The organism is Arthrobacter sp. OV608 (assembly GCA_900110595.1).
In the GTDB taxonomy this organism is placed as follows: domain Bacteria; phylum Actinomycetota; class Actinomycetes; order Actinomycetales; family Micrococcaceae; genus Arthrobacter.
This window is the reverse complement of sequence record FOEZ01000014.1, coordinates 57,672-101,813: the sequence shown is the minus strand read 5'-3', so window position 1 is coordinate 101,813 and position 44,142 is coordinate 57,672. Positions and strand designations below refer to the sequence as shown.

Sequence of the window (44,142 nt, the reverse complement as noted above, 5' to 3'; positions counted from 1 at the left end):
GTCGATGTGGGCTCCCGGTGTCCAATCCGGCAAGCGACCGTGATCCGGGCGCGACAGTGTTATGCGGATGACCCGGTCGTTGAGGAGTTCCTTCGACACCACGACCGCCTGACTGACCTGCCCTCCCTCCGGCGCGCTCATGCACACCTCGTAGCACGCGGACGGTGCACGCTTAGTGCCGCAGGGATGGTGGTCTCGGGGCATGATCCGAGCAGTCTCGCGGACCGTGACCCGTTCCCGGGTAATGGATTAGTCATAACGTGCCTCCTTTGGCAAGAAACGTGTGGTGGTCTTTAAGCCTCTGAGTCAGATCACCACTCGACTGCGAGTGGGATTGACTCGAAGATCTGCATCCTGTTGTTGGGTTCCATGACAATGTCCCCCGCGAGCTCCATTGATGTGACTCGACGAGCAATCGCCGTGACCATGCTCTCCGCTTCCAGTCGTGCAATGTGCTGTCCCACACACTGATGTATACCAATTCCGAAGGCCAGGTGGCCGGACGGATCTCGGTCCAGGTCGAACTCGCCGGGGCGGTCCCATCTACGGGGGTCCCGATTGGCTCCCAGTATCGAGAGGAAAATCTTCTCTCCCGCAGGGATCGTGACTCCTCCCAGTTCCACGTCGGTGGTTGCAGCCCGAAACATCGCTGTTATCGGAGTTTCAAGTCGAAGTGCCTCATCGAAAGCAATACGGGCAAGCGATGGATCCTCGCGTAGCCGTCGATACTGATCAGGATGACGCGCGAGCGCGGCTATCACAGCCGAAATGCCGTTTACCGTGGTGTCGACCCCCGCCGCCAACAACGCGAACACGATGTCACTTGCTTGCTGATCGGTAATCTCGCCCCGATCCCGTGCGTCCCAGACATCGCTGGCGATCCTGCCTGGCACGAGGGCTTCTCGCCGCGTGTTTTCCGCAATCCATTCCCAGATCGGGGGAATTCGGTCTTCCATGTAATGCGAAAGCTCATTAGGGGGGCCGGATAGGTTGAAGAGATATGCGCCAAAGAGCGCGAGATCTACCTGCTCGTGATTGCGGATTCCCAGGGCTTCGAGAAATACCCGCTGCGGGAAGACATGAGATATGTCAGAGACACCGTCGATGCGGTCACGACCGGCCAGTCCGTCGATCAGCGTGTTCGCCTCGGCCATCCAGACAGGACGCAGAGCGCGCAATTTTCGTGGTCCGATGACCGTACTCGCCGCGCGCCGGATCGAGTCATGCCACGGCGGATCCGCTTCGAGGATCCCGAGTGCTTCCTGCGGGTCGGGTCCCCTTCGAATATTGACCAACCCGATGCCGGAACCAACCTCGAAAGTCTGCCATTCCCGGAAAAGCCGATCGACGATGTCAAAGCGACCAGTGGCGTAGACCCCGTATTTTTCCAAGTAGACGACTTCGCCCGCTTCGCGCAACTCGTCGTGCGCCGCTATATGGTCGCTCGTGGACGCATCCGAATACGGGTCTATGGACACGACACGATCACGAGGAATGGTGAACAAGATTCCGCCTTCCAGTAACTGAGATGGGGGATCTTCTGCGGGCTCCGGACACGCAGAAAGACTCCACGTGCGAAGTGAACCGACCGGCACGAGCCTCGGCCGATAGAGATTGTGTCATCTTTGACCACCTGTGTTTTTGGACCCAGTAATCTCTGGAGTCATCATTTTTGAGTCAGTGGCGCAACAAGCTTTTGCGCGTGCAGTTCAGCGTTCGGTGGCCAGCAAACTTCTGAGCGCTACAATTTGAGCGCTCAATATAGAACGATAAAGTGACCTAGATCTCTTGTCAATGTTCTCTTCGCACCGGCAGCGATCAAAACAGCCCTAGTCGGCCATGCGACAAGCAGCAAAGCCCGTCCTAGCAGGGCTAACGCCTTCTAACCGCAGCCCCAGTAACGTACTCACGCCGCGCGCCCCTGAGCCTTCACATGCTGGGAAATCGACGTAACCAGTGGTCAATATAGTACTGATCCCCCAACACCTGTCAGGTTAGGGTCGAAATCAGCTATTGAGCACACACCCCTGAGAGGGTCCTAGAGTCCAACTGGACAGAGCAGCGGAAAAGCTAGGCGTGCGGCTGACAACCGGCTGTCGGTGACGGTTGAAAAGTGAGCCACCCGTTCCAAACGATTGGGTGGGTGATCACAGTGGAGGATTGGGCGCGTATTCGGCGGTTGTATCTGGCCGAGGGTGAGTCAATGAGGTCGATAGCGGCGGGGTTGGGGGTCTCCAGGAACACGGTCGCGGAAAGCAGTCAGTTCTGACGGTCCGCCGACCTACGTCCGGGCGCCGCAGGACTGCGGGATCAGGGCTGTGGAACCGGCTATTCGTGCGCTGTTGCTGGAGAACCCGCGAATGCCGGCGACGGTGTTGGCTGAACGGGTGGGCTGATCTGGGTCCCCGGCCTGGTTCCGCGAGAACGTTGCCAGGATCCGGCCCGAGTATGCCCCGGCGGATCCAGCTGACCGGATCTCGTACGATCCCGGCGATCAGGCGCAGTGCGACCTGTGGTTCCCGGAGATCCGGATACCCGTTGGTGCCGGTAAGGCCAGAGTGTTGCCGGTGCTGGTGATGGTCTGCTCGCATTCACGGTTCATCATGGCCCGGATGATCCCGTCCCGGATGACCGGGGACCTACTGGCCGGAATCTGGGAGCTGCTCGGATCCCTGGGCGCGGTTCCGCGGCGGCTGATCTGGGACAACGAAACCGGCATCGGCCGGCGGAACAGCTACGCCGCCGGAGTCGCAGCGTTCGCCGGTGTCCTGGCCACCCGAATCGTGCAGGTCAAACCCTACGACCCGGAGAGCAAGGGTGTGGTGGAGCGGGCCAACCAGTTCCTGGAGACGTCCTTCCTGCCGGGCCGGGTCTTCGCCTCCCCGGAGGACTTCATGGGTGCTAAGCCCAGTTGCATGTTCAGCTCGACGTCGCCTTCGAAGCCGTCCATAGCGTTCTGGTAGAGCATCTCGCTGTCGGTGTCTTCGAGCATGTGTTGTTCCAGCATGCCCCGCCAGTCGTCCGGGAGGTCCAGGTCGTACAGGTCCTGGATGATTTCGACCTGGTCAAAGAGGCAGCGGAGTGCGAGTTCCTGGGCGATTCATGTCGGATGGGTCCATCCTCGGATCAATGCCCCGGTCATGTCCGCGGCGATGACGAGGAACTGTTGGGCGAACCGGACGTCATATTTATCTGCCTGCCGGGGTGGAAGTCCGGACAGGACAAAGGTGGCGATGTCCTGGCGGTCGATCCGTCAAGCTTCAGCAGGTCGGTGAGATCCTCGAAAAGCTGGTCTATCAGGACGGCGGAGGCCTCCCAGGGCGCCGACCGGATGGCTCCCCGGGACGAGCGGACGTCCACGGAGTATCCTTGCTGCCTCCGCTCCTACATATCAGCGGTAATCGGCTCAACCAAGCCACTTAGGCATCGTATGCAAAGAAACATGGCTTCGAATCCAATCTCCAGCCCTGGGTCGTGTAAGCTGGCACTCCGCTCGCCACCTCCGGTGACGCGGACTTCCGGCGGAAGGGTGCAGTCGTGGCGAAGTGTGAACCGAAGCTGTGGTCCACCGGCTTCGTCCTCGCTTCCGCTGTCAATTTCTGCATCACCCTGGTTTTCTACCTGCTGATGACGATGATGGCGCTCTTCGCTGTTGAGCAGTTCAGCGCTTCCCAGTCCGCGGCCGGCCTCACGGCGAGCTGCTTTGTTCTCGGCGCGGTCCTGGCCCGCATCTTCGCCGGCAAATTCCTGGACTTCGTCGGCAGACGCCGGATGCTTCTGATCGCACTGGTCGTGTTCGTCATCGCCGGAATTCTCTATATTCCGGCGGACAACCTCATGCTGCTGGTGGTGATCCGGACTGTCCACGGGATGACATTAGGTGCCTCGAGCACGGTCCTCGCGGCATCCATCATCTCGCTGATCCCGGTCCTACGGCGCGGCGAGGGAATCGGGTACTTCGGTATTTCGGCCACCCTGGCCAATGCCATCGGCCCATTTCTCGCTGTCCTGCTCATTGATTCGGTGACGTACGAGGCGGTGTTCGCCGTAAGCTCGGCGTCTGCGGCAGTTGGGCTGATCCTCGCCCTGTTCTTGCGTCTGCCTGAACATCAGCCGACGCCGGAACAGGCCGCCAACAAGTGGCGCATGCGCCCCATCGACATGTTCGAGCCGGCGGCGCTGGCGATGGGCAGCGTCATGTTCGTCGCGGCGATCGGCTTCTCCGGGGTGCTGACATTCCTCAACTCCTTCGCCCAGGCAGAGAACATGGTCGTGGCGGCCAGTGCGTTCTTTCTCGTCTACGCAACCGTCACGCTCATCTCACGCCTCTTCGTCGGCCGGATGCAGGATCGTCTCGGTGACAATGCCGCGATCTACCCGGCGTTGCTCTCCTTCGCTGTTGGCCTCGGCCTTCTCGGGATCGCACCCAACTGGTTCGTTGTGGTGCTCTCCGCCGTGTTCATGGGCTTCGGCTTCGGCAGTCTCTTGCCGAGCGCGCAGGCTATCGCCGTCACGATGTCACCCCGGAACCGGATCGGCGTTGCAACATCGACGTTCTTCGTGGTGATGGAAACCGGTTTCGGAGTCGGTCCGCTCGTTCTCGGTGGGCTGCTGCCGCTGACCGGCTTCCGCGGCATGTTCGGCCTTCTCGCCGTCGTCACTTTTCTCGCCGGGGTGCTTTATCACTTCGTGCACGGCTTCCGGAACGTCAAACCCGCCCACCCAGCCAGCTGACCGGGGCGGCCACGTCCGCGATGGGGCTCGTGCGCACCGGCCGGCGTTGACCGGATGCCGGTCAGCGCCACGACGTTCGCAGTATCTGCTTTGCTTCGGTCGGCCCACGCAAGCGATCGCTCAGCTCGCTATACCAGGTCAGTTCCTCGAGACGCCCGACGACGTCACCCATCTGATCGAATCAGGCATGGACGCTTTGTTCGTCCAGCACCAGGCCGGGCATGAGCACATCTCAACGACGGCCTTTAGCAAAGTGGTTTCGAATCCAATACGATCGTTATTGACCTGAGATTCTCGTTGCCACAAAAGCCGTGGAGAGATGTGGGTGGAAAGAGTGAATTCATCAAAGACGTGGTTCATCACTGGGGCCTCTCGCGGTTTCGGCCGGGAGTGGGCAACCGCGGCACTAGAGCGGGGCGACCGAGTCGCCGCGACGGCGCGCGACTCATCGTCGCTGGATAACTTGGTTGAGACGTTCGGTGATGCAATCCTGCCCATCCAGCTCGACGTCAAGGATCGAGAGGCTGACTTCGCCGCGGTCGCGAAAGCACACGAGCATTTCGGCGTCCTTGACGTCGTCGTCAACAACGCAGGTACGTGGCACGTCGCGTGCATAGAGGAGATCTCCGAGGATGAGGCGCGCGGCCAGCTGGAGACCAACTTCTTCGGTCCCCTCTGGGTAACTCAGGCCGCGTTGCCTTTCTTGCGCGAGCAGGGCGGTGGACACATCATCCAGGTGTCGTCGCTCGGTGGCGTCTCGACGTTTCCACTGTTCAGCATGTACCACGCTTCCAAGTGGGCTCTGGAGGGCTTCTCGCAGGCCTTGGCTGATGAGGTCGCGGGCTTCGGTATCCATGTGACCATCATTGAGCCTGGCGTGTTCTTGACGCCAGGGTACGAGGCCCCCAACCCGACCTCGGCACCGAACCCTGAGTACGATAAATACCGGGAGAAGGCCGCGAAAAGGCGGGCCGCCAACCAGGCGCCGCTCGGCGATGCCAAGGCGTCCGCCGTAGCGCTCCTTCAGGTAGTCGATGCGCAGAAGCCGCCATTGCGGGTCTTTTTCGGCACGGCTCCGTTCAATCTTGTGAAGAGCGAATACGCCGAGCGGTTGGCCACATGGGAGAAGTGGAACCACATCTCGGAACTGGCGCAGGGCAATGCTCAAGGGTGATACCGATAACCAGGTCCGGGTCGGGTCCCGGCTCCTGGGAGTCGTTCGCACCTTCGTCAAACGCCGAGCGAGCGGCATGCGCGTCGAGCACTATGCCGGGCCACCGTCGTGGCGTTCCTGCTTTCGGACGAGGCGCGATACGTCACGGGTGAGACGCTGCGCGTCGACGGTGGGCTCCTCACCGGTGAGAAATAAAGAGACCGTCGAGTTCACCTATCTGGATCGAGTATCAGTGACAGGCAAGGGAGGATCACCGTGACGCGGTTCACATCTGCTGGAGGAGCCGAAGTGTGGCCGCACGTGGGCGCGCGCGGCCACGGCGCACGGGTCGACTGGATGGTCGACCACGTAGCGGGATACCTGGAGTCCGGTGGTCTTAAAGGTCATATCGTCGATTTCACCGCAGTCGGTGGGCTGGCATTCACGACCTGTTTGCTGCTCGAGAACGTCGGACGCAAGAGCGGCAAGCGGCACATAGTGGCCCTGATCTATGGCTGCGTCGGCGGCGAAGTGATCATCATCGCGTCGAAGGGCGGAGCGGACGTCCCTCCCGCCTGGTACCTCAACATCACCGCCAGCCCCGAGGTCGCTTTCCAGATCGGCGGCCAGGCGTTCCGGGCGACATGGCGCGAACTGCAGGGAACCGAGCGCGACGAGATCTGGGCATTCATGAAGAAGGTCTATCCGCCCTACGAGGAGTATCAAGCGGGAACCGGTCGCCAGATCCCGCTCGTTGCACTCCAGGCGACCAACGAGATCGATCGCTTCAGCGCCTGATGCGGACGAGCTGGGCCAATCGATGGTTTAAACCCTCCAAACGACAGACGTTCAGTCAACATTTATCGTCGACCGAAAGGCTAAAAAGTGTCTGAAGATCTTGCCAAAAGGCTGTCCCTAGTCGAAGACGAACGGGCGATCACACGCTTGCTTTACCGCTACAGTCACGCTATCGACCGTGGTGACAGCGACGGATGGGTCGCTTGCTTCACTGCGGACGGCGCCTTCAGGGGGAGAGGAGAAGGTGTTGACTTCGCCCCGACCAGCGCTCAGGGACAAGTTGCCTTGCTGGATTTCGCGAAGCGCCACGCGCAACCGGCGGACTTTGGTTACCAGCACGTCGTGGTCGAACCGCTGATCGACGTCGATGGCGACACGGCCAGATGCGTGTCGTTCTGGGTCACCCTGGCCGAGAACGATGCCACCGCCCCGGTCCCGCGTGCATTCGGGCGCTACGAGGACGAGATCGTTCGCGACGTCGACGGCCAATGGCGCTTCCGGACCCGTACCATCGTGGTGCGCGCCCAGACCTCTGATGTGAAGCCCCTCTCCTACCGGCATAACTGAAGCAGTCGGCGTTACCCGATTCGTAGGTTCTGGTGTCAAGGGGCAGAGGTGAGCGGCTCCCTGCTGGTTAGTCGGGCCGCTCTTTAGTGGCGGCTGCGGGTGGATGAGGCGGCGTGCGTGGTTGTGGGAGCATAGGCTGCCCGAGTTTCACAGGTCAAGCTCTGCGATGGCGTGGTGATCTGTCCGGGCGGTGATCCTGTGGATTCCGACCCCGAGCCGATCAATCTTACGAACACCTAGGAAACAGCTAATGAGTAGTGACACGCGCCTCGCCCCTGCAACAGGGCCACGATGGAGATGACGCCTATCATGCGGCCGCGGTGGGTTGGCGGCACGATCCTGAGCACGGTGGTGTACAGCAGCGGCAGCATGACTGCGATGCCCGACGCCTGCACGATCCGGCCCGCGAGGAGAATCTCGAACCCGGGTGCGAGCGCTGCGATCAGAGTGCCGATCGAGAAAAGCGTCATGGCGGTCAGATAGACACGGCGGAGCGGGAAGCGCGCAATCAGATAACCGGTGAGCGGAATGACGATCGCCATCGTGAGGAGGTAACCAGTGGTCAGCCATTGCGCGGTGCTCGCGGTGATCTGCAGATCGACCATCATCGTCTGTTGTGACGGGCTCACCGGCTTCCCAGAGGCCGTTGCAGCGACGTGGCCTGCCACGAGGCTCCAGACCTGCGTCGTGCACCTGATCCGGGCCTCGATGCGCTTCATCCAAAAAGGTTGCCTCCGCCCTGTGGCCCGTTTACACCGCCAAACAGCCGAGGCGGCGGAAGAGGTGCTGGATGAATTTGAGGCCTCCGACAGTGGGACGAAGTCACCCGGCTGGACCTCACCCACCGGCCGCCACTACAAAGCAGAACAACGCAACCACCAACCACCCTACTGGCTACCCGGACTCCTAACCCAAGCAACCGACGCCACCGGATTCCTGACGCCTGCGCAAGATCCACCCGCAACGGAGGCACCGCTGGCTCAGCGAATCCTCCTCGGTCCCGTGACGCCTCTCGTTAGGCCTGCCGTTGGGACTGCCGAGGACTGCCAAAAGGGCTGGCCGCTAGGACTGCCTGACACGCAGCAGTTCCGGTGCATCATCCACCGTGGAAAGATTCAGGGAGCCACGCATAGTAACCTCCACCGCGTGCCTGACCACAGCGCCGAAACCAAGATCGCCGGGTGCTGAGGCTGCCAAAGTACTGTCCCGGACCCGCCGCTGTTCAACTGCCCCAGTTCCGCGCGAAATAATATCCTCAACTCCTTGCCGGGCCAAGGCAAGTTCGCCTTGCTCCTGCAATACGGGGGCCAGATAATCCACCAGGGAGCGGACCACATCGGTGGCACGCGCCGGCCGAAAAGTCCCAAAGTCCAGCAGTTCTCCGCCAAGTCCTTCGCTGCTTGCTTGCCAGGACGCCATGCGCAAAATTACTGTAGGCACGGGGGCGGGATCCACACCGTCGTGCCACTCCCGGCTGGCAGTCTCAACAAGCGCCCGCACCAGGACGGCGATCAGCGCGGCGTCCTCGGCCCGAAGGCAGACGTCCGCCACCCGCACCTCAACGGTTGGATGGTTCCGGGACAGGCGGGCATCGAAGTACAGCATCCCTTCATCCAGCATCACGCCTGTATCCAGGAGACGGGAAACCACACGGCGGTAGGCCGGGTAGTTCCCGTAGATTCCGGACGGCCCGGCGGTGGGCCAGCGGTTCCACGCCTGCGTGCGGTAGCTCTCGAAGCCGGTCTGCAGACCGTTCCAAAAGGGTGAATTGGCGCTGAGGGCAGTGAGCACAGCCAGCTTGTCGCGGATCCTGTCCAGCACTGCCACGCCCTCATCGTGCGACTCGATGTAGGTGTGTACGTGGAAGCCGCACGTCAGTTGCTCCTGGGCGGTCAGGCCAAACCGTTCCAGCATCTTGGCATAGCGGGGATCAGGAGTGGTGTGGCTGGACAGCCCAAGCGGCGAGGTGGCCAGGGCGGCCACGCGTGCATTGTTCTTCTTGGCGGCCTTGTCCGCAAGCGCCCGGCCGGCCCGGATCTGTTCCAGAAGCTCTGCGTATTCCAGGCATGGCCTTGTCTGGGTCTCTATCTGCTCCAGCTTGAGTTCGGCACTCAGGCCCATCCCGTCGCCGGCATTAAGAACGTGGCCGCCCTGGGTGTCCGGAACATGGGGATCATCCGGAGCGTCATCAGCTGCCATCCGGCGCACGGACAGCAGTGCATCAGCCAAGGCCAACGGTTCACCGCTTCCCGGATCAACGATCAGGAGTTCTTCCTCGACGCCGAATGTACGCATACTCACATTCTGCGACAGAGCAGGGCATATTGAAGGCCCTCAACACTTCATGACGAAGCGTGAATGGTCAGTCCTGGAAGTACTCCACCTTGGCCCCGATGGTGTTGAGCCGCTCCGCCAGGTCCTCGTAACCGCGCTCGATGACGTAGATGTTCCGCAGCTCGGACACCCCCCTTGCGGCCAGCATTGCCAGCAGCAGGCAGGCCGCCGGACGGAGCGCCGGCGGGCAGCCAACCTCTGCCGCGCGCCACCTGGTGGGCCCGTTGATGTAGATCCGGTGCGGATCCAGCAGTTGCACCTGCGCCCCCAGCCGGTTCAGCTCCGTGAGATAGATGGCCCGGTTTTCGTAGACCCAGTCGTGGATCATGGTCTGCCCGTTTGCATTTGCGGCAATCACGGCAAAGAACGGCAGGTTGTCGATGTTCAGGCCCGGGAACGGCATGGGATGGATCTTGTCCTCGGGAGCGTGCAGCTCGGACGGTTTGGTGGTCACATCCACCAGCCGGGTCCGGCCGTTGCGGGCCATGTACTCCTCGGATATCTCCAGCCGCTGGCCCATCTGCTCCAGTGTGGCCAGTTCAATCTCCATGAACTCGATGGGCACGCGGCGGATGGTCACCTCGGAATTGGTGACGATACCGGCGGTAATGAGGCTCATGGCCTCGATGGGGTCCTCGGACGGGAAGTATTCGATGTCAGCATTGATCATGGGACGGCCTGTGATCTTCAACGTGGTGGTACCGACGCCGTCGATGCTGACACCAAGCATCTGCAGGTAGAAGCACAGGTCCTGCACCATGTAGTTGGGGCTGGCGTTGCGGATCACCGTTGTCCCCTCGCGGTGCGCCGCTGCCATGATGGCGTTCTCGGTGACGGTATCGCCGCGCTCGGTCAGCACGAAGGAACGGTCCCGGGTATCGGCAGACGGGGCCTGTACGGTGTAGAAACCCTGGGTGGCTTCCACGCTGAGGCCGAACTGGCGCAGCGCCTGCATGTGCGGCTCCACGGTGCGGGTGCCAAGGTCGCAACCGCCGGCATACGGAAGCCGGTACACGGAGGACTCATCCAGGAGTGGTCCCAGCAACATGATGACGCTTCGGGTGCGGCGGGCGGCCTCAACGTCCATGGCGTCCAGGTCCAAGATGTCCGGGCGGCGGAGCTGAAGGTCCGTGTCGTTAAGCCAGGTGCATTCCACGCCGATGCTGGTGAGCACCTCCACAATGCGGTTGACCTCTTCAATGCGGGCAAGGCGTCGGAGTATTGTCGTGCCCCTGTTGATCAGGCTGGCACACAGCAACGCCACTCCGGCATTCTTGCTGCTGTTGACGTCCACAGCACCGGACAGGGTCCGTCCGCCTTCCACCCGAAGGTGCGTCATCTGCGGTTTTCCCACGTTGACGATGCTTCTGCCAAAAATGGTTTCGAGGCGCTGGATCATTTTCAGGCTCAGGTTTTGCTTGCCCTGCTCCATCCTGGCGATGGCGCTCTGGCTGGTGCCGAGCTCCGAAGCCAACTGGCCCTGGGTCCATCCTTTTTCGCTCCGGGCGTCCCGAAGCATGGCGGCAACGTGTTCCGTGGTCTCCTGCGTCATGCAGAAAATATATCATAAATGAGTTAGCGAGGCCGGAATATCGCACATACTGCGAGTTTCGGAGAACATTTACCCGCTACATGCGATAGAAATCCGCTGGGGTAGATTCTTGACCCTGTTCGCCTCAACGAGGACACTGGGAAGATCTCTCCCCTCAGCACCCATGGAGGTGGCCATGCCACGGACACTACCACGCACGCGAGCGGTGGCCGCATGGGCAGCTTTCTTGCTGGCCATGCTCCTGATCCCTGCCTGGCCGGCGTCCGCTGCGCCATCTCCCGGCGCGGGAACCTCGACGCTCCTTGGCAATGACGTTTCCTGGCCCCAGTGCGGCACGGGCCTTCCCAAGGGCCAGGCGTTCGGGATCGTGGGCGTAAACAATGGCCTTGCGAACACTACGAACCCTTGCTTGGCGGAACAACTAAAATGGGCCGCAACATCGTCCGGCGGCACCGCCCAGCCGAAGGTTTCCCTGTACGTCAACACCGCCAACCCGGGCAGGGCCGGCTCGTGGTGGCCCAGCAGTGACGAGTATCCCTCCGGCACCCCCGTCCGTAACCCCTACGGCCCCTGCCAGCCGAAGGACTACGGCAAAGCCTGCGCCTACATATACGGCTACGCCAAGGCCTGGGACGACGCCTACATCCGGGGCATCAGCAACCCCGCCGGCTACGTCTGGTGGCTGGACGTGGAGACCGGAAACAGCTGGTCCACCTCAGACAAGGACGCCAACCGGGCAGTCCTGGAGGGCATGACGGACTTCTTCCGGAGCATCAACGTCAAGGGTGTGGGGATTTATTCGACAGGCTCCCAATGGAGCCAGATCGTGGGAACCATCGGCAGCTCAAGCAGCCTGTATTCGCTGCCCAGTTGGCTGGCGGGGGCACGCTCGGTGACGGGTGCGAAGGGCAACTGTTCCAACCCGCCGCTGACGGCAGGCGGACGTGTCACGCTTACCCAGTTTGTTTCGGGCGGATTCGACTACGACTATTCCTGCTTCTGAGTTCCGGCCCCAAAGGCGCGCCCTGCCTCAAAGCCCCACGCCTGCTGTCACTCAGGACCACGAACATACAAAAGTCAGGCCAGACCCCGCGTCAACTTCCCAACCAGACCATATTCCACGTTCCCGCCCAGAGCGCCGTTGCAAACGCTGTACCGGCCACGAGCACGCCGCCGCCCAGCACCCACGCATCCAACCAGCTGTAGGTGGACTCGCGCGCCCACGTCCGGGTTCCGCCACCGAAGCCGCGCGCCTCCATGGTCACCGCCAGGCGCGACGCTCGCCGGATCGCCTGGACCAGTAGTCCGAAGCTCTGCCCCAGCGTGGCCTTCACCCGCCGCAGCGCGTTGCCTCGCGAGCCTACCCCGCGGGCACGGCGGGCCATGCCGATGGTCTGCCATTCTTCAGCCAGCAATCCCACCAGTCGCATGGCTGCCAGCGTTCCCAGCACGAAGCGGTGTGGGAGCCGCGCCTTTTGCGCGAGTGCGTCGGCGAGGTCAGTGGGGTCAGTACAGCTCATCAGCAGTACCGCCGGCAGCGCGATTGCCAGCCCGCGCAGCATAAAACCGGCTCCGAGTTCCAGCGATCCTTCACTCATGGTCCAGAGGCCGACGTCGATCAGCGTCTTTCCGCTGTCCGGCGCCAGGATGGAGGTGCTCCAGCCGCCCACGGCTGCGGCGATGATCAGCGGCCAGCCCCGCTGCCACAACAGCGCCAGGGTGAGGCCGGCCAGTGGAAACAACAGGAGCTCAAAGACGAGCGCTACCGAAGCTGATACCCAGTCGATGGAGAGCGCCAGTACCGCGGTCACCAGAAACACAGCAGCGAACTTGCTCAGCGGGTTGGCGCGGGCCAGCAGGGCATGGTTTGCCTGCAGGTTCAGTTCCTGCCTCATGATGCCACCGCCGGCGCTGCGGCCATGCGCAGTTCGGTCCCGCCCAGGGCCGCCGTGAACTCGGCGTCATGGGTCACCGAGACCACCGCGGTGCCGGAGTCGAGGAGTTCGGACAGGAACGAGGCCAGTTCGGCCCAGGTGTTGGCATCCTGGCCGAACGTGGGTTCGTCCAGGACCAGGACCTGGGGATGCGCGGCCAGAACCGTTGCCACGGAAAGCCGCCGCTTTTCCCCGCCGGACAACGTATAGGGGTTGGCGTCAACAAGCTCGGTCAGCCGCAACCGCTCCAGCAGCTCGTCCACCCGCTCCGCCCCGTGGCCAAGATGCTGCGGACCAAACAGGAGTTCGTCCAGGACTTTCCCGGTGACGAACTGGTGCTCAGGCTCCTGGAAAACGGTCCCCACGCGCTCGATCAGCTGCTCCGCCTTCCACCGGTAAGGATCAATTCCCGCACCCCGGCTGAGCGCCAGGGTGGCGGAGACCTTGCCGGCAACTGGCTCCAACAGCCCGGCAAGGGTCAGCGCGAACGTCGACTTTCCCGCGCCGTTGGGCCCTGTGATGGCCAGCGCCTGCCCGGCGCGGACCTGCGCGGAGATGCCCTGCTGCACGGGCACCGGCGGCAGCTTCCGGAACCCCTTGCGGCGGGCCCGTGCCCGCGAAACCGCCAGTTCCTCGGCGGCGAGGAGAAGGTCGCCGGTCCCGGGCACCGGGCCCTCCGTGCGCTGCCTGGTTTCCGGAACGTAGCCCGGCACCCAGACACCGGCCGCAATGAGCATGCTCCTGGCCTCGCTGAGCACCTGGTCCGGCGGACCGTCCAAAAGCACTGCGGACTCCGTGGACGAACCGGGCTGCAGCACCACGATCCGGTCCACCAGGTCCTTCCACACGGACACCCGGTGCTCCACCACCACCAGGGTGGCCCCGGTTTTGTCCAGGCAGCGCGCCACGGCATCGCGGACCTCCAGCACCCCGGCAGGGTCCAGGTTGGCTGTCGGCTCGTCGAGGAGGATCAGCCCGGGCCGCATGGCAAGGATGCCGGCGAGCGCCAGCCGCTGCTTCTGCCCGCCGGACAGGGCCGACGTTGGGTGGTCCAGCGGCAGGTGGGACAGGCCGACGTCGTCGAGCGCCTCGTGCACGCGCGTCCAGATTTCATCGCGGGGCACCGCAAGGTTCTCGGCGCCGAAGGCGACGTCGTCACCCACCCGGGAGAGGACCACCTGCGTCTCCGGGTCCTGCTGCATCAGGCCGGCGCGGCCGCGCTGCTCCCGCGGGGAGGCACTGTCAACCAGCAGCGAACCGGACTCGTCGGATTCGCCGGCCTCGCCGTCGTCGTTAACATCGCCCAGGACCCCCGCCAGGGCATGGAGGAGGGTGGACTTGCCCGCTCCGGAAGGGCCGAGGAGCAGCACACGCTCCCCCGGCTGGATGTCCAGGTCAAGGGCACGGACCGCGGGTTTGGCCCGTCCGGCGTGCCGCCAGCCCCAACCGCGGGCGCTGATGGCTGCCGGACGCACCGCAGCCGGCGCCCCGTGATGGGATGGAGCGGTCATCAGGAGAAGACTGGCTCCGTTGCTGCCTTCCGCGAGGCAAACGAGCCCAGGACTCCGGTCTTCGCCAGGCCGCGCGTGGCGATCCAGGACAGTGCCCCGGCAATGATGGCACCCGAGACTGCCGTGAAGATGATGTACGCCAGCTTGTCCCCGCCCGAGTACGCGATGTTCCAGCCCCACGGGGCGAAAGAGTCGTTAAGGCCGCAGAACAGGCCCGCCCCGGCACCGGCGAGCAGCGACACCGGCAGGTTGAACTTCCTGTACACGAAGATGGCGAAGATGATCTCTGCGCCCAGGCCCTGGACAAAGCCGGAGAACAGCACGGAGGCACCGTACTGCGACCCCATCAGCAGCTCGCCGGTGGCGGCCACGGTTTCGCAGAACAGCGCGGCGCCCGGCTTGCGGATGATGAGCATGCCCAGCACGGCCGGAATCATCCAGCCGCCGGCGATCAGGCCGGTCAGGGGCGGATAGACGGCGTTCATGGGGGCCGAGACAGCGGCAGCCCCCTGGGACCAGGCCCAGAAGATGACGCCGCCGGCGACGGCGATCAAGGCCGCCACCACAATGTCCACGACGCGCCAGGACCTACTGGTGGTCTTCTTTACTGCTGTTGTTGCCATGTGATCCTCCTGAGGAACAGGAGGGGAAAGTGCGGCAAGGGCACTGACTGCCGTTGCCGGACTTCGAGAACTCGACTCCCTTGCGCCGGTACTAACCGGATCAGGTTCGAGGGTCTGCGGCTGTCCGCACTCTCAGCGCCCACCTGCGGATCCTGGCATGGCCAGTGATGCCCGACGGCGGCGCTCCCCTGTCGTTAATTGATTCTGTGGGTAGATAAATAGCCCTGCTGGGCGTGGTCCAGTTTACACCGGAGGAGGGGTAGATTGTGGGCCATGACTGCCAATGCGCCGGATATGACTGAGTTCGATCCCGATTCCGATGACACCCAGCCTGAGGGCTCCCTGCAGGCCCTCATCGCGCGGATAGAGGGCGAAATCCGTGAGCTCCAGTTCCCCCGGTTTTCCATGGACGACGCCCTGAACCTGGGGCTCCTGCTGGTGGAACTGGGCAAGGAGGACCAGCTCCCCGTCGCCATCGACATCACCAAGGGCGACCAGGTCCTCTTCCATGTGGCCCTGCCGGGCGCCACTCCGGACAACGAGTTCTGGATCCGGGCCAAGCAGCGCACCGCCGCACGGTATGAGGTGCCGTCCCTGCTGGTGGGGCTGCGCGGACGGCTCGGCGGCGGCAGGATCGAGGACCACGCCTGGTTCGACCAGAGCCGGTATGCAGCCCACGGGGGCTCCTTTCCGGTCTACGTCGCAGATGTGGGCGCCGTGGCAACCGTGACCGTTTCGGGGCTTCCCCAGGTGCAGGACCACAACATGGTGGTCCAGGCCCTGCGCGAAGTCCTTGGTTCCATGGGTGCTGACTGACGCAGCGTTGAAGCTGCAAAGTTCCGGCGGCGGGGAGGGGCATCGTGAGCAGTCCATTGGGGGAAAACCAGGTGCGGGCGGCGGTGGACAAAGCCGAGGACGAAATGATCTACATTGGCCCCGACCATCCCTACTATCCCCTGCTCGCAGAACTTGTGGCCGCCGTCGGGAAGGCCTGGCAGCAGGGGTATGAGCAGGGCCGCCACGGCGGGCACCACGCCAATCCCTACGCCTGGAACAATCCGGAGGAGTGAACTCCGGGCAGGAAGCGTACTTAGCATTTATTAGTAATCATGCTTACTATGTTGTTCCCGGCTTTTGAGGAGTACAGCATATGGCGGTCAGCACCCGCGCCACCGAAGCGAGGACGGGCCTGCAGAAGGCCACCCTTGCCACGGGCATCGTCTTCCTGCTGCTGGGGATCTTGGGATTCATTCCTGGCATTACCGCCGATTTCGATTCCCTGGGCCTCGCCGGACCCGGCTCTAAAGCAGAACTGTTCGGCGTTTTCCGAGTGTCGGTGCTGCACAATGCCGCCCATTTGGCGACAGCTATTGCGGGGCTGGTGATGGCCAGAACGCACCGGCAGGGACGGAACTTCCTCATCTACGGGGGCGTCGCCTACCTCTTCCTCTGGCTGTACGGCCTGCTGATGGGCGATGACCTGCCGGCAAACTTCCTTCCCGAAAACAATGCGGACAACTGGCTGCACCTGGCCTTGGGCCTGGCCATGATCGCCCTTGCCGTCCTGCTGTCGCCAAAGACCGTTCCCGGCGATAAGTCCTTTCCCGGCAGCCAGGGCATGGACCGCCCGGCCCGGAACCCGGACGAGCACAACCAGACCTAACGCCCACCGAAACCCGCTGTCGATGACGCAGCAACGCCGTCCGCCCAAAGGAGCACCATGAAGATCCCGGAACCTCGAGGTCCCATCACCAGCACCCTCTTCCGTGCCCTCACCTGCACGCCCGGCAGTGACGACGGTGCCGCCGCCGTCGAGGACCTGCGCCTGCTTGCCACGCCCAAGGCTTACAAAGACATCATTGGCGACGACGACGTCCAACTGGCCCTCTTCTGCCTTTACGAGCTGCACTATTCGGGGCTGGAAGGGGTCAGTGACGAGTGGGAGTGGGAACCCGGGCTGATCCATCTGCGCCGCTTGATGGAGCGCCCGTTCGAAGCGGCGCTCCGGGCTGCCGCCGCCTCCGCCGCCGGAGAGATCAACGTGCCGCCCGCCGCGGAGCTCACCAGTGACGCCGTGGCGGACATCCTGTTTGGCCTCGCTGCCAGCGACACTGGCCCCAGTGTCTCCCGCTTCGTGGCCAAAAAGGCGACGCTGGACCAGCTCCAGGAGTTCCTGATCCACAAGTCCATCTACCAGCTCAAGGAAGCTGACCCGCATACCTGGGCCATCCCCCGCCTCACCGGCAGGCCCAAGGCTGCCCTTGTGGAAATCCAGGCCGACGAGTACGGCGGCGGACGCCCCGAACGGATGCACAGCGCGCTGTTCGCCCGCACCATGCGGGGGTTGGACATGGATGACCAGTACGGCGCTTACGTCGACGCCGTTCCCGCCGTCTCCCTCGCGGCGGTCAACATGATGTCTCTCTTCGGGTTGAACCGCCGGCTGCGCGGGGCCATCACCGGGCACCTGGCCCTCTATGAAATGACCTCCTCCCAACCCAACCGGCTGTACGGCAACGGCTTCAGGCGGCACGGCTTCGACGCTGAAGTGACCCGCTACTTCGATGAGCACGTGGAAGCCGACGCCGTCCATGAGCAGATCGCCGGGCGCGACCTCGCAGGCGGCCTGGTGGAAGCTGAGCCCGGGCTGCTCGCCGACGTCCTGTTCGGGGCGACGGCGGCCATGGCCATCGACGGCAGGATGTCCACCCATCTCCTGGCCAGCTGGGAAAATGGAGTGACCTCGCTGAGGGCGGCCGTACCGGCGGCAGCATGAGCACCCCGCCCGTGATGCCGTCCGCGGAGTACATCCTGCCCCTGCGCTGGACTGCCGGGTCGGCGCGGGATTCGGAGCTGCAGGACCTGGCGGCCTACCTCGAGCGGCTTCTTCGGTGGATCCCGGTCATTGTGGTGGACGGCTCCGCCCCTGGCCTGTTCGAGCGGCACCGGGCCGCCTTTCCGCCCGGAGTTCGCCATATCCGTCCCGAACCCGCCGGCGGCGGCGCTAACAGCGCGGCCGGTAACGGCAAGGTGGCCGGCGTGATGACCGGCGTGCGAGCCTCCGCGGCGGAACTGCTCGTGGTAGCCGACGACGACGTCCGCTACACGCGCGAGTCGCTCACCGCCGTCGTCCAACACCTCAGCTCGGCAGACATTGTGCGGCCGCAGAATTACTTTGACCCGCTGCCCTGGCATGCGTGGTGGGATACGGCGCGGACCCTGATCAACCGGGCATGGTCGGCGGACTACCCCGGCACCCTGGCGGTTCGCAGGAGCGCGCTGCTGGCTACCGGCGGCTACGATCCGGTGCTCTTCGAGAACCTTGAGCTGATCCGCACCGTCAAAGCCGCAGGCGGCCGGGAAAGGATTGTCCCTGATCTGATGGTGGCCCGCAGGCCGCCGAAGTTCCGGCACTTCCTCAAACAGCGCACACGCCAGGCCTACGACGATTTCGCCCAGCCGCGGCGCCTCGCCGTCGAACTTGCCCTGCTCCCGGTGATCGCCTGCGCTGCCCGCCTTCCCGCCGGCCGCCGTCGGCCCGCCCTCCTGGCACTGGCAGCCGCCCCGGTCCTCATCGCCGAGATAGGACGACGGCGGCATTCGGGCAGGGCGGTTTTCCCCTTCCGGGCCACATTGTTCGCCCCGCTCTGGATCCTGGAACGGGGCGCCTGCATCTGGATGGCCCTTGGGTTCAGGCTCGCCGGCGGTGTGCCGTACGCCGGGGCGCGGCTCAAGACAGCAGCCCACTCGGAAGCCCAACTTCGGCGCCGGCACCACGGCAAGCTCGGGAACGCCCACCACCATTTGAAGCCCGCCAACGTACCCAAGGAGCAGCTATGAACCAGGAACCCGCCGAAAGCTCGATCGTGGTGTGCCCCGACGGCCCGTTGATTGTCCGGGGCGACTTCGACATCGTGACGCCATCCGGTACTCCGGTCCCCCGGCAGCGCCAGACCGTGGCACTGTGCCGGTGCGGCGCCTCGGCGATCAAGCCTTACTGCGATGGAACCCACAAAATGATCAAGTTCCGGACGGAACCACCCGCCACCTGACGCACTCGAACCCCGCCGCCGTTGCTGTGCCACAGCCGCAGAATGGGCGGTTAGGCTGGGTACAGCCCGTTTTCCGCCCGCAAGGAGTACAAAGAATGAACCTCTTCATCAAGTTGCTCGGTACAGGTATAAGCCTTGGCGCCGGCTTTGTCGGGACCAAGCTGGTCAATACCATCTGGGAAAAGTCCACCGGCCGGAAACCGCCCACCGGCAAGGACGAGGACATCCCCACCAGCCTGCAGTCCGCGCTGACGTTCGCGCTGATCTCGGCCTCGGTGAGCACCATCATCCAGGTCCTGGCCAACCGCGGCACCCAGCGCGCCATCACCCGGTTCGCCAAGAGCCAGGACATCGTCTAACCCGCGGAAGTTACCTCACCTGGCCGTCGCCGGAACCGTCCTCGCGGGCGGTTTTGGCGGCGGCTTTCTGCACTACAGCCTCCAGTTCGTCGGCTGTCAGCAGTTCGCGGTGCAGGTGCTTGGTGCGGTAGCCGGCCCGGCCCACCATATGGGCGGACACAGGCACCGTCAGCAGCTGGAAGATCCAGGCCACCACCAGTACCGGCCATACCCACCAGGACCGCATCTGCAGCCCGATCGCGGCCAGCAGCAGGAACAAGCCCAGGACCTGCGGCTTGGTGGCGGCGTGCATGCGGCTGAGCAGGTCCGGGAACCGCAGCAGGCCGATCGCCGCTCCCAGCGACAGAATGGCACCGACCACCATAAAGGCGGCCGATACCAGGTCGATCCAGAAATCGAGGCCAGTAGCGTCAGGACTCATTCGGCTGCTCCCTTCGGTCTGCCACGAACCGGGCAACGGTCACGGACCCGATGAACCCGATGATGGAGATGGCCACCACCAGCATCAGGTTGTTCAGGTGCCGGTTCACGGCCATGTCCACGCACAAGGCCCCGCCCAGGATGGCGAGCAGGACGTCTGCGGCGAGCACCCGGTCCAGCAGTGACGGGCCGCGGGCGATCCTGATGATCGCGCCGCCGGCGGCAAGCGAGAAGATCACGGCTGTAAGGACCAGGACAGTCTGCATCATGCGGCGGCCTCCGACCGTACGGTTTCAAGTTCTTCCCGGGTGCCCATGATCCGGATCAGCCCGGCTTCGATCGACCTGACCTCCTGGCGGAAATTCTCCACGTCCTCAGCCGAGCTGATGTTCAGGGCGTGCAGGTACAGGGTGGAGGTTGACCGGTCCACTTCCACCACCAGCGAGCCCGGAATCAGCGATATGACGTGGCCGGTGGCGGTCACCAACAGATCCTGGTGGCTTCTCAGCGTCACCGCCACCAGCGCGTTCTTGACACGGGGTCCGCGCATCACCGCCAGGTACAGGACCTGGGCGCTGGCAACGGCCACCTTTGCCACAAACATCAGCGCGAAGGGGATGGCGTGCAGGATGTTAAAGCGGCCGCTCAGCTCTACCGGCGGAAGGTAGAACAGCCTGGCGACTGCCACGGCAAGCAAGGCGCCGAACAGGAGGTTTCCGGGGCTGAAGTCCTGCCACAGTGCACCCCAGACGATCACCAGCCAGACCAGGAGCGGCAGTTCCTGGCGCAGCGAAATACGGCGGCGGCTCATTTTCCTCCTCCGGCCGTCAGGATCATGGGCACTACGGTGTCCTCGCCAAGGACTGCCTGGATGTAGGAAGACCTGTTGAGCATGTCGTGTGCCGCCTGGTCTGAAACCTTAAACAGCGGGCCCGCGAAGACCGTCAGTGCGACGCCGAGAACCACCAGTCCCAGCGTGGAACCCACCATGGTGCGGGGCAGGAGCGTTACGGTGTTCAGCTTGGCGCCCGGGCCGGCCACCCTCACCCCTGGCGCCGCCAGGAGAACGGGGTCCGGGTGCTCGGCGTCAGAGGGCTTGCGCCAGAAGGCGCGGTTCCACACCCTGGCGATGGCCAGCAGCGTCAGCAGGCTGGTGACTACGCCGCCGATCACCAAGGCATAAGCAAGCGGAGTGCCCAACTCAATGCCCGCCTGCATCAGGCCCACCTTGCCGAGGAACCCGGAGAACGGCGGGATGCCGGCCAGGTTCATGGCGGGGACAAAGAAGAGCAGCGCCAGCAGGGGCGACAGTTTCGCCAATCCGCCCAACCGGTCCACGGAGGAACTGCCGCCGCGGCGTTCGATCAGGCCGGTCACCAGGAACAGGCTGGTCTGGATGGTGATGTGGTGGGCCACGTAGAAGACGGCCGCTCCCAGCCCGGCGGTGGAGGACATGGCCAGGCCGAACACCATGTAGCCGATGTGACTGACCAGCGTGAACGAGAGCAGACGTTTGATGTCGTTCTGCGCCAGCGCACCCAGGATTCCCACCACCATCGTCAGCAGCGCGGCCACCATCAGGGGGGTGTTGAGCGTGTCCCCGGGGAAGAGCAGGGTCTCGGTGCGCACCATCGCATAGACGCCCACTTTGGTCAGCAGTCCCGCGAACACTGCGGTGACCGGAGCCGGTGCCGTGGGGTAGGAGTCAGGCAGCCAGAAGGACAGCGGGAAAACTGCCGCCTTGATGCCGAACGCCACCAGCAGCATTACGTGGAGGAGGGTTTTGGTGCCCTGGTCCAGCTCGCCGAGCTTGATGGCGAGATCGGCCATGTTCACGGTTCCGGTGGCCCCGTAGACCATGGCAATGGCGATCAGGAACAGCACCGAGGACACCACGGACACCACCACATAGGTCACGCCCGCACGGATCCGCGGCCCGGTCCCGCCCAGCGTCATCAGCACGTAGCTTGCCGTCAGCAGGATCTCGAAGCCCACGTACAGGTTGAAGAGGTCTCCCGAGAGGAACGCGTTGGAGACGCCGGCCACCAGGATCAGGTAGGTGGGGTGGAAGATCGACACCGGCGCGTCGTGGTCGCCGTCGGCCATGCCCTGCCCGGTGGCGTAGACCAGCACGGCGAGGCTCACTGCCGAGGACACCACCAGCATCAGCGAGGAGAACTGGTCCACCACCATCACGATGCCCCACGGCGGCAGCCAGCCGCCGATGGTCACCGCAGCCGTGCCGCCGTCCCACACGGAGGCCAGCAGCAGGCACTCGAGCAGCAGGGTGAGGGACAGCAGGCCGATGCTGACGGCACGCTGGGCGCGGGAGTGCCGGATCAGCAGGAAGGTCAGGGCCGCGCCCAGGATGGGAAGTACGACGGCGAGCGGGGCAAAGCTTGCGATGTTCACTTTCCGCCTCCTTCCGGGCCAGGGGCCACATTCGTGGAGCCGGGTTTTTCTTCTGCGGCTGCGTGTTCGGCGGGCATCTCGCGGCCGCCTGCCATGACCGTGGCCACCGGGAACTCGGACGTTTCGGCGGGGATCTCGGCGTCGTCCTCGGCGTCGAAGCTTGGCGTTTCCGCCACCCGAAGGTCTTCCACGTCGTCCTGGATGTCATCCTGGCGCGCCAGGACCCAAGTGCGGTAGATGATGCCGAGCATAAACGCCGTCACGGCAAACGAGATGACGATGGACGTCAGGATCAGCGCCTGCGGCAGGGGGTCGCTGTAATCCTCCGCCCCCGTTTCCTTTGCATAAAAGGGTGCGAGGCCGGCGTAGCCGCCGGTTGCCAGGATCAACAGGTTGGTGGCGTTGGCCAGGAGCATCAGCCCCAGCAGCACGCGTGTGAGGCTGCGTTCCAGGATCAGGTAGATCCCGCAGGCGTACAGCGCGCCCATCACGATCAGGAGGGTCAGGTTTACGCTCATGCTTGGCCCCTCGAGGTGGTTTCGGCCGCGAGGCCTTCGGGCTCCCGGCCGTTGGCGCGGCCCTCTGATGCGGCTGCTTCGCCGACGAAGTCCTGCTCGTCGTCGGCCATGTCGCTGGCGGGATCGGCGTGGCGCTGTTCAAAGTGCTCGTCGATCTCAGCCCCCAGGCTTCGCAGAACGTCCAGCACCAGGCCCACCACCACGATGTACACACCGATGTCGAAGATGGTGGAGGTGACGAACTTGATGTCGCCGAACACTGGCAGCCAAAGTTCGATGATGGCGGTCTGGAACACCTGGCCGCCCAGAAGCAGCGGCACCACACCGGAGGCAGCGGCCAGTGCCAGCCCGATCCCCAGCAGGGCACCTGCACTGACGGGGGTGGCTTCACGGAGTTCGAAACGCCCGCCGGCGAGGTAGCGGATGGTCAGGGCCAGGCCTGCGGTCAGGCCGCCTGCGAATCCGCCGCCCGGCAGGTTGTGGCCTGCGAGCAGGAGGTAGAGCGAGAAGATGATCATGGAGTGGAAGACCAGCCTGGTGACCACTTCGAAGATGATGGAGCGGCGTTCCGGGGCCAGGGTGCGGCCCGCCACGATCCAGGCGTCCCGTGCCGAGGCGGCGAACTTCCGGCTGACCGCGAGTGCTGCGGCGTCACGGGTGCCGGGGTCGATTCCCCTGAGCCGGCCCACGGTGCCCTCGGCGATGGTGGCAGAATTCCTGATTCGGTCGCCGCGGCCGCGGACGAAAATCAGGCTTGCCACACCAGTGGCTGCCAGTGCCAGGACACTGATTTCGCCGAAGGTGTCCCAGGCGCGGATGTCCACCAGCGTCACGTTGACGATGTTCAGTCCGCCGCCGCCCTCATAGGCGAGGCGCGGGAACTCCAGGGACACCGGCGTCGCGATCCTTGCGCCCATGGCCTGTATCCCGGCGAAGACCATGGTGACGCCGAAACCCAGGCCGATAATCACGCGCACCACGCGGTACTTGCCGCCGGTGCGGTCGCGCAGCTCCGGGGGCAGGCTGCGCATCGCCAGGACAAAGGCCACCAGGATGATGGTCTCCACCAGCATTTGGGTCAGGGCCAGGTCCGGGGCGCCCTGCAGCGCAAACATCAGGGCGATGCCGTAGCCGGTGACCGACACCATGAGAACTGCCAGGAACCGTTTGTTCGCTTTGACAGCGGCCAGGGCACCGATCACAATGCCCGCACCCACCACCAGCTGGAGCGGGGAGCCTGGATCAATCAGGTAGATCCCGTCCGGCAGGGGGTTGCCCGCCAGCAGGATGGCCGAGAGCGGCAGCACAAAGGCGACGCTGAGGATGACCGCCAGGTAGTAGTACAGCGAACCGCGCTGGGTGCGGCCGGTGATCCACACCGCCACGTCATCCAGCGCACCGATCGTGAGCTGGTAGGCCTTGTCCGCGTCCACCCACGGCGGCACCAGCGACTGCACCCGGGCCACGGCATTGCGGCCGAAGTACATGGCCAGGCCCAGCGCGAAGGTGAGGGCCGTCAGTCCCAGCGCCGGCGTGAAGCCATGCCACAGCGCGAGGTGGCCGGCCTGCTCAGCGGGGGTGCCGGCGTCGGCCGCGGTGGACGCGAACAGCGCTGCGTACGGCTGGATCCACGCATCAACGGGCACCGGCCAGAGACCGTACGCGATGGTGAGGAGGCTGAGGATGGCGGGCGCTGCCAGGAATGAAGGGCTGATGGCCTTGAAAGGCGTGGGTTCCACACCCTTCTTCGTCGCGAAGGCGCCCCACATAAAGCGGGCGCTGTACGCGAAGGTCAGGACGGATCCCAGGACCAGACCGGCCAGGACCACCATGCCCCAAACACCGGCGTCGGGGTCACCGGCGTGGTGGACGAACGCCTCCAGCACCGACTCCTTGGCCACAAAACCGCCCAGGAGCGGAACACCGGCCATGGAGGCGGCACCAATGACGGCCACGATGCCCAGTGCCCGCGAGGACCGGAAGACCCCGGAGAGCTTGGTGACGTCGCGCGTGCCCGACTGGTGGTCGATGATTCCCACCACCAGGAACAGGGTGGCTTTGAAGAGGCCGTGGGCCAGCAGCATCGCAAGGCCGGCGAGGGCCGCGTCCGGGGTGCCGAGCCCCACCACCATGGTGAGGAAACCAAGCTGGCTGACCGTGCCGTAGGCGAGGATGAGCTTGATGTCGGTCTGGCGCAACGCCCGGTACCCGCCCACCAACATCGTCGCCAGCCCCAGGCCCAGCACCACCGGCTCCCAGAAGGACGTTTCGGCGAAGCCCGGGGCCAGCCGCGCAACGAGATAGATTCCCGCTTTCACCATCGCGGCGGCGTGCAGGTAGGCGCTCACGGGCGTGGGGGCCGCCATGGCACCGGGAAGCCAGAAGTGGAAGGGCACCAGCGCGGACTTGGTGATGGCGCCCACCAGGATAAGGACGACGGCGGCGCTCACCATGGCCGCGGAGGTCCCGTTCACCAGGTCCGGGGCCTGCGCGAGGATGGCCGAGATCCGGTAGGAGCCGGCGGCCTGCCCCAGCATGACGAGTCCCACCAGCATGGCAAGGCCGCCTGCGGTGGTGACCATCAGCGCCTGCAGCGCCGACCGCCGCGCCGCCAGCCTGGTCCGGGCAAACCCGATCAGGAGGTAGGACAGGATGGTGGTGAGTTCCCAGAAAATGAAGAGCAGCAGCAGATCGTCCGCCACCACCAGGCCGAACATGGCGCCGGCGAAAGCCAGGAGCTGAGCTCCAAAGCCGCCGAGGTCCTGGTCCTTTACCTTGAAATACCGTGCGCAGTACACCAGGACCAGCGAGCCAATGCCCAGCACCAGGAGAGACATCACCCAGGCAAGGGCGTCCATCCGGAAGGCAAACTCAAGCTGGAGGCCCGGGATCCATGGCACAACCTCGGACACCGCGCCCTCGGCCCCATAAACGGGAGCGTGCTGGAACAGGAGCCAGGCGAAGGATGCCGCGGGAACAGCGGCCAGGATGTAGAACGCGTTGCGGCCCCACGCCCTGAAGAGGAACGGCGCCAGCACAGCCACCGTAAAGTGCACGGCAAGGACTGTTATCACTGGTATCTCCGCGTCGTCAGGGATTCGATTGTCAAAAGTTGGAGCAGGCGGTTCATGCGTTAGGTTCGGGAGGGGCCAGTTTATCAAGGCTTCGGTACCCATTCCGCCGCCGCTGCTGTATGCTCCGGCCACTTTTCCCGGTTTTACGGCCGCAGCTCCCCTGCCTGTTCGCCACGGGCGGATACGATGCATCCTATGAACAGCGCCAGCGCTCCCGGGGCAACGCAGCCCTTCTCCGAGCTTGCATCGGGGAATACGGCCACCAGCAAGGCCCGCGTCCTGGCCTGGGCCTCCTGGGATTGGGGTTCGGCGGCTTTCAACGCTGTGATGACCACGTTCGTTTTCACTGTGTACCTGACCTCGACGGCATTTGGCGGTGAAGACCAGGCCTCGGCTGTCCTTGGTGGTGCGCTTGCCATTGCCGGTTTTGCTATTGCGTTGCTGGCTCCGGTCACCGGTCAGCGTTCGGATGCGGGTGGCCGGCGCAAGCTGTGGCTGGGAGTCAATACGGCCGCCGTGGCCATCCTCACTGCCCTGTGTTTCTTTGTCTTCCCCCGGCCCGAGTTCCTCCTGCTCGGGGTGACACTTATCGCCCTGGGCAACGTGTTCTTCGAGTTCGCAGGCGTGAATTACAACGCCATGCTGGCCCAGATCTCCACTCCCAAGAACATCGGCAAGGTCAGCGGGCTGGGCTGGGGAGCCGGCTACCTGGGCGGGATCGTGGCGCTCCTGATCGTCCTGCAGCTGTTTGTCCAGCCGAGCTTCGAATGGTTTGGGGCCTCCACCCGGGACAGCCTGAACATCCGGCTTGTCGCAGTGTTCTCCGCCCTGTGGTTCTTTGTCTTCGCCCTGCCCGTCCTCTTCGCGGTTCCGGAGCTGCCCAAAACCCCGCAAGCCCGGCGGCTGGGGATCGTGGCCAGCTATGGGCTGTTGATCCGGCGGATCAAGGCGATTTACGCCACCAGCCCGCACACCATCTACTTCCTGCTGGCCAGTGCCGTTTTCCGTGACGGGCTGGCAGCGGTGTTTACCTTTGGCGGAATCATCGCCGCCGGCACATTCGGCTTCGAGTTGTCCCAGGTGATCTTCTTCGCCATCTTCGGGAATGTGGTGGCCGCCGTGGGAGCGATCGCTGGCGGGTTCCTGGACGACAAGGTTGGGCCGAAGGCAGTCATCCTCGGATCCTTGGTGGGGCTCTTAATCGCCGGGACCGTCATCCTGGTGCTGGGCAACGGTGAATATTCCTTCTTCGGTATGGAATGGCGGGGGTCCACCACCTTCTGGATCTTCGGGCTCTTCCTGTGCCTCTTCGTGGGCCCGGCGCAGTCCTCGTCCCGCGCCTACCTGGCGCGACTTGCTCCGCACGGCGAGTCGGGTGAGCTCTTCGGGCTCTACGCCACCACAGGCCGCGCCGTGAGCTTCCTGGCGCCGGCCCTGTTCACGCTCTGCATCACCGTTGCAACGCCATTGGTGGCACCGGGCGAAGCCCAGCGCTGGGGCATCCTGGGAATCATGGTGGTGCTCCTGGCCGGGCTCCTGGTCCTGCTGCCGGTGAAGTCCCCGGACAAGGCCGCTATCGCCGTCGTTCCAGCCACCTGATAACCCACAATTTTCATGCCCCATGGCTTCGATTCCTGCCCCTCGCCAAGGGCGGGAACGGGTTTCCTGCGGACTTGCCGGCGCCCGCGCCACATCGGCCCCGGTCAGACTAGGCTGGAATCATGAACGTGGATGAGACGGACCTTCCGGGCCTCGGCCGGCGGAAGGATTTTATGACGGCTTCAGGGCGCCGGATCGGCGTCGTGGAGCTGCGGGAAGGCCAGACGGAACTCATCGTCTCCACCTGGGATGATCCCGATACCTGCCAGGCCTCAATTCCGTTGACCGGGGATGAAGCAGCAACCCTGGGCAACCTGCTCGGCGGGCAGCACCTGGCCATGAAGCTGACGGAGGAACACAAGGATGTTCCCGGCATCGTCACCCGGCAGTTTTCCATCGCGCCGGGCTCCCCGTTCCAGAACCAGCCCATGGGCAAAGCCTGCATCCGTACCCGTTGCGGCGTTTCCATTGTGGCGATCATGCGCGAAGGTGAGGTGCTCCCGTCGCCGGGACCCGACGTCGTGCTCCACACCGGTGATCTGCTTGTTGCTGTAGGCACGCAGGAAGGCCTCGATTCGGCGGCCGATATCCTCCGTAACGGATAGACGCCATGGACCCGTTGGCCCTGACCCTCATCGAACTGGGGGCCGTTGTGTTCTGCCTCGGCCTTTTGGCCAGGCTGGCCGGACGGATCGGAATGTCGCCCATCCCGCTCTATCTGCTGGGCGGACTGGCTTTCGGGGCCGGCGGGATCGTCAAGCTCGAGGGTATGCACGAGTTTGCGCACCTCTCCGGGGAAATCGGTGTGATCCTGCTGCTGCTTATGCTCGGGCTGGAATATACAGCCGCCGAGCTTTTCACCGGGCTGCGCCGCTCGTGGCAGGCCGGTGTGCTGGACCTTGTACTGAACTTCCTGCCGGGCGCCGCCCTGGCCCTGTTCCTGGGCTGGGGCGGCGTGGGAGCCATGGTGATGGGCGGCGTCACCTACATCTCCTCATCAGGAATTGCGGCCAAGGTCATCACTGACCTTGGCCGTCTCGGTAACCGCGAGACACCCGTTGTGCTGTCCATCCTGGTATTCGAAGACCTTGCTATGGCTGTCTACCTGCCCATCCTCACGGCCATGCTGGCAGGGGTGAGTTTCCTGGGCGGCCTCACCACCGTGGGCATCGCGCTGGCCGTGGTGAGCCTGGTGCTGATGGTGGCGCTGCGGCACGGACACCGGGTGTCCAAGGCGGTGCACAGCGAGAACTCGGAGGTCTTCCTCCTCAACGTCCTGGGCGCGGCCCTGCTGGTGGCGGGTGTCGCGTCTGCCATGCAGGTGTCCGCGGCAGTGGGGGCCTTTATGCTCGGCATCGCCATTTCAGGCGCCACGGCCCATAACGCCACACGCATCCTGGAACCGCTGCGGGACCTGTTCGCCGCCATCTTTTTTGTGGCGTTCGGCCTGAACACAGATCCCACGTCCATCCCGCCAGTGCTCGGCTGGGCCCTGGTGCTGGCAGTCATCACCGCAGCCACCAAGATGGTGACGGGCGTGTGGGCTGCCAAGCGTGCCGGCATTGCCCGCCCCGGGCGCGTCCGCGCCGGGGCGACGCTCGTAGCCCGGGGCGAATTCTCGATCGTGATTGCCGGACTCGCGGTGGCCTCCGGCGCTGTCACTCATGAGCTGGCAGCCCTGGCCACTGCCTATGTGCTGCTGATGGCCGTTGTTGGCCCGCTCGCCGCCCGTTATGTGGAGCCGCTGGTCAAGCCCCTGCTGCGGCCCGTGAGGGTGGCTGCCAAAGCCTAGGTCGCGCCTGGTACTAGATTGCCGTGCGGTGGAAGTTCAGGTGGCTGCGGCTGGCTGTTGGTCCCCGCTGGCCCTGGTACCGGTTGCCGTAGTCGCCCTGGCCGTAGGGGTACGCGGCCGCAGACGTCAGGCGGAAGAAGCAGAGCTGGCCGATTTTCATGCCCGGCCACAGCTTGATGGGCAGAGTTGCCATGTTGGACAGTTCCAGGGTGACATGCCCTGAGAAACCGGGGTCGATGAACCCCGCCGTGGAGTGCGTCAGCAGTCCAAGCCGCCCCAGCGAGGACTTGCCTTCCAGACGCGCGGCAATGTCATCGGGCAGGGTGACAGTTTCATAGGTTGAGCCGAGGACGAACTCGCCGGGGTGCAGGATGAAGGGTTCGTTCTGTTCCACCTCCACCAGGCGGGTCAGTTCCGGCTGCTCTTCCGCGGGATCGATGTGCGCGTACTTGTGGTTGTCGAACAGGCGGAAGAACTTATCGATCCGCACATCCACGGACGACGGCTGGACCATCGCCGGATCGTACGGTTCAAGAACGATCCGCTGGGAGTCAATTTCGGCACGAATATCGCGGTCAGAGATCAGCACCGTCCCAAATTACCGTATCGGTTATCCACAGCCGCATTCTTTCGTTGTTGCTGTGGTCTGGTGGGGCTAATGTTGCCTCAGTGATTAAGGCGCCGGATGGTCTCCCGGATGGCCCAACAGAGCTGGGGATGTTGTGAATAAATTAGTAGCGCCCGCTTTTATTGGCGTGCTCTGTTCCATAGCGCTGGTCTCCTCTTCCGTGGGAGGCCTTCCCGCACCGTTGCCGGCCAGCCAGTTGGCCGCTGCAGGTTCACACGGTGTCACCTTGGGCCCGGCAACGGTCGACGACGCCGCAGCCCTTCGACGCGACCCTTCAGCCTTGGCCCCGCTCACCCCCGCCGTGGATCCTGACATCCGGCCGGCCTCCCCGTCCGGGCCCGGTGCGCTGACAACGCAACCTGGCCCATCCCAGCCTGTTACAGCCCAGCCTCTTGCCGGCCAGCAACCCACCGGACAGCAGGTTACGGAGCAGCCCCTTGCCGGGCAGCAACCCACAGCTCCGGCCGGAACCGAGGCACTGGCAGCGCCCGCCACAACCTCCCTCGAACCTGCACCGGCGGTGCCCTCGATTCCGCCGCTTTGGGCACCTGATGAAGAACTGGGAGCGCCCGCAACCACCCGGCTTGCGGCGCCTGAATCCACTCAAACCCTGCCCGCGCCAGAGGCCCTGGTGCCGGACAACAACGCGGCGGCAGTCCTCACCGTGTTCAACAGGATCAACGAATACAGGGTGTCCAAAGGCCTGAACCCGGTTAAATACCACCCCACGGTGGCGGGCTTGGCGCAAGAATGGTCGGACAGCATCGCCGCACGCGAGGTGATTGAGCACCGCGCCAACTTCTGGACCGACCCCCGTGCCATGAATCCCAACAACGGCGCCGGCGAAGTCATTGCCATCCGCACGGACCGGGACGCCGCGCAGCTGGTGGAGTGGTGGAAGGGGTCGCCCGGCCACAATGCCATGCTGCTCGATCCGCGCTTCAACGTGATGGGTGCCGGAATTTCCTACACCAACTCCACCTACCAGATCTGGGGCGTGGTGAACTTCTTCGGCTACACCACCCTTCCCGCCGGCACCGTCAATTCCCCCGGCGGCGCGGGGTCCGGCGGCACCGGGTCCGGAGGTGCTTTCCCACTGCCCGCGCCGAGCATGTGTGATGCTCCCGTCCGGCACATGCCGCCCACACTGGACCTCTCCGCGGCGGCAATCAAGGGACCGGGTGACCTTGTGACGGTAGATTCCGGCGGCCAGCTCCTGGCCAGGGCCGCCACGGGCGCACGCACCTTCGCGGCAGCCAAAGTCATTGGCTCCGGCTTCACGGGAGCCAAGGAAGTCTTCACCCCGGACTGGGACCGTGACGGCGCCTTCGACCTCCTGACGCAATGGACCAACGGAACGCTGACCCTGCACCGCGGCATCGCTGCCGGAGGCTTCCAGTCCCCCGTTACCCTCGGGAACGGAGGATGGGACACCCTGACTCTCGCCGTGGGCGGCTGGTGCGCCAACAACCGGCTTCCCCAGATCCTTGCCCTCGACGGCGCCGGGAACCTGTACCTCTATCCGAACAAGGGCACGGGCGACCTCTCCGAACGCACCCTGGTGGGCGGCATCGGTGCCGCGCGGAAGTTGTCCATGGCGGATTACGACGCCGACGGGTTCCAGGACGTGCTGGCGCTCCGCGCCGACGGCTCGGTCCAGCTTTACCGCGGCTGGGGCACCACCGCTTTACGGGCCGAGGCCAGGCCCACCGTGGCCACCGGCTGGGCCGACGTTACGGGCATCCGGCCGCTGAAGGACGTTACCGGGCTGAACTCCACAGGCCTTGCCCTGCGCCGGGCCAACGACGTTGTGCAGTACTGGGACCTGACCTCGGGAAGCCTCGCCTCGCCGTCGAACATTCCCGGCCCCTGGGCCGGACAGCGGCTGGCGCAGTGAGCGGCTAGATGGCCGGCTGGAGTTCCAGGACGTCTTTGAGGCGCTCCAGCTGGGCCACTTCGGCGCAGAGGCTCCGCTGGAGCATAGTGCTCAGGAAGCCGAGCCTGTTCAGGAATCCGAGCGGCCCTTCCGGCTGGGCTTCTAAGGCAAACCGGACCCTGGTCCCCGCGGTTTCCGTGCTCAGGTAATAGCCGCCGGACCGGATCGCAGGACCCGACGTCACCTGGAACTGGATTTCGGCTCCGGGCCTGGCGCTGGTGATTTCCAGGTCTGCCGGGATGCTGAGGCCGGACCGGCCCGCCACCATCTGCCGGTAGACGGCACCCTTGGCTCCCTCGGATCCATCCACCAGCTTGACCCTGCGGACGCCGTCACGCCAGAGCGGAAGATTGGTGGCGTCAAGCAGGTACAGGTACACAGCCATGGCGTCACGCCGGATGAGGACCTCATGCTCTGCGAATGCCATCGGGATCTTTCGTGGTTGACGTCGGCCTGCCGCGCAGCTGCACCCCCCGGCACCGCAGCTACCGGATCAGGTTAGCCAGCGCTCCGTATGCCTACCTAGCCAGCGCCGTGGACGTTATTGAAGAGTTACTGCATGACGTCCCGGTGACCGGACACGCGCCGTTTGCGTGCCGCCTGGACGGCCCGCCGGCACATCTGCGCTAAGCTATGTTCTGCCCCTGAAACGGGGGCGCTGCGGCTGTAGCTCAATGGTAGAGCGCTAGCTTCCCAAGCTTGATACGCGGGTTCGATTCCCGTCAGCCGCTCCACTTTGCGCCCGCGCTGCCACGCCCGGACCTCCTGTACCGCGGCTCCGCCTATCTTGCTGAACACCCCGGAGTCATTAGGTCCCCGGGTGTATGGTCAGAGGTCAGGAACCTCTTCGGTTCCGCTATAGGAGCAAACATGGCTGACAAGTCCCCGCGTCAAGCAGCATCCAAAAAGTCCGGCAAGTCCATCAAGGAAAAGCGCGCAGACAAGAAGGCCGCCGCGGCGCCGGCCAGCTCCCTGGACATCACGTCCAGCAAGGCCGCCAAGAAAAAGTGACCGCCCCTGAAAACAAGCTGACCCTGGGCGTCCTGGCTTCCACCCGAAAGCCTGCCGAGCGGCGGCTCCCCATCCATCCGTTGCATTTTGAGCGCATCGAGCCCGAAGTACGGCGGAATATCATCCTTGAGCAAGGCTACGGCGAGCGCTTCGGCATCCCGGATGCGCACCTGTCCACCCTGGTGGGCAGGATGGCGGGCCGGGAGGAGCTGCTGGAAAGTGCCGACGTCGTACTCCTGCCCAAGCCTCAGCCGGAGGACCTCGCCGAGCTGCGGGACGGGCAGGTCCTCTGGGGCTGGCCGCACTGTGTCCAGGACCGTGCCATCACCCAATTGGCCATCGACAAAAAGCTGACTCTGATCGCTTTCGAGGCCATGAACCACTGGGCCAGTGATGGTGGTTTCGGCCTCCACGTTTTCCACAAGAACAACGAACTGGCCGGGTACTGCTCAGTGCTGCACGCCCTGGCACTGACCGGTTCCACCGGCGACTACGGACGGCGGCTCAGCGCTGTGGTGATCGGTTTCGGGGCCACCGCCCGTGGGGCAGTCACCGCGCTGAATGCCCACGGCGTCCACGATGTCCAGGTCCTCACCAACCGCGGGGTGGCCGCCGTCGGCGCCCCCATCCATTCGGTTAAGATCGTCCAGTTTGATCACGACGACGAAGCACCCTTCCTGAGCCAGGTCATCACTGAGCGGGGCCGGGTTCCATTGGCGCCTTTCCTTGCCGAGAGTGACATCGTGGTCAACTGCACCTTGCAGGACCCCAACAGCCCCCTCACCTACTTGCAGACTGACGATCTCGCAGCCTTTGCCCCAGGGAGCCTGATCGTTGACGTATCCTGCGACGAAGGGATGGGGTTCAGCTGGGCCAGGTCCACCACGTTCGCGGAGCCAATGTTCACCGTCGGTGACCACATCAACTACTACGCGGTGGACCACAGCCCGTCGTATCTCTGGAACTCCGCCACGTGGGAGATCAGCCAGGCCCTGCTGCCGTTCCTGGCCACCGTTATGGACGGCCCGGAAGCCTGGGCGCAGAACGACACCATCGCCCGGGCCATCGAGATCCGCGACGGAGTGGTCCGGAACAAGGATGTCCTGGAGTTCCAGAAGCGGGAAGCCGCCTACCCGCACGCTGCCCTGTAATCCGCGGTCAGGCCGCCGTCGCCTTGCTGACGATGCTCACGGGGTGGCGGCGGTCCTTGAAGCTGACCTTCAGCAGCAGCGAGCCCTTCCGGGCCAGGATCACGGCGACCGTCAGGGCGGCTAGCGCCGGGATTCCCCCGGCCACCAGCAGTGCCGCGTGCGGGCTGACGTGCTCGGACAGCCAGCCGAGCATCGGCCCACCAATGGCCTGGCCACCGATCAGCACCATGATGTAAAGGCTCATGACCCGGCCCCGGATCCGCATGTTTGAGCTCACCTGGACCAGCTGGTTGGAGCCGGTCAGGAACATCAGGCACCAGAATCCGGACAGCACCATCACGGAGCCAAACACAGGCATGGACGGCGCGATGGCCGCGAGGCAGAGCATCACGCCGTACATCCCGGCGCAGAACACCACCGAACGCAGCCGCAGGTGCCGCCGCCGGGTGGATGCCACGGCTCCGGCGAGGGCTCCGAGCGCCACGAGGGCGTTCAGGAGTCCGTAGCCTCCGGCCCCGACGTCGAAGACGTGGTCGGCAAACGCGGCCAGGACCACGGGCAGGCTCATGGCGAACACTGCAATGAACCCGGCCATCAGCCATGGCCAGTAGATGGTGGGCTTGCTGAGCGCGTAGCTCAATCCTTCGCGCAGCATCCCCTTGCTCTTCGGTGCCGGGGCGCTGACAAACAACCGGTCCTTCCGCAGGATCAGGAGCATGGCCACCGTGGAGCAGCAGGCGGCGGCATTGCCGGCGAAAGCCCACCCTGCACCGACTGCGGTGAGAAGCCACCCGGCCAGGGCCGGACCAATCAGGCCGCCCAGTTGGAAGGTAGTGGAGTTCACGCTGATCGCATTGCGCAGGTAGGTGGGTCCCACCAGTTCGTTGACGAACACCTGCCGGGCCGGCTGGTCCAGCACGGTGACCAGGCCAAGGACCAGCGCAATAACGTAGACGTGCCACACCTGGACGGCTCCCGTCAGCGCAAGGATGGCGAGGGCCCCGGCCAGGAGCGCGGCCATGCTTTGGCACAGGATGAGGATCTTCCGCTTGGCAAACCGGTCCGCGATCATGCCTCCCCACGGTCCCAGCAGGAGGGAGGGCAGGAACTGCAGCGCCACCGTAAAGCCCACCGCAGTCACGGATCCGGAAAGCTGCAGGACCATCCAGTCCTGGGCAATGCGCTGCATCCAGATGGCGATCACTGCAATGAAGTGCCCAACCGCGAAGATCCTGAAGTTGGGCACCGTCAGCGAGATAAAGGTGTGCTTCCACGGCAGGCGTTCAGGGACGACGGCGAGGGGCTGGGTCTGGTGGTCCGGCGGCGGCGCGGAGGCGGCTGAGTCGATGACGGGCTGGGTGACGGTTGCCGATGACGGCGGTGGGGGTGCCACAGGAGTGTCCTCAAATTGGGGTCGGTCCGGGATGTCCTTAACGCTAGGCTGGGGCAGCGGGATTATGGAGACGTATTGTCCCTATAACTCGTATTGCGAAGCGCAATGCTGCCGATGTCCCCACTCACGCCCTTGGAGTCCCCAGTGTTTGAACCCGCCCAGCTGCGCTCCTTCCTGGCGGTGGCCGAAACCCTCAGTTTTACTAAGGCAGCTGAACGGCTGGGCCTGGCCCAGCCCACCGTCAGCCAGCATGTCCGCAAGCTGGAAACGGCGGCCAAGCGGGTGTTGGTCACCCGGGACACCCGGGACGTCCGCCTCACGGATAACGGCGATGCGATGGCCGGGTTTGCCCGGAATATCCTCTCCGCCCACGACGCCGCTGCCCGGTATTTCTCGGGCTCCGCCATGCGGGGCCGGCTGCGCTTCGGGACTGCCGACGACCTGGCCATCACCGGACTGCCAAGGATCCTGCGCGAATTCCGGCAGGTCTATCCGCAGATCAACCTGGAACTTACCGTCGGTCAGAGCGACCAGCTCTACCGGAAACTCAACGCCGGCCAACTGGACCTCGTGTTTGTGAAGTGGGTGGCCGGGGCCAAGGACGGCACCGTGGTGCAGCACGATTCCTTCTCCTGGGTGGGGCAGGAACAGACCGTGCTTGAGCCCGGGGCGCCGGTGCCGCTGATCGCGTACCCCTCGCCCAGCCTGAGCCGGAAACTTGCCATCGACGCACTGGAGTCCCACGGCAGGACCTGGCGCATCACATGCACCACCCGCCAGATCAGCGGCGTGCTTGCCGCAGTCCGCGCCGGAATCGGAGTGGCCGTCATGCCGTCATCCCTGGTGCCGGAGGACCTGAAGATCATCACCCGCCGCTTTGACCTGCCGGCGGTGGGCGACGTTGACTTCACCCTGATCCGCAACCCGCTGGCCAACTCCGAGGTCATCGACGCACTGACGCAATCCATTGTGGGCAGGACCATCAACCGTCCGGCCTAGGCTTGGAATCTGCGAGGCAAGCCATTACACACAAGAACGTGGGGATTCTGGTGGGAGTACGTACCAGCACAAGAGGGTGGATCAACAAACTGGCCCTTAGTGCGGCGTTCGGAACCACGTTGTCATTTGTGGTCGTTGCCGACTGGCCCTGGCCCCTCGCTTTCGGGGCCGGTGCCATCCTGTTCCTCATGGCCCAGGCACTGTGGCGCCGGAAAAGCGGAGGGAGCGGGGAGCAGTTGCCCGCAGCACCCGGTGTGGGTCTCCTGGGTGTGACCTTCGGTGCGGCAGCACTCATCATCCGGGGAACTCCGGAGGCCCTCTGGGCCGGCCCGGCCTTGGGCGTTGTTGCCTCCGTCAGCACGTACGCGTATCTCCGCCGCCTGGCGGATCGTGACGGCAGGGCATCGAGTTCATGACACCAGGCGAGGGCGTCGGGAAGCAACACCTCCTCGATGTGGGCAACGGCGTCCAGGTCAACTACTTCGATACCGGTGGGCCGGGCCTGCCGGTGGTGATTTTGCATGGGCTGGCAGGCAGCGCCACGGAATTCTTCGCAACAGCCCGCGCCTTGACCGGATTCCGGACGATTCTGGTGGAGCTGCGCGGCCATGGCCGAAGCACCACCAGCCCTGGCGACCTCTCGCGCGAAGCCTTTGTGGCCGACGTCGTCCACGTGATTGAGATGGCGGTGGCCGCTCCTGTCGCATTGGTTGGCCAGTCCATGGGCGGCCACACCGCGATGCTGGTTGCGGCGAAGCGGCCGGACCTGGTTTCCAGGCTCGTGCTGCTCGAGAGCGGCGCTGGGGGCAGCAGCCATATGGAGAATATGCAGCTCGGGGAATTCTTCCGCTCCTGGCCTGTCCCGTTCTCCAGTCGCCCGGCCGCCCGGGATTTCCTGGGACCGGGGCCGCTTGCAGAAGCATGGGCCGCTGACCTTGAAGAGAAAACCGGCGGGTATTGGCCCCGCTTCCACCCTGACGTCATGGTCGGCATCATGCACGCACTGATCCAGCCCCGGTGGAAGGAATGGCAGTCAGTGAGGGCACCGACGTTGGTGGTCTATGGCGAAAATGGAATGTTTTCTGAGGACGAGAAAACCGCATTCGTTGCGTCCCGGCCCGAGACGCAGCGGGTAGGCCTCCCGGCAGCGTCACACGACGCCCATCTTGACGCGTTTGAATCTTGGATAGCGGCGCTGAACACCTTCCTGGGAAACCCTTTGTCCCCCAAGGGAAGCGCAGATACTAAGGCCGCGGACAAGGGAAGACAACCCGGTCTCCATTGATGTCGGAAGGTTGCATCACCTATGCTGATTTTCCCAGGGTCAAGCAGATGGCCGGTTCACTAACACGAGCATGTTCCTGCGTGCCAGGTCCGTGCTCGGGACAGGCAGCCAATGACGACAGCCAAGAACACCCATCTCAGCTCCACCCACGCGCGCCAGCACAACACCCTGCGTCCACCGGCCACCCGCAGTTCAACACTCGGCTCCGGGATAGCCACCACGGACACCGGATATGTGGGAAAGCCTACCTGCGACACCTGCCGCACCGATGAATTTGTCTACCTCGAGTCCTATATTCCCCCGACGTACCGGCGGGACGGCAGCGTGGCCACTTTGGGCGAAGTCGCTTACACCTGCACCCATTGCGAACAGTTCTCCGCCCACAGTGTTCCCGTGACCTGGACCCCGCCCGGCTGGTACCTGGGCTGACGCACATTAACGAGGTCCGGTGGTTGAGCTTGTCGAAATCCAGACAAGCTCAACCACCGGACCTTATGTATGCCCTTGGAGCGGGAACTAGATCAGCGCGTCCGAGAGGTGGTTGGGTGTGCCGAACCGGTGAGCCGTGATGCTGACGGCCTGCTCATGCAGGAACGGCAGCAGCTCGACCCGGCCGGCCTCCGTGACCGCGTGGGCGTAGACGGCAAGATCGGGACGGCCGCCTGTGGCCTTAGCCAACGCAGCGGCGTCACCGCCGATCAGGCGAATCCGCGCCCCGGACAGCTTGCCCGCCAAGGCGAGGCGTTCCGCGGAAGCCAGCCACTCGGCGTCGGACTCCACGCTCACCTCGACGTCCAGCGCGGTCAGCACCGGGCGAAGCTGCGCGGGAAGTTCGACGGCGGAGGACACCGTCAGTGCCGACCCCGCCAGGACGCCGGCGGCCACAGTCCGGACCAGGTGCGCCAGCGGCGCACCTTCGGCGAGCCGTACAGTGACTGGCAGGCTCCGGTAACGGAAGATGTTGCGCTCCGCGCTGAGGCCGGACACGTCCTTGGCGGTGCCGAATTCCTCAGCCCAGGCCTGCGCGTCCGATGCCAGCGCCCGCTTGACCGACTCCAGGTCGGCAGGCTCCAACGCCGCACTGGCGGCGTTGATGATCCGGCGCACTCCGGGGTGCATGATGGGAGCGCCGGCGGTGCTGACTGCCGGGGTCCAGTCGCCCAGGCCGGCCAGGTAGTTGGGTCCGCCTGCCTTGGTGCCAGCGCCCACAGCGGACTTCTTCCAGCCGCCGAACGGCTGGCGCTGCACTATGGCGCCGGTGATGCCGCGGTTCACGTACAGGTTTCCGGCCTGGATGGTCTCCAGCCAGGTTCCGAGCTCCTCGGAGTTGAGCGAGTGCAGGCCTGCGGTGAGGCCGTACTCGATCTGGTTCTGGATGGCGATGGCCTCTTCGAGCGTGTCGGCGGTCATCACACCGAGCACCGGGCCGAAGAACTCGGTCAGGTGGAAGTAGGAACCGCGCTTGACGCCGTAGCGCACGCCCGGGCTCCAGAGCCGGCCAGTGTCATCCAACTTCTTGGGTTCAACGGCCCAGTTTTCGCCTTCGCCCAAAGTGGTGAGTGCGTTCAGGAGCTTGCCGTTGGCCGGCTCGATGATCGGGCCCATCTGGCTGGTGGGGTCCTCCGGGTAGCCCACCTTCAGGGAGGTGACGGCGTCGATCAGCTGGTTGTGGAACCGCTTGGACTTGGCCACCGAGCCCACCAGGATCACCAGTGAGGCCGCGGAGCACTTCTGGCCGGCGTGGCCGAACGCGGAGTAGGCAACGTCCTTGGCCGCCAGGTCCAGGTCCGCGCTGGGGGTGACGATGATGGCATTCTTGCCACTGGTTTCGGCAAGGAGCGGCAGGTCTTCGCGGAAGGAGCGGAACAGCTCGGCGGTTTCGTAGCCGCCGGTAAGGATCACGCGGTCCACGGCCGGGTGCGAGATCAGCTGTTTGCCGAGCTCACGCTCGCCCAACTGCACCATGGTGAGCACGTCACGGGGCACGCCGGCTTCCCACAGCGCTTCCACCATTACGGCGCCGCTGCGGGCGGCCTGCTTGGCAGGTTTGATCACGACGGCGGAGCCGGCGGCGAGTGCCGCAAGGGTGGACCCTGCGGGAATTGCGACCGGGAAGTTCCACGGCGGAGTCACAACGGTGAGCTTGGCTGGGACGAACGTGGCGCCGTCGACCGCGTCCAGCTTCCGCGCGGACTCGGCGTAGTAGTGGGCAAAGTCCACCGCTTCGCTGACCTCGGGATCGCCCTGGTCGATGGTCTTGCCGGTTTCGCTGGCCATGACCTCGAGAAGGTCGGCGCGGCGGGCCTCCAGGACCTCGCCGGCGCGGTGCAGGATCTCGGCGCGTTCGGCGCCGGACAGCGCACCCCAGGCTTTGCCCTTCTCCACGGCCGTCTGGATGACGGTGTTCAGGGTGGCCTCGTCCTTGACGGAAGCCGCTGCCACGGAGGCGTTGCCCAAGGTGGACGAGGGAACGCGCTCCAGGATGGCCCGGCCCCAGTCGCGGTTGGCGGGCAGGGATGGATCGGTGTCCGGGGTGTTCTCGAAGCCCTCATGCGGCCTGGAGACCGGTGGCAGGTTGCGGTCCTGCCGGCGGTTCGGCAGCGGAACCGTATTGTCCAGGGCGTCCAGCGAGGCAAGGAAGCGCTGCTTCTCGCGCTCGAACAGGACCTCGTTTTCGCTCAGCTCGAAGACTGCCGACATGAAGTTGTCCTGGCTGGCGCCTTCCTCGAGGCGGCGGATCAGGTAGGCGATGGCGACGTCGAACTCGGCCGGGTGCACCACCGGGGTGTAGAGCAGCAACGAGCCGACGTCCTTCTTGACGGCCTCGGCCTGGCCCTGAGCCATGCCCAGCAGCATCTCGAACTCGATGCCCTGCTGTGCGGTATCCGCGATGCCGCGCTGCTTGGCCAGAAGCCAGGCGAAGGCGATGTCGAACAGATTGTGGCCGGCCACGCCGATCCGGATGTTCTTGATCCGCTCGGGGTGCAGCGCGTAGTTGATGACGCTCTTATAGCTGGTGTCCGAGTCCTGCTTGCTGCCCCAGGTGGCCAGGGGCCAGTCATGCAGGGACGCTTCCACCTGTTCCATGGGCAGGTTGGCGCCTTTGACCACGCGGACCTTGATGGCGGCGCCGCCGTTGGCACGGCGTTCGGCAGCCCAATCCTGCAGGCGGATCATCGCGGAGAGAGCGTCGGGAAGGTAGGCCTGGAGCACGATGCCGGCTTCCAGGTTCTTGAACTCTGGCTTGTCCAGGATCCTGGTGAAGACCGCAATGGTCATGTCCAGGTCCTTGTATTCCTCCATGTCCAGGTTGATGAACTTGGCCTTTCCGCCGTTCTTGGCGAAGGAGGCGGCGCGCTGGAAGAGGGGCGTGAGCTTTTCGACGACGTGTTCCACGGCTTCGTCGAAGGCCCAGGCGGAGTGGGGGGCAACCGTAGAGGAGACCTTGATGGAGACGTAATCGACGTCGGGGCGCGCCAGCAGGGTGTGCGTGCCTTCGAGCCGGCGGGATGCCTCGTGCTCGCCGAGGACCGCCTCGCCGAGGAGGTTGACGTTGAGCTTAATGCCATCCTTGCGGATCTTGGCGATGGCCGGGCCGAGCTTGGCGTCGGTGGCGTCCACGATCAGGTGGCCCACCATCTCGCGCAGGACCTTGCGGGCGATGGGGATGACAACCTGCGGCATCACCGGGGCCATGGTCCCGCCCAGTGCCACGGCGCTGCGCATGTACCAGGGCAGGAAGGCCGGAACCTTCGGAGCCAGGGCCGCCAGGTTGCGGGCTGCCACGTTCAGGTCCTCGGGGCGGACCACGCCGTCCACGAAGCCCACGGTGAATTCCAGGCCGTTGGGGTCCTTAAGAACGCCGGCGAGCTGTTGGGCGGAGGCGTCCACCGGGACCTTGGCAGCCTCGGTGAGCCAGTGCCGGACCAGGGCGACTGCTTCGGTGGCGAGGGCCTTCGCCTGGGGGACGTCAACGTCGACGGTCTGCGGTGCGGTACCGGCTGAAGTTGCTGGTTCCATTGCAACGTGGGTCATGGTTTTCCCGATCCTTCTTTGCTGTGGGAGGAGGTCTTTTCACCAGTATGAGCTTCTACTCACATAAGATAAAGCGATGTTTTCTAAGCAATACAGGTTAGAAAAACCAATGATTCAAAAAGCGCCGCCGCCCACCTCTTGAGCACGAAAAAGGCAGGCCGTCCTCCCCCCTTGCCCTATCACTTTTGGTCCCCAAAACGGGTGCTTGGGGACCAAAAGTGATAGGGCAAAATTGGGGGCGGGACGGCCTGCCAGTGACTGGAAGAGGCGGGTCAGGCGAGGGGGCGGTGCATCTCCACGATCTCCTGATGCCGCGGGCTGTTGGGGTTCATCAGGGAGTTCCGCTTGCCGTAGAAGAAGTAGATGGCCAGGCCTATGACCAGCCAAACGATGAACCGCAGCCAGGTTTCCCAGTGCAGCTGGAACATCAGGAACGCGGAGGCCAGGACCCCGAAGGCCGGAACCAGGGGCATCAGCGGCAGGCGGAAGGAGCGGGGGGCGTCCGGGCGCTTGTAGCGGAAGATGATCACGGAAAGGCAGACGACGACGAATGCGGCCAGGATGCCGATGTTGGTCAGGTCGGCCACCGCCTTGATCGGGAAAACGCCGGCCAACAGGGCAGAGGCAATGCCGGCAATCCAGGTGACCCGCTGCGGGGTGCCGTGGCGGTCCGTCTTGGCGAACCAGCCCGGCAGGAGACCGTCCCGGCTCATGGAGAACCAGACGCGGGTGACACCCAGGAGGAAGGTCAGCATCACGGTCAGGATGGACAGCACGGCGAACACGGAGATGATGGTGGCGATGATCGGCAGGCCAACACCGGTGAAGGCTGAGGCAAAGCCGGCCTTCGGGTCGATGTCCTTGTAGTTCTGCATGCCGGTGAGGACCAGGGTGGCGGCCACATAGAGGAGCATCGCGATGATCAGGGAGAGGATGATGGCCTTGGGCATGTGCTTCTTGCCGTCGGTCGCTTCCTCTGCCGCGGTACTCATGGCGTCGTAGCCGAACACCGCGAAGAACACCGTTGCCGAGCCGGCCAGCACGGGGCCAAACCCGCTGGGCATAAACGGGTTGTAGTTGTTGGTGTCGATGTAGAAGATGCCCAGGCCGATGATGAAGAGGATCAGGACCACCTTGATGGCCACGGCCACCAGCTCAAACCGGCCGAAGGCCTTGGTGCCGCGGGACAGGATCCAGGTGACGATCAAGCAGACTGCGATGGCCGGGATGTTGACGATGCCGCCCTTGCCTTCATCGGGAGTGGACGTCATCCAAACCGGCATGTGGATACCGATGCCTGACAAGAATGCATCAAAGTAGCCGGAGATGCCGATGGCCACCACAGCCACGATGGCAATGTATTCGAGCAGCAGGTCCCAGCCGATGAACCAGCCGATCACCTCGCCCAGCGCAACGTATCCGTACGTATAAGCAGAGCCGGCGCGGGGAATCATGCCGGCGAACTCTGCGTAGGAAAGCGCGGCCGCGGCAGAGGCGAGGCCTGCGATCAGGAAGGAAATCAGCACCGCGGGCCCCACCCCGGGTGTTCCTTCGCTGCCTGCTGCCACCAGTCCGGCAAGGGAGAAGATGCCGACGCCGATGATGCCGCCGACGCCGATTGCCGTCAGCTGCCACAGCCCGAGTGACTTGAAGAGGCCACTGTGTTTGTTTTCTTCCTCGATGTCATCGATCGGTTTGCGCCGCATGATCGACTGGGTCATGTCTCTACTGCTCATCAGGAACTCCTGCTTGGGTGCTTCCCCGTCACGGCGCGCGAAGAATCGCTTGTGACGGGGGTAACTCGGTCCCAACAGTATGCAAGGGTGCTTGCGTTAGATAAAGTGACTACTTCTAACCTATATTCATTAGTTCCGGTAAGGATTCCCTCATGCTTGACGTCCGCCGGCTCCGCCTGCTCCGGGAATTAAGCATCCGGGGGACGCTGGCGGAGGTGGCCGAGGCGCTGCAGTACAGCCCGTCGTCCGTATCGCAGCAGCTGGCCCTGCTCGAGAAAGAAGTGGGCGTGGAACTGCTTCGCAAAACGGGGAGGCGGGTCCAGCTCACGCCGCAGGCAGAAGTACTGGTGGCGCATACCGCGAACCTGCTCGAAACCATGGAGCAGGCCGAGGCGGACCTCGCCGCTTCCCTCACCACCGTCACGGGGACAGTCCGGATCGCCGTTTTCCAGTCTGCGGCCCTGGCCCTGATGCCGGACACCCTGACGAGGATGGCCAAGGCCTATCCCGAGGTCAGGATCGAAATGATCCAGCGC

The 44,142-nt window shown here is 64.4% G+C and carries 42 protein-coding genes, 1 tRNA gene, 2 pseudogenes and 1 riboswitch (1 of these 46 cut by a window edge); of the genes and pseudogenes, 27 read left to right on the top strand and 18 right to left on the bottom strand.

All coding sequences use genetic code 11. The features are described 5' to 3' along the window. Positions 1-311 precede the first annotated feature (311 nt). Positions 312-1,505, bottom strand: coding sequence for a cytochrome P450 (locus tag BMX78_RS17085; protein ID WP_091421887.1), 1,194 nt, complete (start codon positions 1,503-1,505; stop codon positions 312-314). A gap of 647 nt (positions 1,506-2,152) precedes the next feature. Between BMX78_RS17085 and istA the strand changes: the two are divergent. The 6 genes and pseudogenes from istA to BMX78_RS17055 all read left to right on the top strand — a co-directional run. Beyond that, positions 2,153-2,894, top strand: a pseudogene (gene istA / locus BMX78_RS23475) (IS21 family transposase); the annotation flags it as partial. Positions 2,895-3,537: 643 nt separating this feature from the next. Beyond that, positions 3,538-4,734 carry an MFS transporter gene (locus BMX78_RS17075; RefSeq protein WP_286139095.1) on the top strand — a complete coding sequence of 399 codons (1,197 nt, stop codon included), beginning with the start codon at positions 3,538-3,540 and terminating at the stop codon, positions 4,732-4,734. Positions 4,735-5,059: 325 nt separating this feature from the next. After that, complete coding sequence (locus BMX78_RS17070) at positions 5,060-5,908, top strand: SDR family oxidoreductase (RefSeq protein ID WP_286139094.1); 849 nt, start codon at positions 5,060-5,062, stop codon at positions 5,906-5,908. Positions 5,909-5,977: 69 nt separating this feature from the next. Beyond that, positions 5,978-6,103: pseudogene (locus BMX78_RS23725) on the top strand (SDR family oxidoreductase); the annotation flags it as partial. Between the two features lie 60 nt (positions 6,104-6,163). Beyond that, on the top strand, positions 6,164-6,685 hold the full coding sequence (locus BMX78_RS17060; protein ID WP_211482588.1) for a nitroreductase/quinone reductase family protein: 522 nt from the start codon (positions 6,164-6,166) through the stop codon (positions 6,683-6,685). Between the two features lie 87 nt (positions 6,686-6,772). Then, entirely contained in the window at positions 6,773-7,252 is a 480-nt protein-coding gene (locus tag BMX78_RS17055; protein ID WP_091421880.1) for a nuclear transport factor 2 family protein, read from the top strand. 236 nt (positions 7,253-7,488) lie between these two features. Here the strand turns inward: BMX78_RS17055 and BMX78_RS17050 are convergent, their stop codons facing one another. The 3 genes from BMX78_RS17050 to BMX78_RS17040 form a co-directional block, all read right to left on the bottom strand. Further along, on the bottom strand, positions 7,489-7,971 hold the full coding sequence (locus BMX78_RS17050; protein ID WP_091421877.1) for an MFS transporter: 483 nt from the start codon (positions 7,969-7,971) through the stop codon (positions 7,489-7,491). Between the two features lie 343 nt (positions 7,972-8,314). After that, positions 8,315-9,547 carry a glutamate--cysteine ligase 2 gene (locus BMX78_RS17045; protein WP_091421876.1) on the bottom strand — a complete coding sequence of 411 codons (1,233 nt, stop codon included), beginning with the start codon at positions 9,545-9,547 and terminating at the stop codon, positions 8,315-8,317. 67 nt (positions 9,548-9,614) lie between these two features. Continuing rightward, positions 9,615-11,138: a UDP-N-acetylglucosamine 1-carboxyvinyltransferase gene (locus BMX78_RS17040; RefSeq protein ID WP_091421873.1), complete on the bottom strand. Its 1,524-nt coding sequence runs from the start codon at positions 11,136-11,138 to the stop codon at positions 9,615-9,617. Positions 11,139-11,547: 409 nt separating this feature from the next. On the opposite strand from BMX78_RS17040, the gene BMX78_RS17035 reads away from it, so the two are divergent. Beyond that, positions 11,548-12,141, top strand: coding sequence for a glycoside hydrolase family 25 domain-containing protein (locus BMX78_RS17035; protein WP_353615452.1), 594 nt, complete (start codon positions 11,548-11,550; stop codon positions 12,139-12,141). Between the two features lie 91 nt (positions 12,142-12,232). Here the strand turns inward: BMX78_RS17035 and BMX78_RS17030 are convergent, their stop codons facing one another. From BMX78_RS17030 to BMX78_RS17020, 3 genes are read right to left on the bottom strand one after another with little or no spacing between them, the layout of a single operon-like run. Next, positions 12,233-13,033, bottom strand: coding sequence for an energy-coupling factor transporter transmembrane component T family protein (locus tag BMX78_RS17030; protein WP_091421869.1), 801 nt, complete (start codon positions 13,031-13,033; stop codon positions 12,233-12,235). Next, on the bottom strand, positions 13,030-14,583 hold the full coding sequence (locus BMX78_RS17025) for an ABC transporter ATP-binding protein (protein ID WP_091421867.1): 1,554 nt from the start codon (positions 14,581-14,583) through the stop codon (positions 13,030-13,032). Before BMX78_RS17025 ends, BMX78_RS17030 begins: the two co-directional genes overlap by 4 nt. Next, positions 14,583-15,206: an ECF transporter S component gene (locus BMX78_RS17020; protein WP_091421866.1), complete on the bottom strand. Its 624-nt coding sequence runs from the start codon at positions 15,204-15,206 to the stop codon at positions 14,583-14,585. The genes BMX78_RS17025 and BMX78_RS17020 overlap by 1 nt, the downstream gene beginning before the upstream one ends. A gap of 59 nt (positions 15,207-15,265) precedes the next feature. Further along, a riboswitch (TPP riboswitch) is annotated at positions 15,266-15,406 on the bottom strand. 73 nt (positions 15,407-15,479) lie between these two features. On the opposite strand from BMX78_RS17020, the gene BMX78_RS17015 reads away from it, so the two are divergent. From BMX78_RS17015 to BMX78_RS16985, 7 genes are all read left to right on the top strand, one after another. Next, complete coding sequence (locus BMX78_RS17015) at positions 15,480-16,022, top strand: heme-degrading domain-containing protein (protein WP_091421863.1); 543 nt, start codon at positions 15,480-15,482, stop codon at positions 16,020-16,022. A gap of 44 nt (positions 16,023-16,066) precedes the next feature. Further along, positions 16,067-16,276 (top strand): hypothetical protein, encoded by a 210-nt coding sequence (locus BMX78_RS17010; RefSeq protein WP_139205009.1) that lies wholly within the window; start codon positions 16,067-16,069, stop codon positions 16,274-16,276. Between the two features lie 80 nt (positions 16,277-16,356). Further along, a complete protein-coding gene (locus BMX78_RS17005) occupies positions 16,357-16,869 on the top strand; it encodes a DUF4383 domain-containing protein (protein ID WP_091421857.1) in 513 nt (170 codons plus the stop codon). A 57-nt stretch (positions 16,870-16,926) separates the two neighbouring features. Beyond that, positions 16,927-17,982, top strand: coding sequence for an iron-containing redox enzyme family protein (locus BMX78_RS17000; protein ID WP_091421854.1), 1,056 nt, complete (start codon positions 16,927-16,929; stop codon positions 17,980-17,982). Further along, a complete protein-coding gene (locus tag BMX78_RS16995; RefSeq protein WP_170850854.1) occupies positions 17,979-19,046 on the top strand; it encodes a glycosyltransferase family 2 protein in 1,068 nt (355 codons plus the stop codon). Before BMX78_RS17000 ends, BMX78_RS16995 begins: the two co-directional genes overlap by 4 nt. Beyond that, a complete protein-coding gene (locus BMX78_RS16990; protein WP_091421851.1) occupies positions 19,043-19,258 on the top strand; it encodes a CDGSH iron-sulfur domain-containing protein in 216 nt (71 codons plus the stop codon). Before BMX78_RS16995 ends, BMX78_RS16990 begins: the two co-directional genes overlap by 4 nt. Positions 19,259-19,353: 95 nt before the next feature. Beyond that, complete coding sequence (locus tag BMX78_RS16985; protein ID WP_091421849.1) at positions 19,354-19,617, top strand: DUF4235 domain-containing protein; 264 nt, start codon at positions 19,354-19,356, stop codon at positions 19,615-19,617. A 10-nt stretch (positions 19,618-19,627) separates the two neighbouring features. Here BMX78_RS16985 and mnhG read toward each other — a convergent pair whose 3' ends face one another. Genes mnhG through BMX78_RS16955 form a run of 6 tightly spaced genes read right to left on the bottom strand, consistent with a single transcriptional unit; the run spans position 19,628 to position 26,041 of the window. Beyond that, the gene (gene mnhG / locus BMX78_RS16980; RefSeq protein ID WP_091421846.1) at positions 19,628-20,038 is read right to left on the bottom strand and encodes a monovalent cation/H(+) antiporter subunit G; all 411 of its coding nucleotides are present in this window, start codon (positions 20,036-20,038) and stop codon (positions 19,628-19,630) included. Then, positions 20,028-20,306, bottom strand: a complete 279-nt coding sequence (locus tag BMX78_RS16975) for an MrpF/PhaF family protein (protein WP_091421844.1) — start codon at positions 20,304-20,306, stop codon at positions 20,028-20,030. Before BMX78_RS16975 ends, mnhG begins: the two co-directional genes overlap by 11 nt. Then, entirely contained in the window at positions 20,303-20,848 is a 546-nt protein-coding gene (locus BMX78_RS16970) for a Na+/H+ antiporter subunit E (protein WP_091421841.1), read from the bottom strand. The genes BMX78_RS16975 and BMX78_RS16970 overlap by 4 nt, the downstream gene beginning before the upstream one ends. Next, positions 20,845-22,449, bottom strand: coding sequence for a Na+/H+ antiporter subunit D (locus tag BMX78_RS16965; RefSeq protein ID WP_091421838.1), 1,605 nt, complete (start codon positions 22,447-22,449; stop codon positions 20,845-20,847). Before BMX78_RS16965 ends, BMX78_RS16970 begins: the two co-directional genes overlap by 4 nt. Beyond that, complete coding sequence (locus BMX78_RS16960; protein ID WP_091421837.1) at positions 22,446-22,967, bottom strand: Na(+)/H(+) antiporter subunit C; 522 nt, start codon at positions 22,965-22,967, stop codon at positions 22,446-22,448. The genes BMX78_RS16965 and BMX78_RS16960 overlap by 4 nt, the downstream gene beginning before the upstream one ends. Next, on the bottom strand, positions 22,964-26,041 hold the full coding sequence (locus tag BMX78_RS16955; RefSeq protein ID WP_091421834.1) for a Na+/H+ antiporter subunit A: 3,078 nt from the start codon (positions 26,039-26,041) through the stop codon (positions 22,964-22,966). The genes BMX78_RS16960 and BMX78_RS16955 overlap by 4 nt, the downstream gene beginning before the upstream one ends. A gap of 195 nt (positions 26,042-26,236) precedes the next feature. On the opposite strand from BMX78_RS16955, the gene BMX78_RS16950 reads away from it, so the two are divergent. From BMX78_RS16950 to BMX78_RS16940, 3 genes are all read left to right on the top strand, one after another. Continuing rightward, entirely contained in the window at positions 26,237-27,640 is a 1,404-nt protein-coding gene (locus tag BMX78_RS16950; RefSeq protein WP_091421833.1) for an MFS transporter, read from the top strand. A gap of 122 nt (positions 27,641-27,762) precedes the next feature. After that, positions 27,763-28,245, top strand: coding sequence for a cation:proton antiporter regulatory subunit (locus BMX78_RS16945; protein ID WP_091421830.1), 483 nt, complete (start codon positions 27,763-27,765; stop codon positions 28,243-28,245). Between the two features lie 5 nt (positions 28,246-28,250). After that, on the top strand, positions 28,251-29,432 hold the full coding sequence (locus BMX78_RS16940; protein ID WP_091421825.1) for a cation:proton antiporter: 1,182 nt from the start codon (positions 28,251-28,253) through the stop codon (positions 29,430-29,432). A gap of 13 nt (positions 29,433-29,445) precedes the next feature. Here BMX78_RS16940 and dcd read toward each other — a convergent pair whose 3' ends face one another. Further along, positions 29,446-30,021, bottom strand: a complete 576-nt coding sequence (gene dcd / locus BMX78_RS16935; protein WP_091421821.1) for a dCTP deaminase — start codon at positions 30,019-30,021, stop codon at positions 29,446-29,448. Positions 30,022-30,154: 133 nt separating this feature from the next. Between dcd and BMX78_RS16930 the strand changes: the two genes are divergently transcribed. Further along, on the top strand, positions 30,155-31,957 hold the full coding sequence (locus BMX78_RS16930; RefSeq protein ID WP_286139091.1) for a CAP domain-containing protein: 1,803 nt from the start codon (positions 30,155-30,157) through the stop codon (positions 31,955-31,957). Between the two features lie 4 nt (positions 31,958-31,961). On the opposite strand, the gene BMX78_RS16925 is transcribed toward BMX78_RS16930, so the two are convergent. Next, positions 31,962-32,423 carry an SRPBCC family protein gene (locus tag BMX78_RS16925; RefSeq protein WP_091421816.1) on the bottom strand — a complete coding sequence of 154 codons (462 nt, stop codon included), beginning with the start codon at positions 32,421-32,423 and terminating at the stop codon, positions 31,962-31,964. Here BMX78_RS16925 and BMX78_RS22820 point away from each other — a divergent pair. The 4 genes from BMX78_RS22820 to BMX78_RS16915 all read left to right on the top strand — a co-directional run bounded on the left by BMX78_RS22820 (position 32,417) and on the right by BMX78_RS16915 (position 34,158). Beyond that, positions 32,417-32,626, top strand: a complete 210-nt coding sequence (locus BMX78_RS22820) for a hypothetical protein (protein ID WP_139205007.1) — start codon at positions 32,417-32,419, stop codon at positions 32,624-32,626. The two genes, BMX78_RS16925 and BMX78_RS22820, sit on opposite strands and share 7 nt — an antisense overlap. Before the next feature lie 30 nt (positions 32,627-32,656). After that, positions 32,657-32,730 (top strand) — tRNA-Gly (locus BMX78_RS16920). Between the two features lie 136 nt (positions 32,731-32,866). Continuing rightward, complete coding sequence (locus BMX78_RS23180) at positions 32,867-33,007, top strand: hypothetical protein (protein ID WP_167344651.1); 141 nt, start codon at positions 32,867-32,869, stop codon at positions 33,005-33,007. Next, positions 33,004-34,158 (top strand): N(5)-(carboxyethyl)ornithine synthase, encoded by a 1,155-nt coding sequence (locus BMX78_RS16915; protein ID WP_091421813.1) that lies wholly within the window; start codon positions 33,004-33,006, stop codon positions 34,156-34,158. The genes BMX78_RS23180 and BMX78_RS16915 overlap by 4 nt, the downstream gene beginning before the upstream one ends. A gap of 7 nt (positions 34,159-34,165) precedes the next feature. Here BMX78_RS16915 and BMX78_RS16910 read toward each other — a convergent pair whose 3' ends face one another. Continuing rightward, entirely contained in the window at positions 34,166-35,551 is a 1,386-nt protein-coding gene (locus BMX78_RS16910) for an MFS transporter (RefSeq protein WP_091421811.1), read from the bottom strand. Positions 35,552-35,695: 144 nt separating this feature from the next. On the opposite strand from BMX78_RS16910, the gene BMX78_RS16905 reads away from it, so the two are divergent. The 4 genes from BMX78_RS16905 to BMX78_RS16890 all read left to right on the top strand — a co-directional run bounded on the left by BMX78_RS16905 (position 35,696) and on the right by BMX78_RS16890 (position 38,264). Beyond that, positions 35,696-36,550, top strand: coding sequence for a LysR substrate-binding domain-containing protein (locus tag BMX78_RS16905; protein WP_091421809.1), 855 nt, complete (start codon positions 35,696-35,698; stop codon positions 36,548-36,550). A 38-nt stretch (positions 36,551-36,588) separates the two neighbouring features. After that, the gene (locus tag BMX78_RS16900) at positions 36,589-36,966 is read left to right on the top strand and encodes a hypothetical protein (protein WP_139205005.1); all 378 of its coding nucleotides are present in this window, start codon (positions 36,589-36,591) and stop codon (positions 36,964-36,966) included. Continuing rightward, complete coding sequence (locus BMX78_RS16895) at positions 36,963-37,835, top strand: alpha/beta fold hydrolase (RefSeq protein WP_091421804.1); 873 nt, start codon at positions 36,963-36,965, stop codon at positions 37,833-37,835. The genes BMX78_RS16900 and BMX78_RS16895 overlap by 4 nt, the downstream gene beginning before the upstream one ends. 111 nt (positions 37,836-37,946) lie before the next feature. Then, complete coding sequence (locus BMX78_RS16890; protein WP_091421801.1) at positions 37,947-38,264, top strand: hypothetical protein; 318 nt, start codon at positions 37,947-37,949, stop codon at positions 38,262-38,264. Between the two features lie 87 nt (positions 38,265-38,351). Here BMX78_RS16890 and BMX78_RS16885 read toward each other — a convergent pair whose 3' ends face one another. Together BMX78_RS16885 and BMX78_RS16880 are read right to left on the bottom strand one after the other, a co-directional pair. Beyond that, the gene (locus BMX78_RS16885) at positions 38,352-41,870 is read right to left on the bottom strand and encodes a bifunctional proline dehydrogenase/L-glutamate gamma-semialdehyde dehydrogenase (RefSeq protein WP_091421798.1); all 3,519 of its coding nucleotides are present in this window, start codon (positions 41,868-41,870) and stop codon (positions 38,352-38,354) included. A 272-nt stretch (positions 41,871-42,142) separates the two neighbouring features. Further along, on the bottom strand, positions 42,143-43,606 hold the full coding sequence (locus BMX78_RS16880) for an amino acid permease (protein WP_091421794.1): 1,464 nt from the start codon (positions 43,604-43,606) through the stop codon (positions 42,143-42,145). A 152-nt stretch (positions 43,607-43,758) separates the two neighbouring features. Here BMX78_RS16880 and BMX78_RS16875 point away from each other — a divergent pair, with 152 nt between their 5' ends. Further along, positions 43,759-44,142 carry the start of a LysR family transcriptional regulator gene (locus tag BMX78_RS16875; protein ID WP_091421792.1) on the top strand. It continues 531 nt past the right edge of the window, so the window shows 384 of its 915 coding nt (coding positions 1-384); the start codon lies at positions 43,759-43,761; the stop codon falls past the right edge of the window.

Excerpts from the sequence above, each read along its gene's own strand:
- BMX78_RS17045 (WP_091421876.1), bottom strand. The coding sequence starts at position 9,547 with ATGCGTACATTCGGCGTCGAGGAAGAACTCCTGATCGTTGATCCGGGA.
- BMX78_RS17005 (WP_091421857.1), top strand. The coding sequence starts at position 16,357 with ATGGCGGTCAGCACCCGCGCCACCGAAGCGAGGACGGGCCTGCAGAAG.
- BMX78_RS16880 (WP_091421794.1), bottom strand. The coding sequence starts at position 43,606 with ATGAGCAGTAGAGACATGACCCAGTCGATCATGCGGCGCAAACCGATC.
- BMX78_RS22820 (WP_139205007.1), top strand. The coding sequence starts at position 32,417 with ATGCCATCGGGATCTTTCGTGGTTGACGTCGGCCTGCCGCGCAGCTGC.
- BMX78_RS16990 (WP_091421851.1), top strand. The coding sequence starts at position 19,043 with ATGAACCAGGAACCCGCCGAAAGCTCGATCGTGGTGTGCCCCGACGGC.
- BMX78_RS16985 (WP_091421849.1), top strand. The coding sequence starts at position 19,354 with ATGAACCTCTTCATCAAGTTGCTCGGTACAGGTATAAGCCTTGGCGCC.
- BMX78_RS16945 (WP_091421830.1), top strand. The coding sequence starts at position 27,763 with ATGAACGTGGATGAGACGGACCTTCCGGGCCTCGGCCGGCGGAAGGAT.
- BMX78_RS17050 (WP_091421877.1), bottom strand. The coding sequence starts at position 7,971 with ATGAAGCGCATCGAGGCCCGGATCAGGTGCACGACGCAGGTCTGGAGC.
- BMX78_RS16975 (WP_091421844.1), bottom strand. The coding sequence starts at position 20,306 with ATGATGCAGACTGTCCTGGTCCTTACAGCCGTGATCTTCTCGCTTGCC.
- BMX78_RS17040 (WP_091421873.1), bottom strand. The coding sequence starts at position 11,138 with ATGACGCAGGAGACCACGGAACACGTTGCCGCCATGCTTCGGGACGCC.
- BMX78_RS17030 (WP_091421869.1), bottom strand. The coding sequence starts at position 13,033 with ATGAGGCAGGAACTGAACCTGCAGGCAAACCATGCCCTGCTGGCCCGC.
- BMX78_RS16950 (WP_091421833.1), top strand. The coding sequence starts at position 26,237 with ATGAACAGCGCCAGCGCTCCCGGGGCAACGCAGCCCTTCTCCGAGCTT.
- BMX78_RS16885 (WP_091421798.1), bottom strand. The coding sequence starts at position 41,870 with ATGACCCACGTTGCAATGGAACCAGCAACTTCAGCCGGTACCGCACCG.
- BMX78_RS17000 (WP_091421854.1), top strand. The coding sequence starts at position 16,927 with ATGAAGATCCCGGAACCTCGAGGTCCCATCACCAGCACCCTCTTCCGT.
- BMX78_RS23180 (WP_167344651.1), top strand. The coding sequence starts at position 32,867 with ATGGCTGACAAGTCCCCGCGTCAAGCAGCATCCAAAAAGTCCGGCAAG.
- BMX78_RS16890 (WP_091421801.1), top strand. The coding sequence starts at position 37,947 with ATGACGACAGCCAAGAACACCCATCTCAGCTCCACCCACGCGCGCCAG.
- BMX78_RS16960 (WP_091421837.1), bottom strand. The coding sequence starts at position 22,967 with ATGAGCGTAAACCTGACCCTCCTGATCGTGATGGGCGCGCTGTACGCC.
- BMX78_RS16895 (WP_091421804.1), top strand. The coding sequence starts at position 36,963 with ATGACACCAGGCGAGGGCGTCGGGAAGCAACACCTCCTCGATGTGGGC.
- BMX78_RS16995 (WP_170850854.1), top strand. The coding sequence starts at position 17,979 with ATGAGCACCCCGCCCGTGATGCCGTCCGCGGAGTACATCCTGCCCCTG.
- mnhG (WP_091421846.1), bottom strand. The coding sequence starts at position 20,038 with ATGAGTCCTGACGCTACTGGCCTCGATTTCTGGATCGACCTGGTATCG.
- BMX78_RS17020 (WP_091421866.1), bottom strand. The coding sequence starts at position 15,206 with ATGGCAACAACAGCAGTAAAGAAGACCACCAGTAGGTCCTGGCGCGTC.
- BMX78_RS16925 (WP_091421816.1), bottom strand. The coding sequence starts at position 32,423 with ATGGCATTCGCAGAGCATGAGGTCCTCATCCGGCGTGACGCCATGGCT.
- BMX78_RS16970 (WP_091421841.1), bottom strand. The coding sequence starts at position 20,848 with ATGAGCCGCCGCCGTATTTCGCTGCGCCAGGAACTGCCGCTCCTGGTC.
- BMX78_RS17015 (WP_091421863.1), top strand. The coding sequence starts at position 15,480 with ATGACTGCCAATGCGCCGGATATGACTGAGTTCGATCCCGATTCCGAT.
- BMX78_RS17025 (WP_091421867.1), bottom strand. The coding sequence starts at position 14,583 with ATGACCGCTCCATCCCATCACGGGGCGCCGGCTGCGGTGCGTCCGGCA.
- BMX78_RS16940 (WP_091421825.1), top strand. The coding sequence starts at position 28,251 with ATGGACCCGTTGGCCCTGACCCTCATCGAACTGGGGGCCGTTGTGTTC.